The following is a 57,671-nucleotide window of genomic DNA, read 5'->3' as shown; positions in this document are numbered from 1 at the left end:
AGCACGCTGCCATCACGATAACGCACCATTGAATGAATAACGGACTGGGGATGAATGATGACCTCCATCTGTTCCGCAGAGGCATTAAACAACCAGCGGGCTTCGATATACTCCAGCCCTTTATTCATCATAGTAGCGGAATCGACGGAAATCTTGCGTCCCATTGACCAGTTCGGGTGCGCACAAGCCTGATCGGGCGTCATGTCCGCCAACGCCGATAACGACGTTTCGCGAAACGGCCCGCCGGACCCCGTCAGAATAATGCGTTCAACACCATACTGCTCTAATGAAGAGTAGCCTAACTGTTGTTGCATTTTCTCAGGTAAACTCTGAAAAATTGCATTATGTTCACTGTCTATCGGCAGGATTTTTGCGTTGCTTTGTGCAACCGCTTCCATAAACAGGCGTCCGCAAGTGACCAAAGATTCTTTATTAGCCAGCAACACCTGTTTGCCCGCCCGAATCGCCGCCAGCGTTGGCAACAAGCCTGCGGCGCCAACAATTGCCGCAATAACCTGATCGACATCATCTAACGCGGCCAACTCACAAGCGGCCAGTTCTCCAGATAACACTTCGGTCTGGCATCCTTGCTGCTTCAATTGCTCGCGCAATCTTTTGGCGGACAGTTCATCCTCCATTGAGGCGTAAGCGGGGCGGAACGTCAGACATTGCTCCAGCATAAGCTCGACATTGCCTCCGGCCGACAGCGCCAGAACAGAAAATTTGTCTGGATTTGCCTTAATAACCGCCAGTGAACTGACGCCAATAGAACCAGTAGAACCAAGAATTGTCAGTTGCTTCATTGAAATGCTCTGAATAACTGGATTTGATTACAGGAAGGTACACCAGTCTGAGACGATTGCCATGACGTAGACTTACTATTCACGATAAAAGATGTCATGACAGAAGATGATTTACCGCCCAAAGAGGGGCTGGCCTGCACCAACAAGTTTGATAAAATATAAAGCGCCGCCGGAAAAAGCTGGTGCTAGGAGCTCCATGACTTTCCTGCGACGCTTATTACAGCAAATGGATTAGAACGCCATCAGCTCCGCTTCTTTCTCAGCCAGTGCGATATCCACTTTCTTGATGAAGGAATCGGTCAGTTTCTGGACATCTTCCTGGGCACGGCGCTCTTCATCTTCGCTGATCGCTTTGTCTTTCAGTTGGGCTTTCAGTTTATCGTTGGCATCACGGCGCACGTTACGCACGGAAATGCGACCTTGTTCAGCTTCACCACGCACGACTTTGATCAGATCTTTACGGCGTTCTTCCGTCAACGGGGGCAGCGGAACCCGGATCACCGTACCGGCGGAAGACGGGTTCAGTCCCAGATCGGAAGACATAATCGCTTTCTCAACAGCCGGACTGAGTGATCGATCGAATACGGTAATCGCCAGCGTACGGGAATCTTCCACGACGATATTGGCCAACTGGCGCAGCGGCGTGGCGCTGCCGTAATACTCGACCTGAATGCCGTCAAGAATACTGGGTGATGCGCGGCCAGTACGGATTTTGCCGATCTGGTTTTTGAAAACCTCTACGCATTTTTCCATGCGTGTTTCAGTATCTTTTCTGATTTCATTAATCACGTTGTGAACCCTTGAAAACTGGTTGCCTGGCAGACCACGCACCGCGTGACCCGGTGAATAATTAATACCAGCGTGAGCTGGCGATAAAACCGGCAATATCTTCTGTCAACTGAACAGGATATTACCCTATTTTTAAGATCATCCGTTATTACTGATCAGCGTCCCTTCCTTCTCGCCCATGACGACCCGACGCAACGCGCCTGGTTTGTTCATGTTGAACACGCGGATAGGCAAGTTATGATCGCGAGCCAGCGTGAAAGCGGCCAAGTCCATGACTTTTAGCTCACGCTCCAACACTTCCTGATAGCTCAGCGTTTCATACAGGGTCGCAGAGGGATCTTGTACCGGATCGGCAGAATAGACGCCATCGACTTTTGTCGCTTTCAATACGACGTCGGCTTCAATCTCTATGCCGCGCAGACAAGCTGCCGAATCCGTCGTAAAGAAGGGATTGCCGGTGCCCGCCGAAAAGATCACCACGCGATTATTGCGTAACAAGCTGATAGCCTCGGCCCAGCTATAGTTGTCACACACGCCATTCAAAGGTATAGCCGACATCAGGCGAGCGTTAACATAGGCGCGATGCAACGCATCACGCATCGCCAGCCCATTCATCACAGTCGCCAGCATTCCCATGTGATCGCCCACGACACGGTTCATTCCCGCTTTCGCCAGACCAGCACCGCGAAACAGGTTGCCACCGCCGATGACCACGCCGACCTGAATGCCTAACTCAACCAGTTCTTTCACTTCCTGAGCCATGCGATCCAGAATGCTCGCATCGATACCAAAGCCTTCTGTTCCCTGTAAAGCTTCGCCGCTCAGCTTAAGCAGGATTCGTTGATATACGGGTTTTGCATTGGTTGCCATGGTGTTCATGTCCTACAGGCTGTCGTCGTATTGGGAGTTGCTACCGTCACACTTCATTCCTTCACCAGAAGGTGAACGATCAAGTGTATTGAAATTATTTTGGCTGGATAAAAAGGAACCGCCAACTGGCGGCCCCTTTTTTACGATTAAGACTGCTTACTCATCGCTGCCACTTCAGCAGCGAAGTCAACTTCAGCTTTCTCAATACCTTCACCCACTTCAAAACGGATGAAGCTGATCACGTCAGCATTGTGCTCTTTCAGCAGATCGCCAACGGTTTTGTTCGGGTCCATAACGAAATGCTGACCAGTCAAAGAGATCTCACCGGTGAATTTACGCATACGGCCTTCAACCATTTTCTCCGCAATTTCACGCGGCTTGCCAGACTGCATAGCGATATCCAGTTGAATCTGGTGCTCGCGAGCAACCACATCAGCAGGAACGTTTTCAGCTTTCACATATTCCGGTTTGCTGGCGGCGATGTGCATGGCAATGTGCTTGATCAGCTCGTCGTCAGCACCTTTGGCAGCGACCATAACGCCGATGCGAGCGCCGTGCAGATAAGAACCCAGCACGTCGCCTTCTTGCACAGCGATACGGCGGATATTGATGTTTTCACCAATTTTAGCCACCAGCGCAGTACGTTGTTCTTCAAATTTCGCTTTCAGAACTTCAACATCGGAAATGCGATCGTTCAGAGCGACGGCGACCACGTCTTCACCAAACGCTTTGAAGCCGGCATCTTTGGCAACGAAGTCAGTTTCGCAGTTCAGTTCAACGATGACGCCGTATTTACCGTCTGCGGAAATTTTAGTCAGGATCACACCTTCAGCAGCAACACGGCCTGCTTTCTTGGCGGCTTTCGCCTGGCCGGATTTACGCATATTGTCGATAGCCAGTTCAATGTCGCCACTCGCTTCAACCAGCGCTTTCTTACATTCCATCATGCCTGCGCCAGTACGCTCACGCAGTTCTTTTACCAGGGCAGCGGTAATTTCAGCCATTATCTTTTCCTCGGATATCTCGCGGGGGAGATAAGTAAAAAAGGAGCCCTGTCAGGCCCCTTTAACCAACATATGTCAATACCTGGTTAATAAGGGCTCATCAAGCCAGCCTTATTATTCAGCTTCTACTAAGCCTTCTTCCGCCTGCTCAGCCAGATCTTGAGAACGGCCTTCACGGATGGCAGTAGCAACGGCGCTCAGATACAGGCTAACTGCACGGATTGCGTCGTCGTTACCAGGGATAATGAAGTCAACACCATCTGGATCAGAGTTGGTATCAACGATAGAAAATACCGGGATACCCAGGTTGTTGGCTTCTTTGATTGCGATGTGTTCGTGATCGGCATCTACAACGAACAGCGCATCTGGCAGGCCGCCCATGTCTTTGATACCGCCCAGGCTGTTTTCCAGCTTGTCCAGTTCACGAGTGCGCATCAGCGCTTCTTTCTTGGTCAGCTTGTCGAAAGTACCGTCCTGGGATTGAGTCTCCAGATCTTTCAGACGCTTGATTGACTGACGAACCGTTTTCCAGTTAGTCAGCATACCGCCCAACCAACGATGGTTCACGAAGAACTGATCGCAGCTGTTGGCAGCATCTTTTACCGCTTCGCTTGCTGCGCGTTTCGTACCAACGAACAGAATTTTGCCCTTGCGAGAAGCAATTTTGCTCAGCTCAGCCAGTGCGTCGTTGAACATTGGTACAGTTTTCTCAAGATTAATGATGTGCACTTTGTTACGCGCACCGAAGATGAACGGCTTCATTTTCGGGTTCCAGTAACGGGTCTGGTGACCAAAGTGTACGCCAGCCTTAAGCATATCGCGCATGGAAACAGTTGCCATGATTACCTCTATTAATTAAGTATGGGGTTATGCCTCCACGTGTCCCATTGCGCCGACTCCGCAAGTCAAAAACCTTTGGAGCACCCCGGCGAACGTGCCGACACGTGTGTGTTATATACACAAAGTGAGTTTAGTCGATGCGGTTAAATATCATACAAAAATATCCAGCCGGATCATCGGCGCGCTTTATACCATAATTCCCCCCGACACACCAACTTTTGTTGTATCGCGCCACGGTTCGGAATGATCAATTGGCAAGCCAGCGGCAGGACTGATAACATGCGTTATTACTTAACATCAGCTTTAATTTCCTGTGAAATACACGGGATACCTGCGGACTAAAATTTAATGGCAATATCAATCAAAACCCCTGAAGATATCGAGAAAATGCGAGTAGCCGGACGTCTGGCTGCCGAAGTACTGGAAATTATCGAACCTCATGTTGTTCCGGGCGTCAGCACCGCCGAGCTGGATAGAATCTGTCACGATCACATCATTAATAATCAACAGGCTATTTCAGCCTGCCTGGGCTATCACGGTTTTCCCAAATCGGTTTGTATTTCCATCAACGAAGTCGTTTGTCACGGTATTCCTAGCGAAGAAAAAATCCTGAAAAACGGCGATATCGTCAACATTGATGTCACCGTTATCAAAGATGGTTTCCACGGCGATACCTCTAAAATGTTCATCGCGGGCACCCCCACGATCCTCGGCGAACGCCTCTGCCGCATTACGCAGGAAAGCCTCTATCTGGCGCTAAAAATGGTCAAACCCGGCATCCGCCTGCGTTCCCTGGGAAAAGAAATCCAGAAATTTGTCGAAGCGAACAACTTCTCGGTGGTGCGAGAGTATTGCGGTCACGGTATCGGTAAAGGGTTCCACGAAGAACCGCAGGTGCTGCATTATGATGCAGACGACGGCGGTGTCGTTTTGCAGGCGGGTATGGCTTTTACCATTGAACCCATGGTCAACGCCGGCGATTACCGTATTCGTACCATGAAAGACGGCTGGACGGTAAAAACCAAAGATCGCAGCTTATCGGCACAATATGAGCACACGATTGTGGTAACCGAAAACGGCTGTGAAATAATGACATTGCGTAAGGATGACACCATCCCTAATATTATTACGCATCAAGCGTAATACTGGGCCGGTTAAGACCAACTCAGGCTGCCGGCAAAAAGGTTTATGTCGTCACGCTCGCGTCAGCGAGGCGTTTCCTGATGGTCACGTGTTGATTAAAAGCACATTCCCGCCCAGGCGGGAATGACGGTATTGTCAGTTCGTGCCTTATCATCAATCTCCGGCGATTTTTATGGATTGCACACATGACCAACAGACACCTTTCGCATGATATTCTCGCGCAATCCCCCGCGATAGTGCAACCTCCAACCTCGCCACTGACCTACAGCGACGACATGCTGAACAGCCAGACGCTAAAATTGCAGTTGGAACACGTTCAAAACTGGCTGGGCAGCGAGTTCAAATCCGGCGTCAGCGCGGAAACGCTGATTGATGCCAGAACGCTTTTCATTGATCGCCTGCTGCAACGGCTATGGTTCTTTTACGGCTTTGAAAAAATCGCGCAGGCCGCGCTGGTCGCGGTCGGTGGCTATGGTCGGGGCGAGTTGCATCCGCTTTCCGATATCGATGTGCTGTTTTTGAGCCAGGATAAGCTCGGCGAACAGGATTCACAACGCGTCGGCGAATTTATTACCTTGCTATGGGATATTAAGCTCGAAGTCGGCCACAGCGTCAGAACGTTGGAAGAGTGTCTGCAAGAAGGCCGCGCCGACATTTCCGTCGCGACTAACTTGATCGAATCCCGCATGATATGCGGTGATGTCGCCTTGTTCCTCAATCTGCAAAAACAGATTTTCAACGATGACTTCTGGCCGTCATCCGCCTTTTTCCCAGCCAAAATCGCCGAACAGCAGGAGCGTCATCGGCGCTACCACAGCACCAGCTACAATCTTGAACCCGATATCAAAAGCAGCCCGGGCGGATTACGCGACATTCATACTCTGTTGTGGGTGGCCCGCCGTCATTTTGGCGCAACGTCCCTTGACGAAATGGTGGGATTTGGCTTTCTCACCGAAGCGGAACGCAAAGAACTGAACGAGAGCCAGAGTTTTCTGTGGCGTATTCGGTTCGCCCTGCACCTGATGCTGCCGCGCTACGACAATCGGCTGCTGTTCGATCGGCAGCTCAATGTCGCACAGTTGCTGCAATACCAGGGGGAAGGAAATGCTCCGGTAGAACGCATGATGAAAGATTTCTACTGTATGACGCGCCGCGTCAGCGAGTTAAATCAGATGCTGCTGCAATTGTTTGATGAAGCCATTCTCGCGCTGGAAGCGGATGAGAAACCGCGGGCGATTGATGAAGAATTTCAACTGCGCGGCAGTTTGATCGATCTGCGTGACGAAACGCTGTTTATCCGTAAGCCAGAAGCCATCATGCGCATGTTTTATCTGATGGTACGTAATCGCAACATCACCGGGATATATTCGACAACCTTGCGTCAGTTGCGTCACGCCCGGTGCCACCTTGCCAGCCCGCTGTGTACCATTCCCGAAGCCCGACAACTGTTTATGAACGTGCTGCGTCATCCGCATGCCGTGAGCCGGGCGCTGCTCCCTATGCATCGGCACAGCGTGCTGTGGGCCTATATGCCGCTGTGGGGAAATATCGTCGGGCAAATGCAGTTTGACTTATTCCATGCCTACACCGTTGATGAACACACTATTCGGGTGCTGCTGAAGCTGGAAAGCTTCTCCGACGAAGAAACCCGCGCGCTCCATCCGCTGTGCGTAGAACTTTATCCTCGTTTACCGCAGCCTGAATTGCTGCTGCTCGCTGCCCTGTTCCACGATATCGCCAAAGGCCGAGGCGGCGATCACTCTGAACTTGGCGCACAGGACGTACTTGAGTTCGCGGCGCTGCACGGCTTGAATTCACGGGAAGCGCAGTTGGTTTCATGGCTGGTTCGCTGCCATTTGCTCATGTCGGTCACCGCACAGCGGCGGGATATTCAGGACCCGGCCGTCATTCAGCAATTCGCCGCCGAAGTACAAAGTGAAACGCGTCTGCGTTATTTGGTAAGCCTGACCGTCGCGGATATCTGTGCGACCAATGAAACGCTGTGGAACAGTTGGAAACAGAGCCTATTGCGCGAGCTCTATTTTGCGACTGAAAAACAGCTAAGGCGCGGTATGCAGAATACGCCGGATCTGCGCGAACGCGTACGCCACCATCGCCTACAGGCGCTGGCGCTGCTGCGTATGGACAATATTGACGAGGAAGCGCTGCATCATATCTGGAGCCGCTGCCGGGCTGATTATTTCCTGCGCCACTCGCCTAACCAGCTAGCCTGGCATGCCCGCCACCTGTTGGAGCACGACATTAATAAGCCGCTGGTTCTTATCAGCCATCAGGCCAGCCGTGGCGGTACGGAGATTTTTATCTGGAGCCCGGACCGGCCTTATCTGTTCGCGGCGGTCGCCGGTGAGCTGGATCGACGTAATCTCAGCGTTCACGATGCCCAGATTTTTACCAGTCGCGACGGCATGGCGATGGATACGTTTATTGTGCTGGAACCGGACGGCAGTCCACTGGCGCAGGATCGCCACGAAATGATTCGCCATGCGTTGGAGCAGGCGCTAACGAAGCGTGATTATCAACATCCGCGCGGGCGCCGTCCTTCGTCGAAATTACGTCATTTCAGCGTCCCCACCGAGGTCAATTTTTTGCCGACGCATACGGATCGACGCAGCTATGTCGAGCTGATCGCTCTCGACCAGCCAGGTTTGCTGGCCCGTATCGGCGAAATTTTCGCCGATCTGAATCTCTCGTTGCACGGGGCCAGAATCTCCACCATCGGTGAGCGGGTGGAAGATTTATTTATCCTCGCCGACAGCGACAGGCGTGCTCTCAAACCGGAATTGCGGCTTAAATTGCAAGAACGGTTGACAGAGGCCCTCAACCCAAACGATAAAGTATCATTGAGCTAATATTCACAATCAGGAATAGAGAAAACAGGATGCACCAACAACTACAGAATGTTATTGAAACCGCTTTCGAGCGCCGCGCCGAAATAACGCCAGCAAGCGTAGACACCGTCACGCGCGAAGCGGTTAACCAGGCCATCAGCCTGCTGGACAGCGGCGTACTCCGTGTTGCTGAAAAAATTGACGGTCAGTGGATCACACATCAATGGCTGAAAAAGGCCGTGCTGCTCTCTTTCCGCATCAACGATAACCAGATTATGGAAGGCGCGGAAACGCGCTACTACGACAAAGTGCCAATGAAGTTCGCTGATTATGACGACGAGCGCTTTCAACGCGAAGGTTTCCGCGTTGTGCCGCCAGCCAGCGTGCGTCAGGGCGCATTTATCGCTCGCAATACCGTACTGATGCCTTCTTACGTCAACATCGGCGCTTATGTTGATGAAGGTACCATGGTCGATACCTGGGCCACCGTGGGTTCCTGTGCCCAAATCGGCAAAAACGTTCACCTGTCTGGCGGCGTCGGTATTGGCGGGGTTCTTGAACCGTTACAGGCCAACCCAACCATCATTGAAGACAACTGCTTTATCGGCGCACGCTCTGAAGTGGTTGAAGGGGTGATCGTTGAAGAAGGTTCGGTCATCTCGATGGGCGTATTCATCGGCCAGAGCACCAAGATTTACGATCGTGAAACGGGTGAAGTGCACTACGGGCGCGTTCCTGCCGGTTCCGTGGTGGTATCCGGCAATCTGCCGTCCAAAGATGGCAGCTACAGCCTGTACTGTGCAGTGATCGTGAAAAAAGTGGATGCGAAAACGCGCGGTAAAGTGGGCATTAACGAGTTACTACGCACCATTGACTAAACTGAATCTGGCGGGTGATTTAACCCGCCATTTTATCGTGGCTATCCTGCCTTCGGGCCATCGCATAACGACGTTTGAATTAAAAAGGTTGCATTATGTATGACAATCTGAAAAGCTTGGGGATCACCAATCCCGACGATATCGATCGCTATAGCCTTCGTCAGGAGGCTAGCAACGACATTCTAAAAATTTACTTTCGCAAGGACAAGGGAGAGTTTTTCGCCAAGAGCGTAAAATTCAAATATCCGCGTCAGCGCAAAACTATTATGGCCGACAACGCGGGTCAAGGTTATAAAGAGATCAACGAAATCAGCCCTAATTTACGCTATATCATTGATGAACTTGATCAAATCTGCCAGCACGAACAGGCGGAAGTGGATTTGAAACGCAAGATCCTTGACGATCTGCGTCATCTGGAAAGCGTAGTTTCGAACAAAATCAGCGAAATCGAAGCCGATTTGGAAAAACTGACCAAAAATCGCTGAAGGCGCTCGTGTCTTGCTCAACAAAAACGGGAGGCTTTTGCTCCCGTTTTTCGTCTTACTGAGCCTCTACCAACCCGGCCCATTGCTCGACCCACGGGCAGGAGAGCACTTCCGGCTCCGGGTGTTCAATGGCATCAATATCCAGAACATCGCCCAGACGCTTGGCGCCGATATCCTGTAACAACGCATCAAACTGATGACCGCCGCCACAAAAGTTCTCGTAACTGCTATCGCCCAGAGCAATCAATCCATAGTGCAGGTTTGGCTGATGCCCCCCTTTCTCGCGCAACGCCACATACAAAGAAGTAATCGAGTCAGGCAGTTGCCCCTGTCCGGTCGTCGACGTCACCACCAGCACGTAGTGCTCAAGGTACTCAAGCCATACCTCCAGCGAAGCATCCTCAAAAACCTTGACCTCATGCCCGCGCGCTCTGAGGATGTTCTCCGCTTCTTCAGCTACCAGAAGCGCATTCCCGTAGACCGTACCAACAAAAATACCAATCTGCGCCATGCTTCCGCCTCCCTTTTTATTTAATGCCCAATTTATTGCTGGATGAAATGCCCGCTATCCTGACCCGATGCGTCTGGAAACTCAACCCTTTCAAAATCAGGGAGAATACCATTCCAGCCAAACCGCGACATCACGCCTTGCCACTGCGCATCCCAACGGGCCTGCAAAGTCAGCCACTCCCCGCTCACAGGATGGGGCAAACTCAGTTGGCTGGCATGCAACATCAATCTGCCACAGTCAAAATTCGCCGCCATACCACGGTTCTGTCGCAAATCGCCATACGCACTATCACCAATAATGGGATGTCGAAGATGCGACATGTGACGACGCAACTGATGCTTGCGTCCGGTTAGCGGCGCCAGTTCCAGCAGGCTAAAACGTGATGTTGGATAACGGCCTATCGCCACAGGCATTTCAGCCTGCGCCAGAGAACAGTAATGGCTGACGGCTGGCTGCGGAGGCTTATCGGGATTGCTATATTTATCCGCAATTTTATCCATCTCTTCCGTCAGGGCGTAGTCAATTACGCCCTCATCCGAAACATAACCACGCACTACGGCGTGATAGATTTTCCGCGTTTGATGCTGTTCAAACTGCTGAGACAATGAACGCGCCACATCGCTGGATAGCGCAAGCAACAACACGCCGGATGTTGGCCTGTCCAGGCGATGAACCGTATATACATGCTGACCGATTTGATCCCGCAGAGTCTGCATCACCACGACTTTTTCTTTACGATCCAGCCAACTGCGGTGTACCAGCCAACCGGCAGGCTTGTTGACCGCAACCAGATGCTCATCCTGAAAAATGATCTCAAGCATCGCTGTTTTCATCAGGATCAAAACTATTTTGGTGATTCTTGATGAACAGGGCATCAAGCTGACTGACATACCGTAGAACAGGCTCAATATCTTCCGGCGCGCCATCCAGCGCTTCTTCAAAATAAGGAAGAAGTGAGAGCTTCTCAGGTAACTGCGCACCACTATCCAGCAGTGCATGCATACGTGGCAGCAGTACCCACTGAAGCCACTGCGCTGCGGGCATCGTATCGATATAGAAAGGTTCAACGCTGTCAAAAGCGGAAACCTCCGGCGGCAACTCTTCCCAGAAAGGGCTATCTTTTAAGGCGCGCTCAAGATCAAATAAAGACTGGCGAACCTGATTCTCTATACTCATACGGTTTCTCGACTGAAGCCTTTGCCCTAAGCGGCAAAGCATAGCACTGATATCAGTCTCGCCCAATATTCACGCTTTAGAGGGCTTCTAGGCTAAAGTTATGCAAAAAAATGGGGGTACTGATTGCTCAGTACCCCCGATTCGTTTTATAGCTATCCCGCTACACTTTTGCATCCCTGCTCATCCGTGAAAACTTTTCCTTAGCGGTCTTCCTAACCCACAATCCCTGCGGTCGATCCTACTTTCTTCCTGACTTTTCCATCCTGTATCATCCATGACTGAATCCCTTTAGGCTCCTGCCCCACCGACAATCCTTGCCGGCTCTCAGTCTCCATCCTGGAGGTGTCCCTGATTTCATCCTGAAACTGGGTGTACCACGTTTATTGACAAGCGATCCACCTACTACTGTGATAGCCGTTTGATTCACTGTAACCGGTTACCAACTTAAGTAATAAGATGTATTAATTGTAAGGATTCAGCAAGAGGTAACTAGCAATCTTTACCGGTCAACTTTCTGAAAAGAAAAAAATTGAAGCCTAATTATTTAATTAATAATAAAAAAATAAAAATGCAACCCAGCCTTCACATGAAAGATAAGATATCTCTCACAGAAAATGTGAGAGATATCTTACATGGTCAAAAGTGAAACATGATTAATCATTAGCCCATCTCTGCGGACGAAGCCGGGAAAGAAATTCGGCCAGCGTCGGAACCAGTATCTGATGTCGCTTCGTACCAAACTCCTCCAGCAAAATCTGCCCGGAAACATTGCACAAAGACACCATCGTCATTTCAGATTCAGTGGTTGCCAAAAACAATGTCGGCGATAATTTCAGGCGCTTCTGGGTCAGTAAGTGCCCGATCAGATTCTCCTGTATACGGATAAAATCGTCCTCGCTCCACACCTGTAGCAAGGTACATGAATGAGAATCAAACTGCGCTGTCATATCACCCGCATATTGCGCGGTGTAAAAAGCGTGAATATCGGGATGAAGACTGATATTCAACGCCCTCTCGACGCCATCCAGCGCCAGAGCAGGCGAAGACGGCTGCGGCAACCAGAAAACCCTCTCCGCCCGGGTTTCGGTAATGCAGGGAGAAGGTACGCCATAGAGCGCAGCACTGGCGGGCGGATGGCCGGTTTCCTGCTGCCAGAACTCGATATAGCGTCGGGTAAATGCCGCCAGTGCCTGGGTGACTTCACAATCCATAATTTTTCTCATCGTTACGTTAGTCAGGTTACACTATTCACCATGATAGGTTTTACAGCAGGTGACAATATGTCTATCGATAAGCATCAGGCCTTGAGCGGACTGACGCTGGGGAAGCCCACACCTTATCACGATCGTTACGATGCAAAACTATTACAACCGGTGCCGCGCAGTCTCAATCGTGAACCTCTGGGTATTTCCCCGGATAGTCTGCCGTTCCACGGCGCCGACATTTGGACGCTCTACGAGCTTTCCTGGCTCAAGCCAAACGGCGTACCCCAGGTGGCCGTGGGTGAAATGCGTCTGGACGCGAATAGCCTGAACCTGATCGAGTCTAAAAGCTTCAAACTTTATCTCAACAGTTTTAACCAAACCCGGTTTGAGAGTTGGGAGGCGGTTCGCACCACATTGATCAAGGATCTTGGTCAATGCGCCCAGGGCCAGGTCAGCGTCGCGTTATTCAGACTCAGCGAGCTGGAAGGTCAGCAGATAGCCCGGTTTGAGGGGGAATGCATCGACGATCAGGATATCCGTATCGACAGCTACGCGTTCAACGCGGATCATCTGGCCTCAGCCTCACCAGATGCGACGCCGTCGGCAGAAGAAAGCCCAATTGTCGAAGAAACGCTGGTCAGCCATCTGTTGAAATCCAACTGTCTGATCACCCATCAACCCGACTGGGGTTCGATACAGATTCGCTATCGTGGTAAACGCATCAACCGGGAAGCTCTTCTGCGTTACATTGTGTCGTTCCGTCATCATAACGAATTTCATGAACAATGCGTGGAGCGCGTTTTTAACGACCTGATGCGTTACTGCCAACCGCAGGCGCTGAGCGTTTATGCGCGCTACACTCGCCGGGGCGGGCTGGATATCAATCCGTGGCGCAGCAACGCCACGTTTAATCCATCAAATGTGCGGTTGCCGCGTCAATAAATGCGAGACGTTACGCAACATGATGTTTTTACATGCGGCCATGATTGGAAAAAACGATGTCGGCGCGTTAAGGTGAAGCAACGGGACAGTCTGGGCGCCCCAGGCGGACATGCTCATCTCACCCGCATATAAAGGTTCTGATTGCGCCACAGAAGAAATGGCGAATTATTCTGCATTTCAAGGAGCAAAATTGATTACACATATCAGCCCGTTAGGGTCTATGGACTTGTTATCGCAGTTGGAAGTGGACATGTTGAAAAGCACTGCCAGCAGCGACCTCTATCGTTTGTTTCGTAATTGTTCCCTCGCCGTCTTAAACTCGGGTAGCCAGACGGACAACAGCAAGGAACTGCTTTCACGCTATGAAAGCTTTGACATTAATGTGCTGCGCCGTGAGCGCGGCGTAAAGCTGGAGTTGGTCAACCCGCCTGAAGAGGCCTTCGTTGACGGGTACATCATTCGTTCATTACAGGCCAACCTGTTTGCCGTGCTGCGCGACATTCTGTTTGTTAATGGACAGATTACCAGCGCGGGGCGTTATCAGTATCTCAATCTGGAAAACACCACGCACATTACCAATCTGGTGTTTTCTATTTTACGCAATGCCAGAGCCCTGCATGTCGGCGAAGAACCGAATATGGTCGTGTGCTGGGGCGGTCACTCAATCAATGAAACCGAGTATCTGTATGCCCGAAAAGTCGGCAGCCAACTCGGTCTGCGCGAACTGAATATCTGTACGGGCTGCGGCCCCGGCGCGATGGAAGCGCCGATGAAAGGCGCTGCGGTAGGACACGCGCAACAACGCTATAAAGAAGGCCGTTTTATCGGAATGACGGAACCCTCCATCATTGCGGCGGAACCGCCAAATCCGCTGGTGAATGAACTGATTATCATGCCGGATATTGAAAAACGTCTGGAAGCGTTCGTACGCATCGGACACGGCATCATCATCTTCCCCGGCGGAGTAGGAACGGCAGAAGAATTTCTTTACCTGCTGGGCATTATGATGAACCCGGAAAACAGCGAGCAGGTGTTGCCGATTATCCTAACCGGCCCGGAAGAGAGCGCCGATTATTTCCGCGTACTGGACGAATTCATTATCGGCACGTTAGGGCGTCAGGCGCGCCGCTATTACTCCATCGTCATCAATGACGCCGCTGAAGTGGCGCGCCAAATGAAGAAATCGATGCCGCTGGTCCAAGAAAGCCGCAGACACACGGGAGATGCCTACAGTTTTAACTGGTCATTACGAATTGCCCCGGATTTGCAGATGCCTTTCGAGCCAACGCACGAAAACATGGCCAACCTGAACCTGCATCTCAATCAGCCGGCGGAAGAGCTGGCAGCCGCGTTGCGCCGCGCGTTTTCCGGCATCGTTGCAGGGAACGTCAAGGAGAGGGGAATCAAGGCCATTGAGGAACAGGGACCTTATAAGCTCCACGGCGATACGCAGCTTATGAAGAGCATGGATAAACTGCTACAGGGTTTTGTCGCGCAACAACGCATGAAGCTTCCCGGCAGCGCGTATATTCCGTGCTACGAGATCTGCGCTTAACACGACAAAACGCCGAAGCGGCGGCCTATCGGGTTCGTTTACCACGATCGATCCGATTTCATCACCCAGACGGGGAAGCCACGTCTTCCCCGTATAACGCCATCAGGAAGCGATTTATGCCTGTCCATCTGCTGATTATCGATGCCCTAAATTTGATACGTCGGATTCACGCGGTACAAGGCTCTCCCTGCGCGCCGGCCTGTCAGCACGCGCTAAATCAGCTATTGCAACACAGCCAGCCAAGCCACGCCGTTGCCGTCTTTGACGATGAAGATCGCGACAGCAGTTGGCGACATCAGATTTTACCTGAGTACAAAGCCGGGCGAGCGCCAATGCCGGAGAACCTTAAACAGGAGTTGCCACAGATCAAAACAGCCTTTGCCGCGGTGGGGGTCGCCAGTTGGTACTCGCCTGGGAATGAAGCCGACGATCTGGCTGCTACGCTGGCGACTAAAGTGGCGAATGCCGGGCATCAGGCAACTATCGTGTCAACGGACAAAGGCTACTGCCAGCTTTTGGCGCCGGCAATCCTGATCCGTGATTACTTTCAGAAACGCTGGCTGGATCTGCCTTTCGTTCAGCAGGAATTTGGCGTGTCGCCGCGACAGCTCACCGATTATTGGGGATTGGCGGGTATCAGTAGCAGCAAAATTCCGGGCGTCAGTGGTATCGGCCCCAAAAGCGCCGTGCAATTATTACAGCAGGCGGGCAACCTGGAGGCGCTTTATCAGGATCTGGCGAGCGTGCCGGAGAAATGGCGCAGCAAACTTGAACAACAGCGGGAAATGGCGTTTGTCAGCCGCCGGGTCGCGACGCTCAGCACCGATCTGGCGTTGAATGGCAATTTGCAGCAGCTACGTCTGCCACAAACCAGCCACTAATCGTGAGTTTGCCCTGTCTATGTGCGACACTACCCGACAAACATTTATCAGAAGAAAACATCTAAAGGACGAGGCGTATGCGTAAAACGCCGCCAGTCGCCCCTGATAGCAAGTTTTAGCGCTCGTCGCGCCGCCCCGGCACCGCGGCCCAGAAGCGCCGCGCATGAACCGTCACCTCTTCACGATCGTGATACAGCTGCTTGGCATGCACTTCCGCATTAATACCGTCCTCAGCGAGACGTTCGTTAAGCAATGCCAGATTCTGCGACACTTCCTCATAACGCTTTTTCATCGGCAGTTTCAGGTTGAATATCGCTTCGCGGCACCAGCCTTTTACCAGCCAGTCGGCAATCAGGCTGGTCACCCTGGCCGGTTTTTCCACCATGTCGCACACCAGCCAGTAAACATTATTTCGCGGCGGTTCAAAACGGAAACCATCTGCCTGATGATGCATAACCTGGCCGGTATCCATCAAACTGGAGGCCATCGGCCCGTTATCCACGGCGTGAACCATCATGCTGCGTTTCACCAGTTGATAGGTCCAGCCACCGGGACACGCGCCCAGATCAACCGCATACATGCCGCTGCCCAGCCGCTCATCCCACTCGTCCGCCGGGATAAAAACGTGGAAAGCCTCTTCCAGTTTCAAGGTCGAACGGCTGGGCGCATCGGACGGAAACTTAAGCCGCGGAATGCCCATATAGAACGGAGAATTGTTAAAGCTGTGAGAGTAACCGACATAACAGCAACCGGGCGCGATGAACAGCACATGCAACACCGGCCGGTCGGCTTTCTCATATCCCAGCAAAATTTTGCTTTCACGCAGCGCCGCACGTAAAGGAACGGTGAACTTGCGGCAGAATTTCATCAGCTCTTTACTTTCATTCGTGTCAGGGACTTCGACACGCAAGTCCCCTGCATGCTCAATCGCCCCGGTCAGCATCCCGACAATCGGCGTAATGCGATCTTCCGGCGGCAGGTCGCGCAGCAACTCACCGCTGACAAACATCTGGCGGGCGAAAATCAGCTCATGAAACGGCAATACTTTTATCAGCCTTTCAGCATCTTCATGCTGGTAGCATTCAAAGACCACATAGCCGCTGTTCTCTTTTACTCTGGCAAAACCATAAGCGTTGTGATGTGTTGCTTTTTCCGTTATTTCCGCCGCACACTCTTTTTCAAATCCGGGACGACAGTACAGAATCACTTTATTCATGGCGTTTAGCCTTTCTCTTCAGACGCAGTGCGCCAACCAACATCAACAGCCACCCGACCAGAAAACAGAATCCGCCCATCGGCGTAACGTAAACCCAGAGCTTAAGATGCGAAAGCGCCAAGCAGTACAAACTGCCGCTGAACAATACTGTCCCCAAAGCCAGAAAAACGCTACTCCAGTAAAACCAGAGACTGGTGCGCTGATGCATGGCGATCGACAATGCCAGAATAGCCAGCGTATGAAACGCCTGATACTCCAACCCGGTACGCAACCAGGCTAGTTCGGTCGGACCCAGCGTTTTGCTTAACACATGGCTTCCAAATGCCCCCAACGCAACAAAAATAAAACCGCTGACGGCAGAGAACACCAGCATGAAACGACTATTCATCGTTGTTATCCAATAGAATTATCTGTGAATCCGAGGCGTTTCGCATCGCCTCAGCGCGTATTGTTATCATAGCGAAAACGAAATTTCTCCTGCTCGGTGGCTGCCCGAGCCAGAATCCAGTGTCGAAAAGCGGCTATTTTACCCAGTTCTGCCTGGCTGTCATGACATACCAGATAAAAAGCATTTTTACTGACCAAAACGTCGCTGAACGGACACACCAGACGCCCGGCCTCAATCTCAGCCTGCGCGATAACATTATTCGCCAGCGCCACGCCTTGTCCGTGAATTGCCGCCTGGAGCACCATCGCACTATGGCTGAATATCGGCCCCTGTTGCACATTGATCTGTACGCCGAGTTGACGCGTGTATGCCAGCCAGTCACGGCGCGACACGTCATGTAGTAAAGTGTGCGCCACCAGATCGTCCGGCGTTTTCAACGGATGGCTGCCGGTTAACAACAGCGGCGAACAGACTGGCAGCAGATACTCGGCATACAATTTTTCCACCCGCATGCCAAGCCAGTTATCACGACCATAAAAAATGGCGATGTCCACATCATCCGATAATCGGTCTTCATCGCGATCGACCGCCTGAATGCGCACATCAATGCCTGGATACTCGGCATTAAAGCTCGACAAACGGGGAACCAGCCAGTGGATGGCAAAGCTGGGAAGCAGGCTGACCGTCAGCGCGCCTTTGGCGCTGCGCGACTGCAATTTACGGGTGGCTTCATTAAGAGAAGAGAAAATCTCTTTAATATCAAGGTAATAACTTTGACCATCTTCTGTCAGCAGCAGCGAGCGATTACGGCGGCGAAATAATTTAAGCCCCAGAAAGCCCTCGAGCGACTTAATCTGATGGCTGACAGCGGCCTGGGTAACGAACAGTTCTTCCGCCGCTTTGGTGAAACTCAGGTGGCGGGCGGCTGCATCAAATACGCGCAAAGAATTGAGCGGAGGTAGACGTTTTGACATGGAGGAAGTTCTTTTATTTACCGATAAATCACGCCTGTAATACGTGCGTTTATCTATTAGTTTTTTTAATCCGAGACATTATAATTTGTCCGTTGAGGATGTGCCAGTAAATACCTATATTGGTACAACTTCCTGAGCCGAAAAGAAAAGTGCGGAGGATGATCTGAAGTGCTTTTGGCTTGTGGTCGTGGGTTGCGTGAGTGGTTTTTACCGCCTTTCAACAAGTTAGCGATTCCGTCTTACTCAATAAAAATACTTACATTTATCTTGTTTGTCCCTAATGCTTTTTATCTGTAGCACCGCGAATGCGGTGCTTTTTTTATGTGTCGGGTCGGTGTGTTCTACATGACCTAAAGACATAGACCCCGGTTATTTCGCTTCAACCATTTCCTTCACATTATCACGACTGATCTGCTGATTTTGACCATAGGCATCGGTGTAGCTGATCATCCCAGTTTCATCATCGACTTTCGGTTTACCGTCCGCGACGATGGTGCGGCCATCATTAGTGTGCAAAACATAATTACTGGAACAAGCTGCCAGAGAAAAAGCCATCAGAATAGCGGCGAAAATAGAGATTTTATTCTTCATAGTTAACTCCATGCGAATTAAAATGTTTTTTGGTTGACTCTACGCGTCAGGAAATCCTGAAACCTAACGCTTTAAAGCGTAGCAAGATTTCCTCATTTTTCCATACAGTACCTTAAGCATAGTCCTAAACTTGTTTCTCCCGGCAAAATGGGACAGGATCTGAATCCCCAAAAGAGGATGCCCATGACTCCGTTTAACGCCACAACATTTCGCCAACAGTTTCCCGCTCTGCAAGATGCCGCCGTGTATCTGGACAGCGCGGCGACGGCCTTGAAACCACAGGCCGTGATCGATGCCGTACAGCAGTTTTACAGCACAGAAAACGGTACGGTTCACCGCAGCCAGCATCAGGCTGCAAGGGCGCTGACTCAACGTTTTGAGCAGGCGCGGAAACAGGTGGCGGCGCTTCTTCATGCAGAAGATCCCCGCGATATCGTCTGGACGAAAGGCGCGACGGAAGCCATCAATCTGGTTGCTCAAAGCTACGCCCGTCCGCGTCTTCAACCGGGTGACGAAATCATCGTCAGCGAAGCGGAACATCACGCCAATTTAATCCCCTGGCTAATGGTGGCGCAACAAACCGGCGCGCAGGTAGTAAAATTGCCCATTGGCGCGGACAGGCTGCCGGCTATCGGTCGGCTTGCCGATTTACTCACGCCAAGAACCCGGCTGCTGGCGCTGGGTCAAATGTCCAACGTCACCGGAGGTCAACCCGACCTGGCAAAATTCATTCAGCTTGCTCATCAATACGGCGCGGTGGTGATGATCGATGGGGCGCAGGGTATGGTGCACCGTCCGCCTGACGTGCGGGCGCTGGACATTGATTTTTATACGTTCTCAGGACATAAGCTGTATGCGCCGACGGGTCTGGGCGTGCTATACGGTAAGACCGCGTTGCTGGAACAGATGATGCCCTGGCAAGGCGGCGGCAAGATGATGACCAGCGTCTCTTTTGACGGTTTTACGCCGCAGGCCGTTCCTCATCGATTTGAAGCCGGTACGCCGCCTATCGCCGGGGTACTTGGCCTGTCCGCAGCCCTAGACTGGCTGTCACAGCTGGATTGGCAGGCGGCAGAGCAATACAGCCAGAATCTGGCCCGCCGGGCGGAAACGCAACTGGCGCGATTCGCCGGCTTTCGTAGTTTCCGCGCCTCCGACTCCAGCATACTGTCATTTGATATCGCAGGCGTCCACCACAGCGATTTGGTGACGCTGCTGGCGGAAAGCGGCATTGCGCTGCGAGCCGGCCACCATTGCGCCCAGCCGCTGATGGCGGCACTGGGTATCAACGGCATGCTACGGGCATCGTTCGCCCCCTACAATAATGAGCAGGATGTGGCTGCACTCATCGCGGCGATGGGGAATGCTCTGGAGCTTCTAACAGATTAACGGAAACCACGCGCCATGACCGACACGACCAACACCGTCCACCCTTTCGGGCGCCAAATCCGCGTAGCGGACTTGCAGGCCCGCTTCGACGCCTGCCGTTCCTGGGAAGAGCGTTACCGACAATTGATCTTACTGGCGAAAGCGCTGCCTCCCCTGCCTGAAGCGCTGAAAGACGACGCCATTTCGCTGTCAGGCTGTGAAAACCGCGTCTGGCTGGGCTATCAACGTCAGGAAGACGGCACGCTGCACTTTTACGGCGACAGCGACGGACGGATTGTCCGTGGGCTTCTGGCCGTATTGCTCACTGCGGCGGAAGGAAAAACGGCTGAGGTTTTATTACAGGAAGAACCGCTAGAATTGTTCGATCAACTGGGGCTGCGCGCTCAGCTCAGCGCCACGCGCGCAAGCGGCCTGGCCGCGCTAGCCGCCAGAATCAGGGCTATCGCCGGGCGGGTGGCTGCGCGAGAGTAAAATACGCCACGCTACTTCTATTGTGCCGCCGATTCCCGACCCTTTTTCGCCATCATCTTCTTCAACACATGGGAAACCGCCACGAAACCAAAGGTGGCGGTCACCATGGTCGCGGCGCCAAAGCCAGAAGCACAATCCATGCGTATCGCCCCTTCCGCCATTCCGCGGGAAGCGCAAACCGAGCCATCAGGCTGAGGGTAGACCAGTGGTTCGCTGGAAAACACGCAATCAATTCCCAGTTTCCCTTTGCTGTTTTTCACCACGTTGAAATCGTGCTTCAAACGCTCGCGCAGTTTTGCCGCCAGCGGGTCCTGAATGGTTTTCGCCAGATCGGCAACCTCAATACGCGTTGGGTCGCTTTGCCCGCCTGCGCCACCGGTGGTCACCACCGGGATTTTATAGCGACGGCAGTAGGACAACAGTGCCGCTTTAGGCCGCACGCTATCAATGGCGTCAATGACGTAACTGAAATTGCGATCGAGTAATTCCGCCACATTCCCGGCACTGATGAAATCATCCACACAGGTGACCAGGCATTCCGGGTTAATCGCCAGAATGCGTTCCGCCATCACCGCCGTTTTCGCCTGCCCGGTATGCTGGCGCAGCGCATGAATCTGCCGGTTGGTGTTGCTGACGCACACATCATCCATATCGATCAGCGTGATCGCGCCGATCCCGGTGCGGGCCAGGGCTTCCGCCGCCCAGGAACCCACTCCGCCAATGCCGATCACACAGACATGAGCCTGAGAAAATAGCGCCAGCGCCTGCTGACCGTATAACCGCGCGGTGCCGCCGAAGCGCTGTAAATAGGCTTCGGACAATTGCGTACTCATCAACAACCAACCTTTTTACTTCGGGAAAAGAAAAACGCCTCAGAATAGCGCTAAACTCGCACCACATCCACCAGACAACTCATAGCGTTCGGCCCTTGCGTCAGTGACGAGGTGCCAATATCCAGCGTCAGTACGTTCGCATTCCCAGACTGCTCGACCGGATGCCATTCCTTACGCCTGAATCCCGGTTCAAACCAGGCGCCGGTGGACATAATCACCACGCCCGGCGTAACTCCGTCGGTAATCTGCACGCCGGCAAAAATACGGCCGCGATCGTTTCTGACTTCCACCAGGGAACGATCGGTAATCTCACGCGCCGCCGCATCCTGCGGATGCATATAGAGCGTCTCCTTGTCTGCGGTTTTGTTCGCCGCAACCTGCGGCGTTTCCGCCAGTTGGCTGTGCAATCGATCGGCAGGCTGGATGGAAATAAAGTGCAGCGGCCACGTTTTGCTCGCTGGCGCACCCAGCCATTCAACCGGCGGACGCCATTCAGGGTGCGGCGCAAAGTCTGGGTAGTCATACCCGGCAATGGTCGAACTGAACAGTTCTATCTTACCGCTTGGCGTTTGCAGCGCATGCTGTTGCGGATCGCGGCGGAAATCTTCAAAGAACACGAACGGCTTGTCATCCATCGGGATTTCCACCTGTCCCTGCCGCCAAAATTCATCAAATGACGGCCAGGAGTGCGCCAACTCATTCTGCCTTGCCCGGCAATTCTCATAGAGCGTTTCCAGCCATTCCCGCTCATTGCGATTCTGTGTGAATACCGGCTCATAGCCCAGCCGCTGCGCCAGTTCGCTGAAAATATCATAATCATGACGCGCCTGATGTCGTGGAGCAATCGCCTGATGCATGGCAAAAATGAAACGATCGCGGGACGATCCCCCAATGTCGTTACGCTCCAGCGTGGTGGTCACCGGCAATACGATGTCCGCCATCTGCGCCGCTGGCGTCCAGACGATATCCTGAACGATCACCGTGTCCGGCTTGCGCCAGCCCTCCACCAGCCGGTTCAACTGCTGGTGGTGATGGAAAGGATTTCCCCCCGCCCAGTGGATCAGATGAATATCGGGATAGGTGTGCGTCTCGCCCTGAAAGGTGTACGCTTCGCCCGGCTTGAGCAGCATATCGGCGATCCGCGCGACGGGGATCGCCCGTCCGGCATTTGGGCTGGAAGGAGAGGCAGGGGCAGGCGTCGAAATACGTTCGTTGCCGACGCTGTTCATCGAACCATGACCGAACGAGAAGCCGCCGCCCGGCAACCCCACCTGTCCCAGCATGGAGGAGAGCGCAATCATCATCCAGTATGGCTGTTCGCCACGGTGTGCCCGCTGCACGGAGTAGGAACAAGTGATAAAACTGCGCACCCCGATGAGTTGACGCGCCAAACGCCGGATACGCTCCGCCGGAATACCGGTAATGGCGCTGGCCCACTCCGGGGTTTTAGCGATGCCGTCACCCCGGCCAAGCAGGTAATCCGTCAGTTGTTCGTAGCCAACGCAGTAGCGTTGCAGAAAATCTTTATCGTCCGCGCCCAGCCGCTGGATTTCGTAGCCCAGCGCCAGCATTAGCGCCACATCGGTATTCGGGCGAATAGCGATCCATTCAGCGTTGACAAACGCCGGACAGTCGTCGCGCATCGGACTGACGTTAATCACCGGAATGCCTTTTTCCGCCAGCTTTTCCAGCGCGGGTTTGAGCGTATGATGCCCCGCGCCGCCGGAAGCAACCTGTGCGTTTTTCAGCGCCAGCCCGCCGAACGCGAGAAAAATCTCACAGTGTTCGGCAACGCTGCGCCACTCCGTCACTTTACCGGTCAGGGGATGAAACGTACCGATGACATAAGGCAGGAAAAACTGCGCCGCGCCCCAACTGTAGTTGCCCTGCTGATCAACCGCTCCGCCGCCGGAAAAATAGAAACGACGCACCTGCGAACGAGCATGATGGAAACGTCCGGCCGAGGACCAGCCATAAGAGCCGGCAAACAGACCGTCGGCGCCATATTGATCGCGAACACGGCGGTTCTCTCCAGCAACCAGATCCAGCGCCACGTCCCAGTCAACCTCAACAAAATCTTCCTTACCCCGCAGAGCGCGATCGCTGTTCTCACGCTTTTGCAGCCACGAACGGCGCACCGAAGGACGGCGAATCCGGCGTTCGGAATAGACCAGCGGAACAATAGCGTCGAGCATTGCAGAGGGTGAAGGATCGTCCGCAAAGGGTTCGCAGCGAATCAATTTCCCCGCCTCAACAACGGCGGTAAACGCGCCCCAATGAGCAAGGTGTGGATAACGCTTAATCGACATGACAACCTCAGAATATAATTAGCAGGCTGGATAATAACCCGAATCTGTCGCTTCCCCAATCGCCAGAATGGGGAAAGGCTTACAGCTTTATATGGCCTTGCCGCTTATAAAAGGAAAACATCGCCGATTCCCGTTAGACGCAATTAAAGAAAATCATTAACGCTGTGGGTTGCTCACCAATAATGAACCTGAATCGCCGCCATTCGATGCTGGCGTGTTTTGCGCCGAATTAAACAGCCCGCCACTGCTCTGATTGTTTTTCAGTACCCATACCCGGCCATAATGGTTGTAGAAGCCCGCCTTATTCCCCGCCTCATGCCCAATTCCCTGATAGATGTCGAAGTGCTGGCCTTTAATCGCGCCCCCCACATCCAGCGCAATCATCAGGCGCATTTCATACCTGCCAGTAAACTTGCCTTCGTTATTCAAAAGCGGCACTTCAGCCAGCAAAACCGTTCCCGCCGGGATGAGCGTGCGGTCGGAGGCGACAGACGCTTTCGCCACCAGCGGCACCGCGCTGGCGCCTTTGACCGGCGAGGACATCATCGGTTTAAAGAAGACAAAAGACGGATTCTGTTCCAACAGTTCGCGAACTTCATACTCACTGTGCTGTTCGGACCACTTGCGAATAGCCTGCATGGACATATCTTCGCGGGCTACTTCACCACGATCGATCAGCACTTTGCCGATACTGCGATAGGCATGGCCGTTTTTACCGGCGTAGCCAAAGAACGTCAGCGGGCGGCCATCCCCAAAATCAATGTAGGCGCTGCCCTGCACCTCCATCATAAAGTTATCCACCAACGAGTTGGTCCAGGCCAGAACCAGATCGTCATCCAATGCACCGGCGTAAATAGCGGCGCGATCCGGCAGGCGACGGTTCATCTTGCCGCGTGACGGCATGGCATAGAGCGGGTAGCGGAACGCCCCCTGACGGGTATAGCGAGCTTGCAAAACGGGCGTGTAATAACCGGTAAACTGAACGTTGCCGAAGTTATCCACGCCTTCCATCTGCCAGGCGCTCAGACCGAACTTGCTCAGTTCGCGCGTGTCAGCGCCAGACATCATCCAGTTTTCGATCGCCTGAAAGGTGTTGTTGTTGCTGATGTAGAGGCTTGGCGAGGCGGCCCTGATTTCTGAAACCTGCGTAACAAAGTCATGCGCATTGACCGGTTTCCCTTTTGTATTCGGCTCATTCACCCATTCCAGAGGCTGATTAAGGTGTCCGTCCTTATATTGCTGTCCCTGATCGGTCGGTTTGGACTGACATCCCGCCAGAATGACAATCATCAGGCTAGCCAGTACATATTTTCTCCAACATCCTTTCATCTTCGTCGCGCTCACTTTTAACCTCAGCCAGATCTACCGCCGAACCATAACAAACGCCTATAAAGAAAGAAACGCACCTGTCACAAAAAACGGGGGCGAGTTATGAGTCACGACAGCGATTTTTAACATTGCGTCAGCAACAATTAAGTTTAAAAAATAGACCATTAGGCGGTAAATTCAGCACCCGCACAGCCGATCCCGCATTTTTCTTAGAAATAGGTTGCATAGAAGTTCATGGGGAGTATAGTGCGCATCCACGGACGCGGGGTGGAGCAGCCTGGTAGCTCGTCGGGCTCATAACCCGAAGGTCGTCGGTTCAAATCCGGCCTCCGCAACCAATTACTGATGCATGTTGAGCATCAGAGAGACAAGCAATCAAAACGGACGCGGGGTGGAGCAGCCTGGTAGCTCGTCGGGCTCATAACCCGAAGGTCGTCGGTTCAAATCCGGCCCCCGCAACCAATTGATTATCAACGACTAAACACCCTAACGGGTGTTTTTTGCTTTCTGGCGCTTCATTTCTCTTCCTTGTGCAGAAAATCTTCTCATAACAGCGACTGGCTGTCGAAATAGGTTTTGATTCCGGCGAAAATCGATTCGGCTATCTGCTGCTGAAACTTGCTGGTGCGCAACTTGCGCTCCTCATCAAGATTACTGATAAATGCGGTTTCCACCAGCACGGAAGGTATATCCGGCGCTTTCAATACGGCAAAGCCAGCCTGATCGACGCGATTTTTATGCAGCCGATTCACCTTGCCCAGCCGGGTCAGAATTTCTTTGCCGAATTTCAGGCTGTCGCTGATGGTAACCGTCTGTACCAGATCAAACATGGTATGGTCGAGATAGCGATCGCCGCTCATGCTGACCCCGCCGATTAAATCCGACTCGTTCTGCGTTTGCGCCAGAAATCGGGCTGCGGTGCTGGTTGCGCCTTTCTTCGAAAGCGCGAAAACCGATGAACCTCTGGCCGCACGATTGGTGAACGCGTCCGCGTGAATGGAGATAAACAGGTCGGCCCGCTGCTTGCGCGCTTTCGCCACCCGCACGCGCAACGGAATAAACACATCCTCATTTCGGGTCATGTACGCTTTCATATTGGATTCGCGATCAATCAAGGTGCGAAGACGCCGGGCTATCTGCAACACAATATCTTTCTCGCGCGTTCTGTTTTTACCCACCGCGCCGGGATCTTCCCCGCCGTGGCCGGGGTCCAGCATAATCACCAACGGGCGATCGCGCCCGGCTTTACCCGCTTTCGGCGCCTCCGCCGGCAGCGTGCGTTCCAGATCGCCCTTATTGTAATCTTCCAGCAGCGCCAGCAGCGGATCTTCTTCGTTGTCATACCTGCCGACATCCGGGTAAAGATCGACAACCAGTCGATGCTTGAATTCCGCGACAGGGCTCAGCGTAAACAGCTTGGCGCTGGCGCCCTGCTTCAGTTCCAACACCAGCCGCACCGTACTTTTATCAAACTGGCCAATACGGGCCTCTTTAATCAGCGGATCGTTTTGCTGAAACTGACTGGGAATATTTTTCAGCACGCCATTCAGATGAATATCTTCAATATCCACTACGATGCGGCTTGGATTGCTGAGAGTAAACTGCTTGTATTTCAGTGGTTGGCTCGACTCCAGCGTGACGCGGGTATAGGAAGAGGAAGGCCAGACACGCACGGCGATCACCTGTGCTGTCGCCGCCATCCCGATGCCGCTCACACTTAACAGCCAGGTTGCCGCCGCGCTTTGCAGCAAGCGCCGCCGGGTCAAATTGTGATTTGAATAAGACATGCAACTCCGGTCTGATTACTGTGCTCTTGCCAAAAGCTGAAAGCAGAAAATAAGAAAATTGCCAAAAACTTTAACGAATCTCCGCTTCCCTGTCATGCAAAAATCAGGGGGATGCCGTATCTCCTTTTCCTTTCAAACCGAAGGAGGACACTTTTCCTTCGCACGCTCGGGTCATCTTATTGCCAATCGTATGGAAATAGCGCCGGTTGCCGCATTGCCAAAGCGTGAATGGGGTATTAATCTGAATAGGTTGGGAAAAGTCGGTTACTCGGCCTTTATTAGCGAAGAAATTGGGGGGATAAACGAGATGAATTTTGAATTTATATCCCAGGCTCCAGCACTGTGACTTACCCCTTGCCTTTTGTTCCATAAAGAATAAAAATACAAAAATTACGAATAAAAATTCAAAGAGGGCTCGCAGTGAAGGAACGTAGTACAGAACTGGTTCAAGGCTTCCGCCACTCAGTTCCTTATATCAATGCCCATCGCGGCAAAACCTTTGTCATCATGCTGGGCGGAGAAGCCATCGAGCATGAAAATTTCGCCAACATCGTCAATGATATCGGGCTATTGCACAGCCTGGGGATTAAGCTGGTCGTGGTTTATGGCGCCCGCCCGCAGATCGATGCCAATCTGACGACGCATCATCACGAGCCTCGCTATCACAAAAATACCCGCATAACCGACAGCGCCACGCTGGAGCTGGTCAAGCAGGCCGCCGGGATGTTGCAGTTGGACATTACGGCACGCCTGTCAATGAGTTTGAATAATACGCCGCTACAGGGAGCGCACATCAATGTCGTGAGCGGCAACTTTATTATCGCCCAGCCTCTTGGCGTGGATGACGGCGTGGACTACTGCCACAGTGGGCGCATCCGCCGTATTGATGAAGAAGCGCTGCATCATCAATTAAACAGCGGCGCGATTGTTTTGCTGGGGCCGGTGGCGGTTTCCGTTACGGGGGAAAGTTTCAACCTGACCTCTGAAGAGGTCGCGACCCAACTGGCGATCAAACTGAAAGCCGAGAAAATGATCGGCTTCTGTTCTTCACAGGGCGTGATTAACGAAGATGGCAACATCATTTCCGAACTGTTCCCAGACGATGCCCAACGGCGCATTGAAGCGCTGGAAGAGGGGGGGGATTACCATTCAGGCACGGTCAGGTTCCTGCGCGGCGCGGTGAAAGCCTGCCGCAGCGGTGTACGCCGCAGTCACCTGATCAGCTACCAGGATGATGGCGCTTTACTTCAAGAACTGTTCTCCCGCGACGGTATCGGTACGCAGATTGTAATGGAGAGCGCCGAACAGGTGCGCCGGGCAACCATTAACGATATCGGCGGAATTCTGGAACTGATTCGTCCGCTGGAGCAGCAGGGTATTTTGGTCAGACGCTCCCGCGAACAGTTGGAAATGGAAATCGACAAGTTTACCGTGGTCGTGCGCGATAACCTGACTATCGCCTGCGCAGCGCTCTATCCGTTCCCGGAAGAGAGCATCGGCGAAATGGCCTGCGTCGCGGTTCACCCGGATTATCGCAGTTCCTCACGCGGTGACATGCTGTTAAAGAGAATCGCCGCTCAAGCGCGCCAGCAGGGGCTGAGCAAACTGTTTGTTCTGACCACCCACAGCATCCACTGGTTTCAGGAACGCGGATTCTTACCGGCCGAAGTGGAAATGCTGCCGAAGAAAAAACAGGCGCTGTACAACTATCAACGCCGGTCAAAAATTCTGGTGCTGGATCTCTGATTTATCAGCCGCTGTGCGGCTTACTCCTCCACCATTAATGCGGTAATTCGCTCAACCAGTCCGCTATGCCGTTGGGTCGGCGTGTTCACCGCCCGGCACAGGATTTTCATATCCGCGTACAGCGACAGACGCTTACGGGCGCGGGTAACGGCGGTATAAACCAGTTCACGCGTTAACACCGGCAAAAAGTGATTTGGCAACACCAGCGCCGTATGCTCGAACTCCGACCCTTGCGATTTATGTACCGTCATCGCATAGGCCGTTTCATGAGGCGGTAAACGGCTGGGCGACACCGCCTTGAGCCTGCCGTCAGGCAACTGGAAATAGACCCGTAGTTCGCCCTTTTCATTCAGCAGCGTGATACCGATATCACCATTAAACAGCCCCAGCACCGCGTCATTACGCTCGATCATCACCGGACGACCAATATACCAAGGGTTAAGCGGGTTGCGGTTTCGGCTGATAAGCCCGGCTTTATGCAGCGCCTGTTCAATTCGCTGATTCAGCCCCGCGACGCCGAACGGCCCTTCGCGCAACGCGCACAACTGTCGGTAACGCTGAAACGCCAGCAGCACCGCTTCAGGACTCTCACCCGCCGCGATACGCTGTAAATAGTCACGATACCCCTCCACGCCCTGTTCCAGAATACGCGGGTAATCCTGCGTATCTGTCAGCGGCCGACAGGCAATATCCGTAAAGCCGTGGTTCAATACCGCCAGCACGCGCCGATCGTCACCGTTATTCACCGCCAGCGCCAACTGCCCGATACCTGAGTGCTGGTCGAAACGATAGCTTCTGCGCAGCAGACAGATAGTGTCGCCAACGGTAACCTGACTCGCCGGGCCAGCATCCAACTGGCAGCCCGTCAGCCGCTGTAACTGCTGCGCCCTGCTCTGGCTATATCCCGCTTCGGCGAAACGACAGATATCGCCCAGCACCGCCCCGGCCTCTACCGAAGCAAGCTGATCGCGATCGCCCAGCAGAATAAGTCTCGCCTGTTCGGGCAGTGCGGCGATCAGATTAGCCATCATCGGCAGATCGACCATCGAGGCTTCATCCACGACCAGGACATCCAGATGCAGCGGATTGCCCTGATGATGACGCAGACGCTGACTGTCCGGCACCGCACCCAATAAACGGTGCAGCGTCGCCGCTTCCTGTGGGAAGAGGTCGCGGTGCGCCTCGTTCAATGCAAAGCTGTTCAACGCCGTCCCCAGCGATTCGGTCAAACGGGCGGCCGCTTTACCCGTCGGAGCCGCCAGTTGAATCCGTAACGCATTCCCGCCGCGGTTTAACTGAATCAACGCGGCCAGCAGTTTGGCAACCGTCGTGGTTTTACCCGTACCCGGCCCGCCGGAAATAACGGCGATACGCCGGGTCAACGCCACCGCCGCGGCGATTTTCTGCCAGTCAGCATCCTTGCCCGCCGCAGGAAAAAGACTATCCAGCACGGCGCGAATCTGCGGTTCATTAACGGGCAGTTCCTGATGCTTACCGGCAATAAACGCGGCTACACGCCCTTCATTTTGCCAGCTTCGTTGCAGGTACAGCCTGCTTTGCTGCAATACCAGCGGCGTCGGCTGGCGACCGTCGCCGACCGCTTCTGACGACGATAAATGCCGCTGCCAATCGGCAGTCTCCGGTTGCCCAAGCAATGCCCCTATCTGCTGAGCCAGTTCATGGTCGCGGCCATCAAATAACCCTTGCGGCCGTAATCTCTCCAACGGTAAACACACGTTGCCCGCCCCTGATTGAGCACTCAGACAGGCGGCGGCCAGCAATAAATGAGGATGTCGATCATCCGCCAGCATTCTGGCGAACTGGATGTCCAGCGGCCGCAGCAGCCGACGCTGCAACGCCGTTTCGAGTAAACCAATCATAGCGCTCATGGCGTATCGGCCTCTTCTGTCTGATTTCCCCGAAATAAACGATCCAATCCGGCAATAAACGCGGCCTGCGGCCGACAATAAAACACCCCGTTAGCGGGATAACGATCGTCGAATCCACGTAAAAACAGATAAAACACGCCGCCAAAATGCCGTTCATAGTCATAGTCGGCGATGCGGTGGCGCAAATAACGGTGTAGCGCCAGACTATAAAGCTGATATTGCAGGTCATAGCGATGCTCGGCCATTGCCTGCGCCATGGCTGGCTGCGTGTAAGCGCCGGCATCCGCGCCCAGCCAATTAGATTTGTAGTCCAGCAGGTAATAGCGTCCTTTCCAGCGGAACACCAGATCTATAAACCCTTTCAGCATGCCCTGTACCTGCTGAAATGATAGCGGCGGACACCCGGCAGATAACGGGTCATAGCGTTTCGCCAGTTCATCAAGCCGCATGGCCTGCATCGGCGCCTCAATCGGCAAATAGAACTGCAACTCCGCACGTTTATGCTGCGTGTCCAGCGCCGATAGCCTAATACCGTCATCGTTGAGCGGCGTATTCAGGATTGCTTCCATCCACGTTCGCAGCACCGGATGCCAGACCGCATCCAGACCCTGCAACAACAGTTGTTCAGCCAGCCATGCGCCATTCACTGGCTGAGTAAAATCCAGCGTCTCAAACAGGCTGTGTAAAAATGTCCCCGGACTCGCCCCCCGCGGAAACGTATGGGGCGTAAATTGCGTTTCCTGCTCGTCGAGCCGTTCCCCCATCGCCTCAATATCCAGGCGGGGTATCAAGTCCTGCACCGCGGAAGAGCCGTGCTGCTGCAAACCGGAATAGCTGGTCACTCGCCAACCATCGCGCCATACCCGCTCACTGTGACGGGCCTGCAATTCCCGCCGAGCCGGTTCGTCCGGTTGCCAGGGCCGTTCATCGTCGGGTCGTACCAGGGTTACCGCCACCCCGTCGCCGGTCATTCCCCTGAGTTCGGTCACCAGCGTTGCCACATCCGCCTCTTTGCCCCGCTGGAGCAAATAGCCTAGGGCACTTTGGTGCATGTCGCTGCTTTGATCTTTCCTGCCTGAGCGTTGCAGCGGCGCAACGCCAACGCTGCAATGGTAGATTGAACGGGTCAGCGCCACATACAGCAGGCGCAAATCCTCGGCCAGCCGTTCTTCTTCCGCCAGCGCCTGGCTTTCTTCGCTGTTATGCAGATCAAGCAAAGCCTGATAACTGCTTCTGTCATGATAAACGCCCTGATCTTGAACCCGGAAATTGCTGACAAAAGGCAGCCAGACCAGCGGATACTCAAGCCCTTTCGATTTATGGATTGTCACGATCTGCACCAGATGACGATCGCTCTCCAGACGCAATTGTTGGTTCTCCGCCTGTGGATTGGGCTGGATAATCTGCTGTGAGAGCCAGCGAACCAATGCATGTTCGCTATCCAGCGCCGATGAAGCATCCTGCAATAATTCGCCGATATGCAGTACATCGGTCAGCCGCCGTTCGCCGTCACCGCTGGCAAGCAGGTTCTCCGCAAGTTGGCGGTGGCTCATCAGCGCGCGCAGCATTGGCAGCACGCCGCGCTGCCGCCAAAGCGCACGGTAGCCGGCAAATTCCTCGACCAGCGTATCCCAGTCGTCTTCACTACGGCTCAGGGTATCCAGCGCCGACGCATCCAACCCCACTAGCGATGTCGCCATCGCGCTGCGTAATGTTCTCTCTTGTTCAGGGGCCAGCACCGCCTGCAAGATCCACAGGACATCCCGCGCTTCCGGCGTGGTGAAAACGCTGTCGCGGTTGGACAGATACACCGACGGAATGGCAAGCCTGCTTAACGCCTCTCGCACCAAAGCGGCTTCGTGACGGCTGCGCACCAGAACGCTCATATCAGACGCCTGAACCAGACGGCGCCCTTTACCTGTATTCAGCCAGGCCTGCCCGCGCTGGCTGGCGGCCAGCCAGTCACGAATCTGCCCTGCGCATTGCCGTGCCATGCGCTGCTGATAATCCCCAACGCCAAGGGCTTCCTCGCCGGTCAGCCAAAACTGTAGCGCGGGTTGAGGTTCTCCGGCGATCTCGAAGAGCAGATCGCGCTTCGATTCGGCGGGTTCAACCGCCAGAAAGGGGATCTCTTTAAAAATAAACGGACAGTCAAGGCGCTGAAATAGACGGTTCACGCCCCGAACCATTTGATGCGATGACCGCCAGTTGGTATCCAGCGTGTAGTGTGCGCTCACTTCTGATCGGGCCCGCATATAAGTAAAAATATCCGCGCCGCGGAATGCATAGATCGCCTGTTTGGGATCGCCAATCAGCAGCAGGCCGCACTGCGGTTGCCCGCCATACAAGGTGCGGAAAATTCGGTATTGCTGCGGATCGGTATCCTGAAATTCGTCAATCATCGCAACCGGATAACGTTCCCGCACCGAACCGGCCAACCGGTCGCCACCCGGCTGTTGCAACGCCTCATCCAGCCGACTGAGTAAATCATCAAACCCCAATTCCGCACGCTGCCGTTTTTCCTCACGCACAGACTGACGAATTTCGCTTAGCGCCCGCACAATGACGACATCACGCAAAGAGAGCGATTCGCCCAGCAAGCAATCAACCGCTTCAAACACACGGTGTTCAGGCGCGTCGCCTTTCCTGGTCTTCTCCACCAGGATCCGTTGGCTAAACCTTTCCAGCTCTTTTGGCAATTGATAGTCCTTTGTCGGCTGTTCCGCCCACAGCGTGACTTTCTGTAACCAGTTGGGCAGGTGTTTACTGCTATAGCTGCGCTTATCCACACCGGACGCGCCGATCACCCCTTCCAGTTCCGCCGCCGACGCCAGCCATTGCTGCTTGAAAGCGTCGATTACAGCAATAACTTTCTGGTGCCGACTCAGTAGTGTTTCCCCCTCCTCTGGAGGATGACGAAAAACCGGACTCTCACCTTGCAGGTAAGGCATCAAATCAGAGAGCAAACTCTCCGGCCCGCTCCACGCCAGGCCGATAACCCGCGCCACATCCATTGGCAGCGCATAACAGTTGCGGCGCCAGAAATCCGCGCAGGCTTGACGCCGTAAAGGATGCTCATCCTCTATCAGCGCCTGCTCGAACAGGACGCCAGACTCAAACGCGTGAGTGCTCAATATGCGTTGGCAAAAACCGTGAATGGTATGGATAGCCGCCTCATCCATCTGCCGTTCAGCGGACAACAGCACCTCGGCGGCATCCTGACGATCCGGGATTTCAGCCAATAGCTCGCTCAACAGCGGATCGTTGCTTTCCCCACGGATGCAGGCAATACGCAGTCCGTGGATTTTCTCCCGTATCCGCTCGCGCAATTCTTCAGTGGCCGCTTCGGTAAAGGTGACAACCAGAATTTCTTCAACCAGTAATGGACGCGGATAAGCGGACTGCTTTCCCAACCCCAGCAGCAAACGCAGATACAGCGCCGCCAACGTATAGGTTTTCCCTGTCCCGGCCGATGCCTCAATCAGCCGCTCCCCCTGGAGCGGCAACGTCATGACGTTTAATGATTGCGGCGTAGTTTGTTTCATTTTGCCGTTGCCTCATTGACTGAAGCGGCGGTTTCAAATGAGGAAGCGCGTGCTTCACTCATCGACGGCGCGCTGACGATGGGCAGCGTTTTCTGTAATGAAGACGCATTCGGATAGGTCTGCCACCCCTGCGTCGCGGCATAATCCGTTTTACCATGGTGGCTGCCCGAAATTTGCGACAGCACGGCCAACCCCTGGGGTTTTAACGCCTGCTGGAAGAAATCCGCCAGTTGCGTTACCGTCAGCGGTTTGATTTCGGCAATCAGCTTCTCGCGGGTATCAAACGCAAAATTCTCCCGTTCCAAGTCATTGCGCAGGCGGCTGATTTCCTGATTCAGCGTCTGCGGCCGCTCACTCAACTCATTGATGACGCCCTGTTTGTACTGCGCAAACTCTTGCTCGCTCATCCCACGCAGGCGTTTTTCCGCTTCCTGATAAAAATCCTGATAGCGCTGGTTCAAATAGGCTGGCTGTTTGCTGTTGCTTTGCAGCAGAAAACCTATCCCCCATTGTCGCCCGATGGACATCGGGAACGCGAACACCGCGTAGCCAAGCTGCTCTTTCGTTCTCAATTGGTTGTAGAACCAGGGATGAAGAATCTGCCCCAACACGGAGCTGTATGCCATACTTTGCGTTTCGCTATAGCCGGCGGGAATATAAACCGCCGCCAACGCGGAATCCGTGCTGCTGCCGGTACGTTGCAGATTTGCCCGCTGCGCTTGTTCAATCCTGATTTCAGGACTGCGCCGCAGCGTCTCACCGACGCTTTTCAGGCGCGTTTTCAGCGTTTTCGCCAGTTCAGTGACCTCTTCAGGTTGCAGGTTACCGACCACCAGCATTTCCGGCGTCGACTGTTGTAGTAACGCCTTCCGATAATTCGCCAGTTCCTGCAAGCTGATGTCTTTCAGCAATTGACGACGCTCTTCACGTTCGGTGTAGGGCAGTTGAGACAGAGACTGAATTGGCTGTAAAGCCTGTTCAAACGCCTTCTCCTTTTCCGCCGAGTCCAACTGTTGCAAATACCAGGATTTGGCTTGCGCCAGTTGTTCCTCCGTCGAGGTAAAGGAAGAATAGCCATCGACCAGCGCCAGCAAGAGTTGCGGCAGGCGCTGGGTATAGCCATCCGCATTGATCGCCAGACCGTCATTAATCGTGGTTGAGAAGCTAATGCCACCCACCAACGCCTGATAGCTCAGTTCATCCAGCGCAAGACCGGCCAGATAATCATTCAGCGCAAACAACACCTGATTACGCGCGGTACTGCGGGCTTCCTGATTGCGCAGCAACAAACTAATTTCAGCTTTAGGCTCATCCGCGAAATAACGGCTTGGCATGTACAACACCCGTAACCCCGGCTCTTGCAGCAGGATTTTCGGGTGCGTCAGGCGGGTATCGCCCTTGATCAGAGAAAAATCATCCGGGATGTAAGGGTTGGTCGCGGGAAGCGACAGTGAAATCGTCTGCGCCAGCGCTCTCCATTTGGCAAAGGTCTGCGGCGGGATTTTGTCGGCCTGATACGGCGCGTCGACAAAGTAGGCAACCTTGTTATGCGGCTCATCCGGGCTAACCATCCAGATACGGGCGTTCTGAGGCGTCATGACATCCAGACGTTCCGCAATCGCTTTGGGATCGTACTGATCGGCGAGATACACGGCATCGAGCGTATGTTCGACCGGCACCCGCAACATGGTGTCAACCAGCCTCTCTATATAATCCATATCACGGCTGAGGGACGGATAGCGGAAATCCAGATCCAACACGCGGGCGATTTCGTCAAAATAACGCTGTTGGACACCTTCGCGGCGAATCTGCTGCAAATAGCTGAATATGGCGGCGATAACCTTATCCCGCTGCGCCAGGCCCTTCTCCGTCAACGATGCTGAAATGGCAAAGACACCGCCGTTACGATCGATAACCGGGTCCGCACCCGCACCAATCGATTCAACCAGCCCCTCTTTTTGCAGCCAGTCGGACAGCGTGTTCCGGCTGCGGTTACCGATCAAATAGCTGATGTAGGTATCGGTTTTACTGCGGAATGCCTGACTATTGTTATCGACTCTGAATTCGATACGCAGCTGTTTCCTCGGCTGCGCCGGAACATAGTGGATCATCAAACCGCGCTGTTTTTCGGTCGCCACAGGGACGGTAATAGCGGGAACGCTGGCTTGATGATTGGCAATACGGCCAAACGTCTCCGCAGCCAGCTTTGCCAACGCAGGCAGCGGTTGATTGCTATAAATCACGCCTTTCATCAGATTGGCGGAGTAGTAGCGTTGGTAAAATTTCACCAATTCATCATGCAGTTTACTGCCGGGCTTATCGCTGAGCGTTTCAAGATTACCGCCGTAAAAACGCGCGCTGGGGTGCGCGGGGTTTAGCGTCTCCGCCCCGACCTGACCCATGCGTTGACCGTCATTCGAGCGCGCCAAGGTCATTTCGGCGTTGATCGCATTACGTTCGCGATCGGCATTTACCGGATCAAGCAGCGGTTCGGCAATGGCGTCGGCCAGCCGATCCACCGCAGGTTGCAGCGCGTCATTTTCCACTTCCAGATAAAATGCCGTGCGATAGGACGCGGTACTGGCATTATGACTGCCGCCATGTTTTTTCAGAAACTCGGACAGCGCTTCAGGTTCGGGATAACGTTTGGAGCCCATCAAAACCATATGTTCAAGATAATGCGCCAGCCCCAGTTGACTGTTCGGATCGTCAAGCGATCCTACCGGCAAAGCCAATGACGCCAGGGATTTGGTGGCCTGCGGATCTGAAACCAGCAGTACCGTCATCCCGTTATCCAGTTTTACCGCCTGGTACTTCCGCGGATCGTTCTCACTTTTACGGATAGTCTGAGCAAGGGGTTGCCAACCGGTCTCAGCCCAACTCAGCGGAAGCCAGAAAGTGAATAAAAAAACCAATCCGGTAATCCAGACAAACTGTTTACGCATGCAATTCTCCAATACTCAACATCAATCAAGCCAGATTAGAACGAATCGGCGGCAGCAACCAGATTTGCGCCGCCTCAATCACCTCATTCATTCGTCTTTCATCCAATTCGCGCACCATTCGTTGCAGATAGTAATCCTCCCCCTCCCCCGGCTGCCCCTTATTGCCCTGCCAGGCTAATAGCAGTTTGGCGCGCGCTTTGCGCTGTGTTTCATCATCCCATTGAATATCATCACTTTCGCGATCGTAGCATTGCGTTAACCAAGCGCTGCCCGATTTGTTGAGCAGCAGCAATGGCTGGTTCATTCCTTGCTGATAGCCGTCCAGTATCTGTTGCAGGAACGCCTGCGCCTGCTGCGCGGACACGGGCGCGAATCGCCATGCCGTTTTTTCACGCCCGTACATCCGGCTTTCGCCCTGCCCTCCCGAAAGGCAATAGACCAGATGCTCCAGCCACAGCGTCATGCCGTCCGTCATCGAGAGTTTTCCGGGACGCCATCGCAGCAGACCGTCGGGCAGCACCTGAGCCAGCCAGCCACGGATATGCCTATCATCGATTCGGATATCGATTTCCAGACTTTCCGCTGCGTCCGGCGTCATTTCCTCACGTATGCGCGCGGCCAGATCCGTCATTTCCTCCTGCTGCGACTGCCAGTAAAGTTCGCCAAAGGCGCCAAAGGGCAAGCCTCCCGCGGCACGGACACGCCGATACAACCGATCAGGATCTTCCTCGGCGATCAACGTGTTAAGCAGTTCGGTATTCAACTGATAGCGACTCAGGTTATCGACGGTGAAGGGTTCCTCATCAAGCAGTTCATCGTTTTGCAGCATGAAACTCACCCCCAACCGAAGCTGGAAAAAAGCCCGGATCGGATGCCGGTAAAAGCGTTTTAACGCGTCTAGGCTGATATCGGTATAGCGCACCTGAGGAAGTTCGCTATCAAAATCGGGCTGGGACTGTCCCTGCCGTCTGGCGGCCGCCAGCCATTCCGACGCAAAGCTCTGCGGCGCCGGCTCCGCCAGGAAGTTTTTTGCATCAAATGGCATTCGACTATGTTCGTAACGCAGATGGCGCGCCACGCGCTCCGCGCTGTCATCAATATCAAGCGCTTCATCCCCCGGCAGATAGTGGCTTTGCGCAATGTATTCCGTCAGCTCACTGACCAGCACGGAAGGATAGCGGCGGGTATTATCCTGTATCGAACGGCCAATATAGCTGATATACAGTTTGCTTTGCGCGGACAGCATCGCTTCCAGAAACAGGTACCGATCGTCATCACGCCGGCTGCGATCGCCTCGTTTGGTGTTTTTCCCCATCAGATCGAACCCAAGAGGCGGCAGCGTCCGCGGGTAAACACCGTCATTCATCCCCAGCAGGCATACCACCTTGAAGGGAATCGAACGCATGGGCATCAGCGTACAGAAATTGATGGTTCCAGCCAGAAAACGCTGGCTGAGCCGCTCTTGATCGAGCCGGTGGGATAATTCATCACGCAACAACGAAACCGGTACGGCCTGCGGATAGCGCGCTGCCATTCCCATGCCAAGCACCTGCTGCCACTGTTTCTCTATCAGGGCCAGCACCGCTTCCGTCTCGCTGTCGGCATCAAAAAAGGTTTCCAACAACTGCCGGCACAGAGGCAGCCAGTCCGCCAACGAGCGGGGTTGCCGCAGACGTTGACGCCACACGTTAAGCTGCATCAGCAATTCAGCCAGTTGTCCGGCGAGTTCCGCCACCAGACCGCTGGATTCGTCGTAAGGCAATACCCCTTGCCACTCCCCGGCCCGACTGTCCATAGCGTAACCCAGCAGCATTCTCGTCAACCCGAAACGCCAGGTGTGCTGTCCCGTAGGGGGGAGCGCCAGCTCACGAACGTTATCGTCATCCAATCCCCAGCGAATACCCGACTCCGCCACCCATAAACGCAAACGGCGCAACCCTTCTTCCTGAATACCGAAACGCGCCGCCAACGCGGGAACTTCCAGCAACGTCAAAACCTGCTCGGCGGTAAAACGGCTATTGGGTAAATCCAACAGGCTGATGACCGCCTGTAACGCCGGGTGAGCGTGCCGCGCCCGCCGATCGGAGATCGCAAAAGGCAGATGGCGTTCCACCGGGGCATTGCCAAATACGGCCTGGATAAACGGCGTATAGCCGTCGATGTCCGCCATCATGACGATAATATCGCGCGGCGTCAGTTCCGGGTCATCGGCCATCATAGCCAATAGCCGATCGTGCAACACTTCGACTTCACGCTGCGGGCTGTGGCAGGCGTGGATCTCAATAGAGCGATCGTGGCGATCCAGCGGGCGTTTCTTCACGCTGGTTTCCAGCGACGCCTTGCTAACGGCCACCACCGTGCGATCTTCCAGTTCCAGAATATCGTGCTGGAGGGTTTGCAGCAGGTTATCGGCATCCAGTTCCACAAACGCATCCACTTCCTGCACATCATCAAGTTCGGCCAGCAGATACAAATGATCGCGGCCCAGCTTACCCCAGGAGGCCAGCAATGGATTATTGAGCCGCTGTTCTCCTTCAACGTTGAACAATCCATCCGCCTGTTGTGGATCGCGAAATAGCGGCCGGCAGTTTTCAGGCTGGGCGCTGTCCCAGCGATGCAATCGGCGATGACGGGTTTTCAGCCTGGCCAGGAATTTGTAATCCTGAATGTCGCTCCAGTAGTGCCGGCAAGGGTTGGTAAACAACAGATGCACATCAATGTGACGGGCCAGCGCGCGCAACGCCTGCAAATAGATCGGCGGCAAAGCGGAAATACCACAGATGAAAACCCGCGGCGGCAGCCCGGCCGGGCAGGTTTTTGCCTGCTCCAGCGTTTGAATAAAACGTTGATACAAAATCGCATGGTGCCATTCGGGTTGTTGCAGTTCCCGGGTGTAATCAACCAATGCTCGCCATAAAGCCGCCTGCCAGGACTGGTTTACCCCCAGCCCGTCCACCGTATTACCCGCTTGCCATTGCGCGATCCACTGCGGACGGTAAATCAGATATTGATCAAAAAGGTCGGCAATACGTCCGGCAAGCTGGTATCGCTTACGTTGATCTTCGTCATCCCGCAGGTAATGGCGCAAGGGGGCAAAATCAGGCTGTTCCAACTGTTCGGGAAGCAAATGCATCAATTTCCAGGTCATCGCCTCCTTGCTGAAAGCGCTCTCTTTCGGTATATCGGGCAAAACGTGACGGCACATCTCCCACAAAAAAACGCCGGGCAGTGGAAAATGGATGTTGGCGGCGATGCCAAAATGCCCGGCCAGTTCAATCTGCAACCACTGAGCCATTCCGGGGCTTTGCACCAGAACCACTTCCTGTTGAAAAGGGTCTTGGAGCGGCTGACGTTTAATCAGCTCGACCATCAGCCTTTTCAAAATATCCAACTGGTTGGAATGATAAACCGTAAACATTCTGGCTCCTGTCATGCCGCTGCGTGTGACCTGTTATTCATTAACGGATTGTGCCGCCGGACAAAACCAGCGGGTAAGCCGCGCCTGATAGTTTCCCGGCGTGACAACGGTCGCGGTCACTTTCCTGCATTCCACCGTCAGCCTTTGCACTGACAAACCGGACCGCCACCCCCGTCCGAACCCATTAGTGTACTGCACTCCCGCCTCATATGCTTCCAACTGCTGCATGACCAGCCGCCATGCCTGCCGCTGCTGCCATTGAAGCAGAAATGACTGTTGCAGCACCTGGTGATATTGCAGTAATCCCAGCAGCGACACCGTTAACAGCAACGCCGCAACCAGCGTTGCCGGCAGACTGAACCCCTTCTGCGGGTAAAGACGGCTGGCCACCACGCGGTTATTCCGGGCCGGCACAGCGTTCGGCCTCTTTATCCGGGCAAAAATCCAGCCAGCCGCGGGACACGGCCTGTAGCGGACTACGGTCTGATTCCGAACCAGAAAAAGCCACCCGTTGATACAGGAAAAGCGGCTGACGTAGGGACGGTAGCACGCCCTCTCCGCGCAATAAACCCAGACCCTCATCAGACGCTTTTTTCAGACACACGTTCAGCGCATCCGTTGCCAGCGTCCGGCACGTCCAATTATCCCGTAATTCGGGCCAGTCTAAATACAGCCCCCAGTTCAGGGAGGATAACGCCTGGTTAAACGCCCTCAGGTAGTGGCGCTCCTCATTTCCCCTTTGTACCGCCGCATCAAGCTTGCGCTGTAAACCAGACATGAGCAACAGCCCAATAGCGGAAATCAGCATCACCATGACCAGCGTACCGCTGCCGCACTCACTTCTGTTTTTCATTGATTTCGTCCCCGGATTAAACGCGTGATGGCGCGCTGAATGGCAGGCCGTTTCGTCCAGAATCCAGTCAGCTGCAATTCGTACAGCGTGCTCCCCGCCGCGCCCCCCAAAGGCTGTATCTGAAAGTGCGTAAGTATGACTTCCCGCGGATCGAAGAGTTTCTCCCAGCGATCGCCCTGACAGTTGTGCGCACCACTCTGGATCTCCAGCGTCCCGGCGCGCAGACGATAGCCAAAAGACTCTCCTTCCTGTTGTTCTCCCCCGTCCCAGGTGCCATTCCGATTCAGATCGTAAGAGACATTAAGACAACTGTTGGCCTGTTCTCCCGGATAGCGTCCCAGCGTTATCGGCGTCCCCCGACACTCGCCGGCGCAGAAACCCGCGCGGCGGATATCTTTTTCAATACCGTAGGCTACCTGGCTGAAAAGCTGTTCCAACCGGAAATACTGCGCGCTGTTTTGGCTCTGGCTGCGCAGAATGGGATACCACTGTGCCGCAGACAGCATAATCAGACTGCTCAGGCTCAACGCCAGCAATATTTCGGGCAGCGTGAAGCCCGTGTGCAAGGCTCTTAGCATAGCGGGATCGCCAGAACCTGCCGCTCTTCACTGCACAGCCGCATGCGCCCGCGCACTGAAATAACCAGGCGTAATCTCCCAGCCGGACTCATCAGCGTCATGTGTCCGGCCTGCGCAGTATTGCGCAAACCATAAAAAGCAAAGCTATCGCGGGTCGCCTTTGCTACCGAAATCTCTTTGACTGTGGGGACATACTGCAAACTGTTCTCTTCACCACAGCCTATATCTTCCACCTGACGCCCGGCATCGCTGACGATACACCAGCGTCCTCCCTGCTGTATCAGCCATGCCGTGCGAGTTTGGTTATACCAATAGGCATTGGCCTGAACCCGGTTGAAAAAATCCAGTAATTGTTGTGCGCTCTGCTCCAGACGCAGCGCCTGTTGATAACCTGTCCATGCGTACAGGCCACCGCCAGTCAATAATGCTGCGATTGCCAAAACGCTCAATATCTCAAGCAAGGTAAACCCCCGCCGTTGCCGATGATTTATATTCATGTGAGCAGTGTAGGGATTTTCGTCATTCAATACAGTTAATTAGCGATTTTATGCCTACCGCCGCGCAATGTTTTATTGCAACGATGTAACTGCGGAAAACGCCTGCGGGGAGACAGGTGGAAACCGGCGGCGATGCGCCGGCGAAGGGAACAGAATAGGTACAACAATGCGATTAAAAAAGGCCGCGGAAGCGGCCTTAACGCATGAAGCTCAACAGTTATATTAAATCGCCACCGGCGCTTTGATTGCCGGATGCGGATCGTAACCTTCGATGTCAAAATCCTCAAAACGGTAATCAAACAGCGTATCAGGTCGGCGTTTGATCACCAGTTTCGGCAGCGTTCGCGGTTCACGGCTCAATTGCAGATGAGTCTGTTCCATATGGTTGTTGTAAAGGTGGGTGTCGCCGCCGGTCCAGACAAAATCCCCGACATCCAGATCGCACTGTTGTGCCACCATGTGCACCAGCAGCGCATAGCTGGCGATATTAAACGGTAGCCCCAGAAATACATCACACGAGCGTTGGTAAAGTTGGCAAGATAATGTTCCGTCGGCGACATAGAACTGAAAAAAAGCGTGGCAAGGCGCCAGGGCCATTTTATCCAGTTCCCCGACGTTCCAGGCCGAAACAATAATGCGGCGGGAGTCAGGCTCCTGATTCAACTGCGTCAGCACATTTTTCAACTGATCGATCTGACGCCCGTCGGCCGCGCCCCAGGCGCGCCATTGTTTACCGTATACCGGGCCGAGATCGCCGTTTTCATCCGCCCACTCATCCCAGATACTGACTTTGTTCTCATGCAGATACGCAACGTTGGTATCGCCATTCAGGAACCACAGCAGTTCGTGAATAATGGACCGCAGATGACAGCGCTTGGTTGTGACCAGCGGAAAACCTTCCTGCAAATTGAACCGCATCTGGTGACCGAAAATAGAGCGGGTGCCGGTGCCGGTGCGGTCCGCCTTAGGCGTCCCTTCCTCAAGCACTTTTTTCATCAGATCCAGATACTGTTTCATACAACCTCACCGCAAATATTAAAGAGATAACGCCTGACAATTACTGTGATAATGGCTTGCGACGATACGCCCACACCATCATCAAAACGCCCGCAATCACCATCGGAATCGAAAGAATTTGTCCCATGCTGAAAATATCGCCGAACAGCCCCAATTGCGCGTCCGGTTGGCGGAAGAACTCCGTAATAATGCGGAACATGCCATAGCCAATCAGGAATAGCCCGGAAACGCTGCCCATCGGACGCGGTTTACGGATAAAAAGATTCAAAATAATGAACAGGGCAATGCCTTCAAGCGCCATTTGATACAACTGTGACGGGTGGCGAGGCAACATACCGTATTGGTTAAAAATGGCCTGCCATTGCGGGTTTTGCGCAACCAGTTCCAAATCTTCGGCACGAGAACCGGGGAACAGCATGGCCCACGGCGTATTCGTGGTAACTCGTCCCCAAAGCTCACCGTTAATAAAGTTGCCCAAACGACCGGCCCCCAAGCCGAAAGGGATCAACGGCGCAATAAAATCAGACACCTGAAAGAAATGACGTTTGGTTTTGTGAGCGAACCACAGCATGACAACAATGACGCCAACCAGACCGCCGTGGAACGACATGCCACCATCCCAGACTTTAAACAGGTAGAGCGGGTTTTCCAGAAAGGAGGGAAACGCATAGAACAGGACATAACCCAGCCGTCCGCCGACAAAAACGCCGAGGAACCCCATGTAGAGCAAGTTTTCGACTTCATCTCTCTTCCAGCCGCTGCCTGGTTTGTTGGCCCGGCGGCTGGCCAACCACATGGCGAACACAAAACCCACCAAATACATCAGTCCATACCAGTGCAGCGCCACCGGCCCAATTGAAAAAATTACCGGATCAAACTGAGGAAACGCCAGATAGCTCGTCGTCATCGTTCACCACATATTTTGTTGTATTGTCCCCCGCGGGCGGGGGCATCCCTATGCCAGAGCGGGATATCACCCTTGCCCGCAAACTGCGGCAGCGAATCATAGCATAGCGCATCGGAACCGGTGGTTATCCAGGGGGAAAGATCTGTAAAACCTTTTATTAACATCGACACAAATCAGCGTCCGCCGCGAATCAGTCCGCCCAGTCCGCGTTCTTCAATAAAGATTGCTGCCTGTTGTCTGACTTCGCCGGCGGTTCGCGCATTGAGCAACTGTTGTGCCAACGACTGTGCGTCAGGCAACGCGATCTGACGCAGCAGGTACTTAATGCGGGCCACGCTACGACCATTCATACTTAGCGTGCGGTATCCGAGTCCCGTCAACAGTAGCGCCCCCAACGCTTCTCCCGCCATCTCGCCGCACACGGAAAGCGCAATGTCGTAGCGCTGACACTCAACGGCGATATGATTCAGCGCCTGTAGCATAGCCGGATGCAGGCTGTCATACAGGGAAGCGACGTGGGTGTTGTTGCGATCGACGGCCAGCAGATACTGAGTAAGATCGTTGGTGCCAACCGAGACAAAATCGATACGGGAAGCCAGATGTTGCAACAGGAAAATCATGGACGGCACCTCCACCATGATGCCAATACGCGGTTTAGGCTGTGGAAAACCCAACATTTCCGCTACTTCGCCCACCGCCTGATCGATAAGTCGTCGGGCTTCATCAATCTCATCCAGACTGCTGATCATCGGCAGCAGAATATTCAGGTTACCGAGATGGGCATTCGCCCGCAGCATGGCGCGAATCTGAACCAGAAAGATTTCCGGCTGATCGAGCGTAATGCGGATCCCGCGCCAGCCGAGACAGGGATTCTCCTCGCTGATGGGCAGGTAAGGCAAAGGTTTATCCGCGCCAATATCCAGCGTTCGCAGCATAACCTGACGCGACGGGTAGAGTTCCAGCATACTTTGGTACTGGGTCATCTGTTCGTCTTCAGACGGAAAACCGCTCTGAAGCATAAAGGGGATTTCGGTGCGGTACAGGCCGACGCCGTCAACCTGATTGATAAACACCCGCTCATGCTCCGCGCTCAGTCCCGCGTTCAGCATAACCTGAATGCGTTCGCCGCTTTTCAGGATGGCGGGGCGCTCCATATCGTCTTCCGCCAGACGCGTAAGCGCATTTTCTTCCATCAGCAGACGCTGATATTCCTGCACCAGCACCGGTTCAGGCTCCACCAGCAGCTCACCGCGATAACCGTCGATAATCAGTAGACGCTGATGAAGCAGTTCTGGCTGAATATCGGCACCGACCAGCGTAGGAATGCCCATTGCCCGCACCAGAATCGCGGCATGGGAATTGGCCGCGCCGTCGTACACCACCACGCCCGCCAGCCGTTCCTGAGGAAGCTCCGCCAGTAAAGTGGCTGTCAGTTCATCGGCGACAAGAATGAAACGTTCGGGCCACTGGCCGATAATTTGCGCGTTGTCATCGAGATGGAACAGCAGTCGTTGGCCCAGAGTACGCAAATCGCCCGCGCGCTCACGCAGATAGGTGTCCTGCAAATTGGAAAACTGCGCCACAAAGCGTTCCGTCACCAGTTTGACCGCCCATTCCGCCGCGTTGCCCGCATCCACCTCCTGAAACAGTTCACGTTTCAGGTGCGCGTCATTCAGCAGATGAGAGTACAAATCGAAAATGGCGGCGCTTTCTTTTTGGGCGCTGGCATTGAAACGCTTGCTCAAACGCCGGAACTCGGCCGTGGCTGCCTCTAACGCCTGCATCAGCCGGGAACGTTCGCGTTCACTGTCGAGACTCGAAGCGGGAAAAACTTGATCCAAAGAAGGCTGGCCGCAATCCTGCCAGCCCGGTGCGATCGCCACGCCGGACGCGGCGACCAGCGCCTTAATGCGCGTTTGGCGATAATGGCCAAAGAGTGTCTTAATCTGGGACAGGGAAAGAATGGCGGCCATCTGCGTGGCCAGGGTGACCATGAACGACTCTTCATTCTTGTCAAACTGGCGATGCTCACGCTGCTGAACCACTAACACGCCCAGCAACTGACGGCGATGAATAATAGGAACCCCCAGAAAAGAGCGGAAATCTTGCTCTTTTACAGCGGGGATATATTTGAAACTGGGGTGAGTACGGGCATCCGCCAGATTAATCGGTTCGGCACGCTGCCCCACCAGGCCGACCACGCCTTGCCCAAATGCCAGCGCGACGCTACGGCCGCGCGGTTTCTTTAAACCGCGCGTCGCCATCAGGTAGTAGCATTGGCGATCGTGGTCAGCCAGATAGATCGAACAGACCTCCGTGTCCATTGCCTGACAGGTTTCATTGACCAGAATTTCCAGCGCATCATTAAGGCGAGCCGTTGCAGCTACTTTTTCGACAATTTCTCGCAAGCGCGTGAGCATGTTGTGCCTGAATTACCCTCTTTTTCGCCGGGAGCCAGACGGCGGTGCCGTCCGTGTCGCCGAATTCTCCTGAAGCTGTAACACCGAACTGATAAATTCTTTCATTACGCGCCGGTAAACATCGCGTTTGAAAGACACAACTTGACGAACCGGATACCAGTAACTGACCCAACGCCAGCCATCAAACTCAGGTGTGCCACTGCTTTGCATGTTGATATCAGATTCATTACTCATCAACTGTAGCAGAAACCATTTTTGCTTTTGGCCGATACAGACCGGTTTAGTATCCCATCGCACCAAACGTTTCGGTAATTTATAACGTAACCAACTGCGGGTGGAGGCCAAAACGCGGACATCTTTTTTCTTCAGTCCCACCTCTTCAAACAGCTCACGGTACATCGCTTGCTCCGCGCTCTCTCCGGGGTTGATCCCCCCCTGAGGAAACTGCCAGGAGTGCTGACCGTAGCGGCGGGCCCACAGTACCTGCCCCTGCCGATTACAAATTACAATTCCCACATTCGGGCGGTAGCCATCATCATCGATCACCGGACTACCTCGATAAACTTTGAATACAAAGATGACTTGATTGTTTCACACTCCCGGCAGGCGGTAAACCACTGCTTAGCGCAGTTGTCACGCTGATAAAATCAAGATGACCCACAGCCAGAATCAAAGTTATAAACAGATGAGCTAAAGAAATGGCGGTTTATTCACTATTTCTGTGGACATCTTTGTGCAGAACTCATTAAAAGATGCGTAAAACTTATTAACGGCAGATCGGAATTTTCTGATGCATTTCAAAAATAGTACTTTATTTTCATAAAATTAAGTGCGATCTTTACAGCAAGATCAGCGTAGGAGATCCTGCTTGAATGATTTTCAAGGCTGCGCTGGCGAAAAATTGCCCCATGTTGATTTTATCCACAGACGCCTTGACGGAATCAGGCAATATATAGGCAAAAACAGCAAAAACCTGCGACGTCAAGGCTGTAAATCAAACCAGTAATTCATCTTTTTGCCGGTTATCCAAGAAATCTGTGGATAACCTGGTGTAAGATCCTGTTCATTGTTGGTTTTTACAGGTGCACAGTTTAAAACACCGGTGTCCGCATGCATTTCCACATTGAAAAAAAGTACTATGGATCATGCTATTATTGAATTTTTTCAACCGCCTTTCAGGTTATAGGTTAATGTTTTTCACCCGCTGTGTTTTTTTTAAGCGGAAAAAATCAGATTAGGCATGCTATGAATTCACCGTCCGTTCTGACTGCGCCACCCCATAATGAACAGGAACTCCTGCAACGAGCCCAATCGCTCGCGGGCTATAATCTGGCGGAACTCGCCAGCATCGCGCGGTTGCCGCTGCCGACAAACCTGAAGCGTGATAAAGGCTGGATTGGCGTTCTACTTGAGCGCTTTCTGGGAGCCAGCGCAGGCAGCAAGCCCGAGCAGGATTTCCCCGATATCGGCATTGAGCTGAAAACCATTCCTATTGATGAGCAAGGCCGCCCGCTGGAAACCACCTTTGTCTGCGTCGCACCGTTGACCGGCAACAGCGGCGTCACTTGGGAAAGCAGCCACGTTCGGCACAAACTGGCGCGCGTGTTGTGGATTCCGGTTGAAGGTTCGCGGCCGATTCCGTTGGGCGAACGGCGGATCGGCACTCCGCTCATCTGGAGTCCGAACGAAGAAGAAGAGGAACAACTGCGCCGGGATTGGGAAGAGTTGATGGACTTGATTGTGCTGGGAAAGGTTGAGAGCATCACCGCGCGTCACGGGGAAGTGCTGCAATTACGCCCCAAAGCCGCCAACAGTCGCGCCCTGACGGAAGCCATTGGTGAATTCGGGCAGCCTATTATGACATTACCGCGCGGGTTTTATCTGAAGAAAACATTTACCGCGCCTCTGCTAGCACGCCATTTTTTATGACGGATATCCCTTCCGGTATGCCCGCACAACGAAATGTTGGTAAGAATACAGAAACGTTGCACAAAATAATTAGCAGGGCTTACGGAGAAATAGAGATGACGCCGGAACGGATGCTCCGCTATGGCTCGGGTCTTGGACTTTGGAAAGACAAAACGCCTCTCAGGTTCATTGGGTTCTGATTTCAGGGGTGATCCTGTCTATTTGCATAATGTATTCAAGGTGAGGGTGATGAGGATAAGGCACTGTTTTTACTTACTGGTATTTATTCTTACCATGATGGTTGGATTATTCGTAACGTATGTCGCAACTGAAAGGCATTACCATTCAGAGTTGTATGTTTCTTATCTCCAAAGGACGTGAGAGAAAATCCTGAAACAGGCGAAATAAGCGATTATTCCATTGCAGACATATTTTTTACCTATACAAATTTAATTACGCTCTATCTGTAAAGCTGCCTTATCGCGATGCTGGTTTTATTTAAAATAATAAGATTAATTTTTAGGTTTTTAAAAAATCTAAACCACGCGGCATTTTTAATGAGTCATAAGCCATCGCATTTTCATAGCTATACCTAAACTGCCTGCGTGGTGGAGGGAAACGTCCCTTTTCCTGATTCATACCCGAAATAATTCGCGTTGCAGCAAAGGCGGCGACACAGCGAATCCTCTGGCGTTTACGTCAGAAAGCGACTGGGGTGAGCGAGGAAAACCAACGCACATGCAACTTGAAGTTGGAGGGGTATACCCCTGAGCAACGGCGCCCAGGTGATAGTGATGAGGGATGACGTTATATCGCAGCGCGCAACAGAATGGTTTGCGGCACTCTCACACTTTCACTTGCCTGCTCAGCAATGTAGCGGCGTATAATGTCGCTTACGTTTCGTTTAAGGTGTATTGATAAATGTTTGATTGGATTGTTGACCCGAATGCCTGGTTGGCGCTAGGAACGCTGACTATTCTGGAAATCGTTCTTGGCATCGACAATATTATTTTCCTGTCGTTGGTTGTCGCCAAACTTCCCAAAGCGCAACAAAATAAAGCTCGCCGTATCGGCCTCATGGGCGCCATGCTCATGCGTCTGGGATTACTGGCTTCAATTGCCTGGGTTATCCGTTTGACCAATCCGCTGTTTAGTATATTGGGTAATGAGATTTCGACGCGTGACCTGATCCTATTTTTCGGGGGGCTTTTCCTGATCTGGAAGTCGATTAAAGAAATTCATGAAACCGTGGAAGGCGGTTCGGAAGAGCATGCGACACAAGTGCACTCCTTCTTTAGCGCGATCGTACAGATCATGCTGCTGGATATCATTTTTAGTCTGGATTCCGTGATCACGGCAGTAGGGCTTTCCGACCACCTGTTTATCATGATGGCCGCAGTGATTATCGCGGTTGGCGTGATGATGTTTTCCGCCCGAACCATCGGCGAGTTCGTCGAGCGTCATCCGTCCGTCAAAATGCTGGCGCTGTCGTTCCTGATTCTGGTGGGCTTCACGCTTATTCTGGAAAGTTTCGATATTCATGTACCGAAAGGCTACATCTATTTTGCCATGTTCTTCTCCATGTCTGTCGAAGCCCTGAACCTGTTGCGCGGCAAGAAAGCTAAAGCGGACTGATCTTACGCACCGCGGTTTTCGCCGTTGTACCTGCCGCCGGGGTAGGTACAGATAATAAAAAGCACGGTGACAAGGTGGATATTTGCTCTGCAATGCACCGTGTTTCATAGTATGTTGTTCCTATAACCCTGCCCTTGACACATTTTTTCACTCGCCTTAACCAAAATTAACGATAATTTCATCAACTCTTCCCCTTATTCCTACTTAATCCCCGCAAACGATTTGTTAGACTCATTAGATAGCCTTCAATTTTTTGCTGTCCGAAACAGGTAAAGATAACGATGAAAGTGCAGGTAAAAATGGCAGTCACACTGGCTTTAGTATTCTCCCTCTGCGGCTGTTCCAGCCAGTATGTCATGGCAACCAAAGAAGGACAGATGCTGCTGACGCAAAACAAACCTGTTCTTGATGAAGAGACAGGCATGCTCAGCTACATCGATGAACAGGGCAACGAAAAACTGATTAACAGCAATAATATTTCCCAAATTATCGAACGCTGAATGACGGATATCCTCCCCCAACCGAATGCCTTTATCACGCCGTCAGGCAACAATGAGGCTTCCCCACATCGCGTGGCTTCGTTATAGTCAAATTCAGGTGTGTCATCCCGACCTATTTCGCGTGATAGGAAGACGGCGGCGGCCCCTGCCGGACTCCGCCCGGAATGGGCCGAGTCATTCCGTTCAGCCAACACATCTGTCACTTGAAAGATGACGGGTATAGCGATACATCGGCTATTTTCAGATATACAAGGAAGCTGGCAATGCAATATCACCGTATTCCCCATAGCTCTCTAGAAGTCAGTGTGCTGGGCCTTGGCACGATGACCTTCGGCGAACAAAACAGTGAAGCTGAAGCGCATGCACAATTGGATCATGCTATTGCCGCAGGCGTTAACCTGATTGACGTAGCAGAAATGTATCCGGTTCCACCACGGCCGGAAACTCAGGGGCTAACCGAGAGCTATATTGGTTCGTGGCTGAAATCCCGTAGTGGGCGTGAGAAACTCATTCTGGCAAGCAAGGTATCCGGCCCGGTTCGCGGCAATGACGACGCCATTCGCCCACAGCAGGCATTGGATCGCATAAACATCCGTGACGCGTTGGACGCCAGCCTTAAGCGCCTGAACACCGATTATATTGATTTGTATCAGTTGCATTGGCCGCAACGCCAAACCAACTGCTTTGGTAAATTGGGATACCAATATACCGAGGATAAACCCGCGGTTACCTTGCTGGAAACACTGGAAGCGCTGAACGAACAGGTCAGGGCCGGTAAGATCCGCTACATCGGGGTTTCCAACGAAACGCCCTGGGGCGTAATGCGCTATCTCCATCTGGCCGAAAAACACGACCTGCCGCGCATTGTGTCGATTCAAAATCCTTACAGTCTGCTCAACCGCAGTTTTGAAGTGGGTCTGGCGGAAATCAGCCAGCACGAAGGCGTGGAGCTACTGGCATACTCGGCATTGGCATTCGGCACGCTGACAGGCAAGTACCTCAATGGCGCAAAACCAGCGGGCGCGCGCAATACGCTATTCAGCCGCTTTACCCGCTATACCGCGCCCCAGACTCAACAGGCCATCGCCGAATATGTGGCGCTGGCACGCAAACACGGCCTTGATCCGGCGCAAATGGCGTTGGCGTTCGTTCGTCAGCAGCCATTTGTGGCAACCACCCTGCTGGGGGCAACCTCGGTAGAACAGCTTCAAACCAATCTTGCCAGTCTGGAACTCACATTAGACCAGGCGATCCTGAACGAACTGGAGGCTATCCACCGCCGCTTTACCTTTCCAGCTCCATAATTTTTATCAGCAAACGTTTTGCACGCCGCGCCTTAACGGAGCGGCGTGTCGTTACCACACCGTTCAGAATTTTATGCCTAACTGCACCCTGACGCTGTCATCACGCGAGTTTTCCCCCAGCACGCCCTGGTAGCCGAGCGATAACTTTCCGTTGCGCGTCATACCCAGAGAGACGCCAGTGCGCAGCAGCAACGTGTCGCGATCGACGGAGCCGGACTCAATGGTAAATTCGTCACCTTGAGCAAAACGCATCCGCATTTGATTATCATCGGACGTCATCCGTCGCTGATAGCCCGCATCCATATAAAACGCAACGGGCAGCGGTGCGGCAAAACGCGCTTCGCTACGCAGTCCCAGCGTGGAAAACACGACGCTGTCGGTCTGTTTTCCCCAGCTCAGCGCGGCCGGACCGCCGTTTTCACGCGCGCCGGGCATGCCTTGCCAAACGTAAGCCGTGTTGCCATAAGGTTCCAAGCTAAAATTGTCGTTAAGCGAAAAACGATGACTTCCCTCAACAAAGCCCTGAGCCAGATGCCCACGGTATTCCGCCTTTACCCGGTTCTCCAGTCCCGGCACCGTGATTGACCGCTCGGTCGCCATATCAAGATAGCTGTATTCCATCCCGGCGCGCACATCCACACCCCACTTCGTCGTGCCGAAATAGCTGGCGATATGGTAGGTGGTGACATCAACACTGGAAGCGCGTTCATCGACTTTGATTTTGCTTTTTTCACTGCCGATAGCAAAACCCAAAGTACTGTCCGTTCCAACCTGTCTACCGTTGCCGATTAAAAATCCATAACCGTGGTTCGTTGCTTTGGCGAATCCCGACTGTTCGTCCACGCTCCCTTCGTTAGCCCATTGGCTTAACCACAGCGTATCTGCTTTCCCTTCATGCATTGAACTGTTGATGGCATCGCGCACATAGCGGCTGCGTTGGAACAGTGCGGCGCGTGACGCAGCATAAATCTCACCGCTAAGATTATCAAACGCGTCGCGCGACGCCTCTTCGCTGGTCGAATTGGCTATCGCCTCAAACACTCGTCCACTCTCCTGGCCTTCTATCCCCTGCGCGACGGCGCTTTGATTACGGCTTTGCGCTACTTCGCTGAATGGCCGGTTGTTGCGCACGACATCCAGATAAGCGTGCTGACCGCTATAGCTGAGCGCGTCCGTCAGAAATACTGACTGGCGCGCCGAGCTCAGCGAGTCAAATTTTCCCGTCAGTTCGCCGCCGACATCAAGCAGCCTAAAGCGATCGCCCAACAATAACGGACTGTTCGAACCTGAGATCGCCACCGTCCCCGCAAGATGCGCATCCTTCGTGACAACCAGACCATCCGACCTGCCCTGCGCGTCTATTTCAAATGTATAAGTGCTGCCTTGGTTGAAAGTCACGCTGCCGACGGTCAACGTCCCGATGGAGTTGCCGGGAGACAGCGTGGCGCCGCTATCAAGCGTCACACTGCCGGCAATCCTGCCGTGCCCCCCCAGCTTCGCATCGGTTTTTACCCAGACATCACCAGCCAGACTGCCGGTTCCCCCCGCGACCTTGCCAACCACGACCTCGCCGCCCTGTACGATAGTCGGCCCGGCATAGGTGTTGTCGCCCGTCAGGTAAAGCGTTCCATCGCCTTGTTTATTTAAGCCCACATCCCGCCCGAACAACGCGCTTTGAGGATTTTTATTGCGTATCTGAGTAATATCATTGCCCCAAGTACTATCCATGCCCTGAGTATCGATGCCATACAACGCATAGTCGCCGCCAGTCGCACCGCCGCCTATATCGCTTTCAGCCAGCCGCCGGGCGTTTAACGCTCCCGGTCCCTGCACCGCTCTGTTAGCGTTGACAATCCCCTGACCGAACAGTGATTGATATTCATCCTCAGGAAGCACGATGACGTTCTGCTCGCGGGACGCAGTGAGGATCATGCCTCGAATCCTTTCTTTCACTTCTTCGGGGGTTTTGTCCGAGGTTAACGAGTCGAGCAGAACGTCGACCTCTTCATCTGTAACCGTGATATCACGCCGGTATGAATAAAACTTCAACGAGGCGCCGACTTCGTTCAGATCGCCATCGTATTCGATGTTTTGCAGCATCACCGCTTCAGGGAGGGTATCGCCGCGCAACGGCGTCGCGGTGGAAAGCAGGACATCGGCAATCTGTTTGCCGTCCATATAGGGAAACACTTCACTAACCAGCGCACCGACGCCGGTTACATAGGGCGCGGAAAACGACGTTCCATTCAACGTCTCATAAGTCTCACCGTTCGAGGTGGTGGAAACACCCACACCCGGCGCCAACAGGCTGTATTCGCTGGCTCCCTGGGCGAGGTTAGTGAATGGCGCGATAAATGCCACGCTATTCGAAGATTGCCGGGGATTATACGACATCACGCTGAGCCAATTGTTGCCGATCCGGTTCTCCTTACCGGTGACATCCAGCCATGTCGGCAACCCCGCCAGCAATGCAGGCGTCAGGTGTCCTTCATTGCCTGCGGAAAAGACCATCAATTTTCCGCGTGATGTGATACCTTCCGCCAACTCGGTAAAACCGGGGACCAAAATATTGTCTATCTCTTTCTTGGTTTTAGGAGAGTAACTGTTCATCGCATCGTAGTAGATCGCAAAACCCCAGCTGTTATTGATGATTTTCACATCCGGGTATTTCGCGATTTCAAGCATCGCCTGGGCCAAGCTGCTAACGCCCATATCGCTGCCGAGCGCCAGCAGATTGGCATTGTAGGCAATGCCATGTACGCCGGCATCATCCTTCGCCGCGCCTATCACCCCTGCGACATAGCGACCGTGTGGTATTCTATCAACAGGAGCGCTTAACCAGCGCGTTCTGGCATCCGCCCGCCCCAGAAATTCCCTCCCTGACAAATCGGCGCCCAAGTCAATAATCCCCACCGTTACGCCCCGGCCGCTGGCCCCTTGTGCGTAAGCGTCCGCCGCCTGCATTGAATCCAGCGACGCACCGTTGATCAGGTATTCCGGCGTTCGGAAATCGTCCGCGGTCGCTGCGCGCGACGGCGTAACCGGAAGACAAGCCATCACCAATAACGCGCTCGTCCACCACTGCGGCCATTGGCTGAATTTCGTTTTGCGACAGATTACATTTTTGCATGAAGCGTGCGATCCGTGCTCAGACCCAGGAATAACCCTGGAAAAAATATCCATATTACTCTCCATAGTTGTTTTTAACGTCACTGGCAAAACCATTAATTCAAACCACTTGGGCTATGTTATTGCCATAACGAAAACAAAACATCACAAAAGCGCAGAAATTGTAAAAAAATACGACAACATAAAGTAGAAAAGCGACGCCGGATAGCGTCGCTTTTAGCTTATTACTGAACAAGTTAGGATTTTTTATTTCAACGACTGCAATAAATTATTACGCTTATCTTCCAGTGTAGTCACACGTTGGCACACCTCACGGCCAAAGCGTTGGAACTCGATTTCCTGATTATTCCATTCGGCCTGAATCGCTTTCTGTAAGCCGCCGAGATTTCCCATCATCGCCTGCAACGGACTACCGCCGCTGGACATCTGCTTCACGCCCATCTCGTTGAGACTGTCCTGCAAGACGCCGCCCATACTCTGCTGAACCAGTTGCTTACCGTCCTGCTCAACCTGTTTTATCGCCTGATGGTGGAAAGTCAATCCATCGCTGCGGTGTTCAATGATGCGATTCATCTGCTGCTTGAGCTGTTCATCCAGCGTCGTCAGCCGGTTACGCACATTGCTGTCGCTACCCAGTTCCCGCACGATAACTTTATCCAGCGCCACGCGCGCTTTTTCCAGGTGCTGCCGGGCGCCCTGATCGATCCAGGGGATTTGCTGGCGCAGATCGGCCTGATAGGTTTTCGACTGCTGCCGCTGCGCGGCATTCAACGTCAACGGCGTTCCGTTACGTACGATGTCTCCCTGCGGTGAAATCTGTAAATTCCCGCTGGCGCCCACCACCTGCACATGCTGAGGGCTGATGATGATATCGTCCTGCGGGTCAACGCTACACTGATACGCCGCCTGAGTCTGCCAGGACAGTAACATCAGTAAACCGAGAGTCATTTTACGCAACATATTTTCTCCTGAAGAAAACAACGACGGCAGCGGGGGAATGGGGAGTCCGCCCGTTAGCCAGGCGGCAAGGGCAAAATAACGCCGGTGTTACTCTGCCGTACCGGGATTTAAAGCAGGTTTTCGGGCAAATCCCACCAGATATCGAACACATCACTGACTTTAACATCGGTCAGTTTCTGTTCTTCCAGCCAGCGGTTGACCAATTGACGGTGTTCGTCGGTGCAATGACCGATTTTCTGCAAGCAGATCAATCCTTCCCATTGCAGATAGCCGCTGCCTTCAAACGCCAGACCGTTTGGTTCGATCACGTCATCGACAAACTTGTCCACCGTGCGATCGATCTCTTCGACGCTGGTGCCTTCCGGGAAACGCCAGCTAACCGAAAAGCCTAATTCCTGAAATTCATCAATGTGTAGCTTTTTACGTAAACGACGGCTACGGGCTTGTGCCATTTCAATTCATCCTCTCGAACATCAGATCCCATACGCCATGCCCCAAACGCTGGCCGCGCGCTTCAAACTTCGTCAGCGGACGTGATTCCGGCCGCTCAACATAGTCATTATTGTCAGAAAGATTGCGATAACCTGTGACCGCGCTCATCACTTCGAGCATATGTTGCGCATAAGGTTCCCAGTCTGTCGCCATATGGAAAACGCCGCCGATCTTCAACTTGCGCTGTACCAATGCAACAAACGGCGCCTGTACAATACGGCGTTTGTTATGCCGGGCTTTATGCCACGGATCGGGGAAGAAAAGCTGTACCATTGATAGCGAACCATCGGGGATCATGTTTTCCAACACTTCCACCGCGTCATGGCACATGATGCGCAGGTTACCGACATCAGCCTCCTGCGCCGAAGAGAGACAAGCGCCCACGCCGGGCAGATGCACTTCGATACCCAGGAAATCCTGTTCTGGATGTTGTGCGGCCATCGTCACCAACGACGCCCCCATGCCAAAACCAATTTCCAGCACCACCGGCGCTTCACGGCCAAACAGCGAGCTGAATGCCAGCGGCTGCGTCTGATACTCGACGCCCATCACCGGCCAATAGTTATCCAGCGCCTGTTGTTGTCCGTTGGTCAAACGTCCCTGACGACGGACAAAACTGCGTATGCGACGCAGCGGGCGTCCGTTTTCATCAAATTCCGGTGAGATAACGTTGTTAATCATAAAGCGTGCTTACTGTTTGTCCGATTGCA

At 53.4% G+C, this 57,671-nt stretch carries 49 protein-coding genes and 2 tRNA genes (1 of these 51 running past the window's edge); 17 read left to right on the top strand and 34 right to left on the bottom strand.

All coding sequences use genetic code 11. From position 1 onward, the window contains the following. From ispC to rpsB, 5 genes are all read right to left on the bottom strand, one after another. Window positions 1–803, bottom strand: partial view of a 1-deoxy-D-xylulose-5-phosphate reductoisomerase gene (gene ispC, locus EH207_RS03755; RefSeq protein ID WP_137712798.1) — the 5' portion only. It extends 394 nt beyond the left edge of the window; only the first 803 of its 1,197 coding nucleotides appear in the window; its start codon is at window positions 801–803; the stop codon falls past the left edge of the window. Window positions 804–1,034: 231 nt separating this feature from the next. Continuing rightward, window positions 1,035–1,592 carry a ribosome recycling factor gene (gene frr / locus EH207_RS03750; RefSeq protein ID WP_137712797.1) on the bottom strand — a complete coding sequence of 186 codons (558 nt, stop codon included), beginning with the start codon at window positions 1,590–1,592 and terminating at the stop codon, window positions 1,035–1,037. A 138-nt stretch (window positions 1,593–1,730) separates the two neighbouring features. Beyond that, complete coding sequence (gene pyrH / locus EH207_RS03745) at window positions 1,731–2,462, bottom strand: UMP kinase (RefSeq protein ID WP_137712796.1); 732 nt, start codon at window positions 2,460–2,462, stop codon at window positions 1,731–1,733. A gap of 146 nt (window positions 2,463–2,608) precedes the next feature. Continuing rightward, window positions 2,609–3,466, bottom strand: a complete 858-nt coding sequence (gene tsf / locus EH207_RS03740) for a translation elongation factor Ts (protein WP_137712795.1) — start codon at window positions 3,464–3,466, stop codon at window positions 2,609–2,611. A 114-nt stretch (window positions 3,467–3,580) separates the two neighbouring features. Further along, window positions 3,581–4,306 (bottom strand): 30S ribosomal protein S2, encoded by a 726-nt coding sequence (gene rpsB / locus EH207_RS03735; protein WP_137712794.1) that lies wholly within the window; start codon window positions 4,304–4,306, stop codon window positions 3,581–3,583. A 348-nt stretch (window positions 4,307–4,654) separates the two neighbouring features. Between rpsB and map the strand changes: the two genes are divergently transcribed. The 4 genes from map to EH207_RS03715 all read left to right on the top strand — a co-directional run bounded on the left by map (window position 4,655) and on the right by EH207_RS03715 (window position 9,661). Next, a complete protein-coding gene (map, locus tag EH207_RS03730) occupies window positions 4,655–5,449 on the top strand; it encodes a type I methionyl aminopeptidase (RefSeq protein WP_137712793.1) in 795 nt (264 codons plus the stop codon). Between the two features lie 185 nt (window positions 5,450–5,634). After that, window positions 5,635–8,319, top strand: coding sequence for a bifunctional uridylyltransferase/uridylyl-removing protein GlnD (gene glnD / locus EH207_RS03725; protein WP_137712792.1), 2,685 nt, complete (start codon window positions 5,635–5,637; stop codon window positions 8,317–8,319). Window positions 8,320–8,348: 29 nt separating this feature from the next. Continuing rightward, window positions 8,349–9,176: a 2,3,4,5-tetrahydropyridine-2,6-dicarboxylate N-succinyltransferase gene (dapD, locus tag EH207_RS03720; RefSeq protein ID WP_137712791.1), complete on the top strand. Its 828-nt coding sequence runs from the start codon at window positions 8,349–8,351 to the stop codon at window positions 9,174–9,176. A 95-nt stretch (window positions 9,177–9,271) separates the two neighbouring features. After that, window positions 9,272–9,661, top strand: coding sequence for a DUF3461 family protein (locus tag EH207_RS03715; RefSeq protein ID WP_137712790.1), 390 nt, complete (start codon window positions 9,272–9,274; stop codon window positions 9,659–9,661). Between the two features lie 55 nt (window positions 9,662–9,716). Here EH207_RS03715 and EH207_RS03710 read toward each other — a convergent pair whose 3' ends face one another. The 5 genes from EH207_RS03710 to syd form a co-directional block, all read right to left on the bottom strand. Continuing rightward, complete coding sequence (locus EH207_RS03710) at window positions 9,717–10,172, bottom strand: flavodoxin (RefSeq protein ID WP_137712789.1); 456 nt, start codon at window positions 10,170–10,172, stop codon at window positions 9,717–9,719. Between the two features lie 32 nt (window positions 10,173–10,204). After that, window positions 10,205–10,993 carry a tRNA pseudouridine(65) synthase TruC gene (truC, locus tag EH207_RS03705; RefSeq protein ID WP_137712788.1) on the bottom strand — a complete coding sequence of 263 codons (789 nt, stop codon included), beginning with the start codon at window positions 10,991–10,993 and terminating at the stop codon, window positions 10,205–10,207. Continuing rightward, the gene (locus EH207_RS03700) at window positions 10,986–11,348 is read right to left on the bottom strand and encodes a YqcC family protein (protein WP_137712787.1); all 363 of its coding nucleotides are present in this window, start codon (window positions 11,346–11,348) and stop codon (window positions 10,986–10,988) included. Before EH207_RS03700 ends, truC begins: the two co-directional genes overlap by 8 nt. A 212-nt stretch (window positions 11,349–11,560) precedes the next feature. Further along, window positions 11,561–11,683 carry a hypothetical protein gene (locus EH207_RS18500; RefSeq protein WP_281279151.1) on the bottom strand — a complete coding sequence of 41 codons (123 nt, stop codon included), beginning with the start codon at window positions 11,681–11,683 and terminating at the stop codon, window positions 11,561–11,563. A gap of 318 nt (window positions 11,684–12,001) precedes the next feature. Then, window positions 12,002–12,559: a SecY-interacting protein gene (syd, locus tag EH207_RS03695; protein WP_137712786.1), complete on the bottom strand. Its 558-nt coding sequence runs from the start codon at window positions 12,557–12,559 to the stop codon at window positions 12,002–12,004. Between the two features lie 69 nt (window positions 12,560–12,628). Here syd and queF point away from each other — a divergent pair, with 69 nt between their 5' ends. The 3 genes from queF to xni all read left to right on the top strand — a co-directional run bounded on the left by queF (window position 12,629) and on the right by xni (window position 15,931). After that, entirely contained in the window at window positions 12,629–13,495 is an 867-nt protein-coding gene (gene queF / locus EH207_RS03690; RefSeq protein WP_137712785.1) for an NADPH-dependent 7-cyano-7-deazaguanine reductase QueF, read from the top strand. A 190-nt stretch (window positions 13,496–13,685) separates the two neighbouring features. Continuing rightward, window positions 13,686–15,050, top strand: a complete 1,365-nt coding sequence (gene ppnN / locus EH207_RS03685) for a nucleotide 5'-monophosphate nucleosidase PpnN (protein WP_137712784.1) — start codon at window positions 13,686–13,688, stop codon at window positions 15,048–15,050. A gap of 116 nt (window positions 15,051–15,166) precedes the next feature. Then, window positions 15,167–15,931, top strand: a complete 765-nt coding sequence (xni, locus tag EH207_RS03680; RefSeq protein ID WP_137712783.1) for a flap endonuclease Xni — start codon at window positions 15,167–15,169, stop codon at window positions 15,929–15,931. A 115-nt stretch (window positions 15,932–16,046) separates the two neighbouring features. Here the strand turns inward: xni and rlmM are convergent, their stop codons facing one another. The 4 genes from rlmM to EH207_RS03660 all read right to left on the bottom strand — a co-directional run bounded on the left by rlmM (window position 16,047) and on the right by EH207_RS03660 (window position 19,100). Further along, on the bottom strand, window positions 16,047–17,147 hold the full coding sequence (rlmM, locus tag EH207_RS03675) for a 23S rRNA (cytidine(2498)-2'-O)-methyltransferase RlmM (protein WP_137712782.1): 1,101 nt from the start codon (window positions 17,145–17,147) through the stop codon (window positions 16,047–16,049). Beyond that, complete coding sequence (locus EH207_RS03670; RefSeq protein ID WP_137712781.1) at window positions 17,140–17,535, bottom strand: DUF423 domain-containing protein; 396 nt, start codon at window positions 17,533–17,535, stop codon at window positions 17,140–17,142. Before EH207_RS03670 ends, rlmM begins: the two co-directional genes overlap by 8 nt. A 50-nt stretch (window positions 17,536–17,585) precedes the next feature. After that, a complete protein-coding gene (locus EH207_RS03665) occupies window positions 17,586–18,509 on the bottom strand; it encodes a transcriptional regulator GcvA (RefSeq protein ID WP_137712780.1) in 924 nt (307 codons plus the stop codon). A 369-nt stretch (window positions 18,510–18,878) separates the two neighbouring features. Further along, a complete protein-coding gene (locus EH207_RS03660; RefSeq protein ID WP_137712779.1) occupies window positions 18,879–19,100 on the bottom strand; it encodes a YgdI/YgdR family lipoprotein in 222 nt (73 codons plus the stop codon). Between the two features lie 183 nt (window positions 19,101–19,283). Here EH207_RS03660 and csdA point away from each other — a divergent pair, with 183 nt between their 5' ends. Together csdA and csdE are read left to right on the top strand one after the other, a co-directional pair. Next, window positions 19,284–20,489: a cysteine desulfurase CsdA gene (csdA, locus tag EH207_RS03655; protein WP_137712778.1), complete on the top strand. Its 1,206-nt coding sequence runs from the start codon at window positions 19,284–19,286 to the stop codon at window positions 20,487–20,489. Between the two features lie 15 nt (window positions 20,490–20,504). Then, window positions 20,505–20,960, top strand: a complete 456-nt coding sequence (csdE, locus tag EH207_RS03650) for a cysteine desulfurase sulfur acceptor subunit CsdE (RefSeq protein WP_137712777.1) — start codon at window positions 20,505–20,507, stop codon at window positions 20,958–20,960. Between the two features lie 17 nt (window positions 20,961–20,977). Here the strand turns inward: csdE and tcdA are convergent, their stop codons facing one another. From tcdA to mltA, 3 genes are all read right to left on the bottom strand, one after another. Then, window positions 20,978–21,793: a tRNA cyclic N6-threonylcarbamoyladenosine(37) synthase TcdA gene (gene tcdA / locus EH207_RS03645; protein ID WP_137712776.1), complete on the bottom strand. Its 816-nt coding sequence runs from the start codon at window positions 21,791–21,793 to the stop codon at window positions 20,978–20,980. Between the two features lie 50 nt (window positions 21,794–21,843). Next, window positions 21,844–24,102, bottom strand: a complete 2,259-nt coding sequence (locus EH207_RS03640; protein ID WP_137712775.1) for a molybdopterin-dependent oxidoreductase — start codon at window positions 24,100–24,102, stop codon at window positions 21,844–21,846. Window positions 24,103–24,258: 156 nt separating this feature from the next. Further along, entirely contained in the window at window positions 24,259–25,431 is a 1,173-nt protein-coding gene (gene mltA / locus EH207_RS03635) for a murein transglycosylase A (protein ID WP_137715255.1), read from the bottom strand. Between the two features lie 261 nt (window positions 25,432–25,692). On the opposite strand from mltA, the gene EH207_RS03630 reads away from it, so the two are divergent. Together EH207_RS03630 and EH207_RS03625 are read left to right on the top strand one after the other, a co-directional pair. Continuing rightward, window positions 25,693–25,769 (top strand) — tRNA-Met (locus tag EH207_RS03630). Window positions 25,770–25,816: 47 nt separating this feature from the next. Then, window positions 25,817–25,893 (top strand) — tRNA-Met (locus EH207_RS03625). Between the two features lie 83 nt (window positions 25,894–25,976). On the opposite strand, the gene amiC is transcribed toward EH207_RS03625, so the two are convergent. Next, a complete protein-coding gene (amiC, locus tag EH207_RS03620; protein ID WP_137712774.1) occupies window positions 25,977–27,218 on the bottom strand; it encodes an N-acetylmuramoyl-L-alanine amidase AmiC in 1,242 nt (413 codons plus the stop codon). Between the two features lie 58 nt (window positions 27,219–27,276). Between amiC and EH207_RS03615 the strand changes: the two genes are divergently transcribed. Both EH207_RS03615 and argA read left to right on the top strand, forming a co-directional pair. Beyond that, entirely contained in the window at window positions 27,277–27,564 is a 288-nt protein-coding gene (locus EH207_RS03615; protein ID WP_137712773.1) for a hypothetical protein, read from the top strand. A gap of 74 nt (window positions 27,565–27,638) precedes the next feature. Then, the gene (argA, locus tag EH207_RS03610) at window positions 27,639–28,964 is read left to right on the top strand and encodes an amino-acid N-acetyltransferase (RefSeq protein ID WP_137712772.1); all 1,326 of its coding nucleotides are present in this window, start codon (window positions 27,639–27,641) and stop codon (window positions 28,962–28,964) included. 20 nt (window positions 28,965–28,984) lie between these two features. On the opposite strand, the gene recD is transcribed toward argA, so the two are convergent. The 12 genes from recD to rppH all read right to left on the bottom strand — a co-directional run bounded on the left by recD (window position 28,985) and on the right by rppH (window position 47,579). Further along, window positions 28,985–30,844 (bottom strand): exodeoxyribonuclease V subunit alpha, encoded by a 1,860-nt coding sequence (gene recD / locus EH207_RS03605; RefSeq protein WP_137715254.1) that lies wholly within the window; start codon window positions 30,842–30,844, stop codon window positions 28,985–28,987. 5 nt (window positions 30,845–30,849) lie between these two features. Next, window positions 30,850–34,398 (bottom strand): exodeoxyribonuclease V subunit beta, encoded by a 3,549-nt coding sequence (gene recB / locus EH207_RS03600; RefSeq protein ID WP_137712771.1) that lies wholly within the window; start codon window positions 34,396–34,398, stop codon window positions 30,850–30,852. Then, window positions 34,395–37,343, bottom strand: coding sequence for a pitrilysin (ptrA, locus tag EH207_RS03595; protein WP_137712770.1), 2,949 nt, complete (start codon window positions 37,341–37,343; stop codon window positions 34,395–34,397). Before ptrA ends, recB begins: the two co-directional genes overlap by 4 nt. 25 nt (window positions 37,344–37,368) lie before the next feature. Continuing rightward, on the bottom strand, window positions 37,369–40,761 hold the full coding sequence (recC, locus tag EH207_RS03590) for an exodeoxyribonuclease V subunit gamma (RefSeq protein ID WP_137712769.1): 3,393 nt from the start codon (window positions 40,759–40,761) through the stop codon (window positions 37,369–37,371). Between the two features lie 33 nt (window positions 40,762–40,794). Next, the gene (locus tag EH207_RS03585) at window positions 40,795–41,175 is read right to left on the bottom strand and encodes a prepilin-type N-terminal cleavage/methylation domain-containing protein (protein ID WP_246048935.1); all 381 of its coding nucleotides are present in this window, start codon (window positions 41,173–41,175) and stop codon (window positions 40,795–40,797) included. Beyond that, window positions 41,159–41,614: a YgdB family protein gene (locus EH207_RS18305; protein ID WP_246048934.1), complete on the bottom strand. Its 456-nt coding sequence runs from the start codon at window positions 41,612–41,614 to the stop codon at window positions 41,159–41,161. Before EH207_RS18305 ends, EH207_RS03585 begins: the two co-directional genes overlap by 17 nt. Next, window positions 41,611–42,192: a prepilin peptidase-dependent protein gene (locus EH207_RS03575; RefSeq protein WP_137712768.1), complete on the bottom strand. Its 582-nt coding sequence runs from the start codon at window positions 42,190–42,192 to the stop codon at window positions 41,611–41,613. Before EH207_RS03575 ends, EH207_RS18305 begins: the two co-directional genes overlap by 4 nt. Further along, window positions 42,186–42,689 carry a prepilin peptidase-dependent protein gene (locus tag EH207_RS03570; protein WP_137712767.1) on the bottom strand — a complete coding sequence of 168 codons (504 nt, stop codon included), beginning with the start codon at window positions 42,687–42,689 and terminating at the stop codon, window positions 42,186–42,188. Before EH207_RS03570 ends, EH207_RS03575 begins: the two co-directional genes overlap by 7 nt. A gap of 222 nt (window positions 42,690–42,911) precedes the next feature. Continuing rightward, entirely contained in the window at window positions 42,912–43,706 is a 795-nt protein-coding gene (gene thyA, locus EH207_RS03565; RefSeq protein ID WP_137712766.1) for a thymidylate synthase, read from the bottom strand. A 40-nt stretch (window positions 43,707–43,746) separates the two neighbouring features. Continuing rightward, window positions 43,747–44,613 (bottom strand): prolipoprotein diacylglyceryl transferase, encoded by an 867-nt coding sequence (gene lgt / locus EH207_RS03560; RefSeq protein ID WP_137712765.1) that lies wholly within the window; start codon window positions 44,611–44,613, stop codon window positions 43,747–43,749. A gap of 173 nt (window positions 44,614–44,786) precedes the next feature. After that, complete coding sequence (gene ptsP / locus EH207_RS03555) at window positions 44,787–47,033, bottom strand: phosphoenolpyruvate--protein phosphotransferase (protein ID WP_137712764.1); 2,247 nt, start codon at window positions 47,031–47,033, stop codon at window positions 44,787–44,789. 12 nt (window positions 47,034–47,045) lie between these two features. Further along, window positions 47,046–47,579 carry an RNA pyrophosphohydrolase gene (gene rppH, locus EH207_RS03550; protein WP_137712763.1) on the bottom strand — a complete coding sequence of 178 codons (534 nt, stop codon included), beginning with the start codon at window positions 47,577–47,579 and terminating at the stop codon, window positions 47,046–47,048. A 699-nt stretch (window positions 47,580–48,278) separates the two neighbouring features. Here rppH and mutH point away from each other — a divergent pair. The 4 genes from mutH (at window position 48,279) to EH207_RS03530 (ending at window position 52,380) form a co-directional block, all read left to right on the top strand. Further along, window positions 48,279–48,962 (top strand): DNA mismatch repair endonuclease MutH, encoded by a 684-nt coding sequence (mutH, locus tag EH207_RS03545; RefSeq protein ID WP_137712762.1) that lies wholly within the window; start codon window positions 48,279–48,281, stop codon window positions 48,960–48,962. A gap of 900 nt (window positions 48,963–49,862) precedes the next feature. Then, window positions 49,863–50,576 (top strand): TerC family protein, encoded by a 714-nt coding sequence (locus tag EH207_RS03540; protein WP_137712761.1) that lies wholly within the window; start codon window positions 49,863–49,865, stop codon window positions 50,574–50,576. Between the two features lie 281 nt (window positions 50,577–50,857). Continuing rightward, entirely contained in the window at window positions 50,858–51,076 is a 219-nt protein-coding gene (locus EH207_RS03535) for a YgdI/YgdR family lipoprotein (protein ID WP_137712760.1), read from the top strand. Between the two features lie 263 nt (window positions 51,077–51,339). Then, window positions 51,340–52,380, top strand: coding sequence for an NADP(H)-dependent aldo-keto reductase (locus EH207_RS03530; protein ID WP_137712759.1), 1,041 nt, complete (start codon window positions 51,340–51,342; stop codon window positions 52,378–52,380). 63 nt (window positions 52,381–52,443) lie between these two features. On the opposite strand, the gene EH207_RS03525 is transcribed toward EH207_RS03530, so the two are convergent. The 4 genes from EH207_RS03525 to trmB form a co-directional block, all read right to left on the bottom strand. Continuing rightward, complete coding sequence (locus EH207_RS03525) at window positions 52,444–55,563, bottom strand: autotransporter domain-containing protein (RefSeq protein WP_175413633.1); 3,120 nt, start codon at window positions 55,561–55,563, stop codon at window positions 52,444–52,446. 192 nt (window positions 55,564–55,755) lie between these two features. Further along, entirely contained in the window at window positions 55,756–56,469 is a 714-nt protein-coding gene (locus EH207_RS03520; protein WP_137712757.1) for a YggN family protein, read from the bottom strand. A gap of 107 nt (window positions 56,470–56,576) precedes the next feature. Next, on the bottom strand, window positions 56,577–56,921 hold the full coding sequence (locus EH207_RS03515) for a YggL family protein (RefSeq protein ID WP_137712756.1): 345 nt from the start codon (window positions 56,919–56,921) through the stop codon (window positions 56,577–56,579). A gap of 1 nt (window position 56,922) precedes the next feature. Further along, complete coding sequence (gene trmB, locus EH207_RS03510) at window positions 56,923–57,642, bottom strand: tRNA (guanosine(46)-N7)-methyltransferase TrmB (protein ID WP_137712755.1); 720 nt, start codon at window positions 57,640–57,642, stop codon at window positions 56,923–56,925. Window positions 57,643–57,671 lie beyond the last annotated feature (29 nt).

This window comes from Brenneria rubrifaciens (assembly GCF_005484945.1).
GTDB classification, from domain to species: Bacteria; Pseudomonadota; Gammaproteobacteria; order Enterobacterales; family Enterobacteriaceae; genus Brenneria; species Brenneria rubrifaciens.
Note: the sequence above shows the minus strand (reverse complement) of the source record. Positions and strands in the feature narration are given on the sequence as shown.

What these genes read in the sequence shown, in the direction of transcription:
- tcdA (WP_137712776.1), bottom strand. Translation starts at nt 21,793, where the DNA reads ATGAGTACGCAATTGTCCGAAGCCTATTTACAGCGCTTCGGCGGCACC.
- pyrH (WP_137712796.1), bottom strand. Translation starts at nt 2,462, where the DNA reads ATGGCAACCAATGCAAAACCCGTATATCAACGAATCCTGCTTAAGCTG.
- mutH (WP_137712762.1), top strand. Translation starts at nt 48,279, where the DNA reads ATGAATTCACCGTCCGTTCTGACTGCGCCACCCCATAATGAACAGGAA.
- truC (WP_137712788.1), bottom strand. Translation starts at nt 10,993, where the DNA reads ATGCTTGAGATCATTTTTCAGGATGAGCATCTGGTTGCGGTCAACAAG.
- csdE (WP_137712777.1), top strand. Translation starts at nt 20,505, where the DNA reads ATGACCGACACGACCAACACCGTCCACCCTTTCGGGCGCCAAATCCGC.
- EH207_RS03530 (WP_137712759.1), top strand. Translation starts at nt 51,340, where the DNA reads ATGCAATATCACCGTATTCCCCATAGCTCTCTAGAAGTCAGTGTGCTG.
- EH207_RS03540 (WP_137712761.1), top strand. Translation starts at nt 49,863, where the DNA reads ATGTTTGATTGGATTGTTGACCCGAATGCCTGGTTGGCGCTAGGAACG.
- map (WP_137712793.1), top strand. Translation starts at nt 4,655, where the DNA reads ATGGCAATATCAATCAAAACCCCTGAAGATATCGAGAAAATGCGAGTA.
- xni (WP_137712783.1), top strand. Translation starts at nt 15,167, where the DNA reads ATGCCTGTCCATCTGCTGATTATCGATGCCCTAAATTTGATACGTCGG.
- trmB (WP_137712755.1), bottom strand. Translation starts at nt 57,642, where the DNA reads ATGATTAACAACGTTATCTCACCGGAATTTGATGAAAACGGACGCCCG.
- EH207_RS03670 (WP_137712781.1), bottom strand. Translation starts at nt 17,535, where the DNA reads ATGAATAGTCGTTTCATGCTGGTGTTCTCTGCCGTCAGCGGTTTTATT.
- ptrA (WP_137712770.1), bottom strand. Translation starts at nt 37,343, where the DNA reads ATGCGTAAACAGTTTGTCTGGATTACCGGATTGGTTTTTTTATTCACT.
- dapD (WP_137712791.1), top strand. Translation starts at nt 8,349, where the DNA reads ATGCACCAACAACTACAGAATGTTATTGAAACCGCTTTCGAGCGCCGC.
- queF (WP_137712785.1), top strand. Translation starts at nt 12,629, where the DNA reads ATGTCTATCGATAAGCATCAGGCCTTGAGCGGACTGACGCTGGGGAAG.
- EH207_RS03515 (WP_137712756.1), bottom strand. Translation starts at nt 56,921, where the DNA reads ATGGCACAAGCCCGTAGCCGTCGTTTACGTAAAAAGCTACACATTGAT.
- recB (WP_137712771.1), bottom strand. Translation starts at nt 34,398, where the DNA reads ATGAAACAAACTACGCCGCAATCATTAAACGTCATGACGTTGCCGCTC.
- EH207_RS03660 (WP_137712779.1), bottom strand. Translation starts at nt 19,100, where the DNA reads ATGAAGAATAAAATCTCTATTTTCGCCGCTATTCTGATGGCTTTTTCT.
- EH207_RS03640 (WP_137712775.1), bottom strand. Translation starts at nt 24,102, where the DNA reads ATGTCGATTAAGCGTTATCCACACCTTGCTCATTGGGGCGCGTTTACC.
- EH207_RS03525 (WP_175413633.1), bottom strand. Translation starts at nt 55,563, where the DNA reads ATGGATATTTTTTCCAGGGTTATTCCTGGGTCTGAGCACGGATCGCAC.
- EH207_RS03665 (WP_137712780.1), bottom strand. Translation starts at nt 18,509, where the DNA reads ATGTCAAAACGTCTACCTCCGCTCAATTCTTTGCGCGTATTTGATGCA.
- EH207_RS03520 (WP_137712757.1), bottom strand. Translation starts at nt 56,469, where the DNA reads ATGTTGCGTAAAATGACTCTCGGTTTACTGATGTTACTGTCCTGGCAG.
- lgt (WP_137712765.1), bottom strand. Translation starts at nt 44,613, where the DNA reads ATGACGACGAGCTATCTGGCGTTTCCTCAGTTTGATCCGGTAATTTTT.
- EH207_RS03710 (WP_137712789.1), bottom strand. Translation starts at nt 10,172, where the DNA reads ATGGCGCAGATTGGTATTTTTGTTGGTACGGTCTACGGGAATGCGCTT.
- ptsP (WP_137712764.1), bottom strand. Translation starts at nt 47,033, where the DNA reads ATGCTCACGCGCTTGCGAGAAATTGTCGAAAAAGTAGCTGCAACGGCT.
- mltA (WP_137715255.1), bottom strand. Translation starts at nt 25,431, where the DNA reads ATGAAAGGATGTTGGAGAAAATATGTACTGGCTAGCCTGATGATTGTC.
- recD (WP_137715254.1), bottom strand. Translation starts at nt 30,844, where the DNA reads ATGATTGGTTTACTCGAAACGGCGTTGCAGCGTCGGCTGCTGCGGCCG.
- amiC (WP_137712774.1), bottom strand. Translation starts at nt 27,218, where the DNA reads ATGTCTTATTCAAATCACAATTTGACCCGGCGGCGCTTGCTGCAAAGC.
- EH207_RS03575 (WP_137712768.1), bottom strand. Translation starts at nt 42,192, where the DNA reads ATGCTAAGAGCCTTGCACACGGGCTTCACGCTGCCCGAAATATTGCTG.
- csdA (WP_137712778.1), top strand. Translation starts at nt 19,284, where the DNA reads ATGACTCCGTTTAACGCCACAACATTTCGCCAACAGTTTCCCGCTCTG.
- EH207_RS03535 (WP_137712760.1), top strand. Translation starts at nt 50,858, where the DNA reads ATGAAAGTGCAGGTAAAAATGGCAGTCACACTGGCTTTAGTATTCTCC.
- recC (WP_137712769.1), bottom strand. Translation starts at nt 40,761, where the DNA reads ATGTTTACGGTTTATCATTCCAACCAGTTGGATATTTTGAAAAGGCTG.
- rlmM (WP_137712782.1), bottom strand. Translation starts at nt 17,147, where the DNA reads ATGAATAAAGTGATTCTGTACTGTCGTCCCGGATTTGAAAAAGAGTGT.
- EH207_RS18305 (WP_246048934.1), bottom strand. Translation starts at nt 41,614, where the DNA reads ATGAAAAACAGAAGTGAGTGCGGCAGCGGTACGCTGGTCATGGTGATG.
- EH207_RS18500 (WP_281279151.1), bottom strand. Translation starts at nt 11,683, where the DNA reads ATGGAGACTGAGAGCCGGCAAGGATTGTCGGTGGGGCAGGAGCCTAAA.
- EH207_RS03570 (WP_137712767.1), bottom strand. Translation starts at nt 42,689, where the DNA reads ATGAATATAAATCATCGGCAACGGCGGGGGTTTACCTTGCTTGAGATA.
- glnD (WP_137712792.1), top strand. Translation starts at nt 5,635, where the DNA reads ATGACCAACAGACACCTTTCGCATGATATTCTCGCGCAATCCCCCGCG.
- EH207_RS03700 (WP_137712787.1), bottom strand. Translation starts at nt 11,348, where the DNA reads ATGAGTATAGAGAATCAGGTTCGCCAGTCTTTATTTGATCTTGAGCGC.
- tsf (WP_137712795.1), bottom strand. Translation starts at nt 3,466, where the DNA reads ATGGCTGAAATTACCGCTGCCCTGGTAAAAGAACTGCGTGAGCGTACT.
- thyA (WP_137712766.1), bottom strand. Translation starts at nt 43,706, where the DNA reads ATGAAACAGTATCTGGATCTGATGAAAAAAGTGCTTGAGGAAGGGACG.
- syd (WP_137712786.1), bottom strand. Translation starts at nt 12,559, where the DNA reads ATGGATTGTGAAGTCACCCAGGCACTGGCGGCATTTACCCGACGCTAT.
- EH207_RS03715 (WP_137712790.1), top strand. Translation starts at nt 9,272, where the DNA reads ATGTATGACAATCTGAAAAGCTTGGGGATCACCAATCCCGACGATATC.
- rpsB (WP_137712794.1), bottom strand. Translation starts at nt 4,306, where the DNA reads ATGGCAACTGTTTCCATGCGCGATATGCTTAAGGCTGGCGTACACTTT.